We start from the raw sequence: 57671 nt of genomic DNA, 5'->3' as shown, positions 1-57671 counted from the left end.
GAAGGACGGTTTCGTGCTCACGTGCCAGTGCCACCCGATCAGCGACAAGGTCGTAGTGAGCTTCGACGAACGTTGAGCGGCGTCGCGTCGCGGCGCCGGGCGGTTTCTCGCCGTCACACATCTCGCTTACACTAGGGTCTGTTTACATATGGAACGCGCATGCGTTGCCACGAGAACGGCCGCTCGCGAGGCGTGCGACGCCGCGAATACTGACGTATTCGCAAGGAGCACAACGCGGCGAGCGGCCGTTCTCGTGGCAACCCCAAATTAAAAAAATCATGTCAGGGGAATGCCCGAAATCGCCCGTATGGCGGCGTCGCTCGTCGCTTGTTTGGCGCGGCCAAACGGCGCTTCTCACTCCTTGCCCTACGAGCGATTTCGGGCATTCGCATGTGCGTTCCATATGTAAACAGACCCTAGGGGCCGCCGGCCGGCTGGACATCGCAACGTCCGCCCGGCCGGCGGTTTTCTTTTGTTGACGACAGGCCGATGAGTACCATTCATGTGATTCAGGGCGGCACCGCCGCCGCGTCGCTGCGCGAGGCCCTTGCGCTAGCCGGACGCGACGAGCGCGTCGTCGGTTTGCTCGACGATCTCGGCGTCGGGCCGCTGAAGGGCGCCGACGAGACGCCCGACACGCGCGCCGCGTTCTGGCAGCACGTGCTCGGCGACCAGATTCCCGACTGGAACGCGGAAATCGAGGCCGAATTCGCGCGCCTCGACCAGCTTGCGATGGATACCGGCCAGGTCGTCGTGTGGCACGCGCCGAGCGTCGGCGACAAGCTGCTGCTGCGCCGGGTCGCCTATCACCTGCGCAACGTGCCGCAGCGCCTGAACGAGGTGCGGCTGTCGGCCGCCGACCTCGACGCCGAGCAGCGCGCAGCGCTGTCGCGCACCGACCAGGCGTGCGCGACCGGAATGTTCTCGCCCGCGGAACTGGCGCGCAAGCGGCCGGCGGCCGCGCCGGTCTCGGTCCTGCGCATCGGCCGCCTCGCGCTCGAATGGCAGGAGGCGAAGCACCTGAACGCCGAACTGCGTTATTGGGTCAGCAACACGATCAAGAGCGGCCACTACGCCGATCTCGACGCGCTGATCGTCGCGCGCGCGGAAGCCGACTGGCAGCCCGCGCAGCGCCTCGTCGGCAGCATCATGGCCGCGGCCGACCGCGGCGGGCTGTTCGTCAGCGACTCGATCGCCTGGTGGCGCTGCCGCGAGCTCGCGGCAGCCGGCCGGCTCGAACTGCAGGACGATGCGCCCGCAGCCCTCTCTTCCACGCACGTGCGCGCAGCCGCCGCGGCGGCGCACCGCTAATCTTCCGTATTCGACCATGGCCCGAACCCGAGCGCCCGACCACGAATCCCAGCGCGAGCAGATCCTCGACCTGGCCGCCGAGAAATTCGCGCAGACGAGCTACCCGAGCACGTCGATGTCCGATCTCGCGACCGCGAGCGGTACGTCGAAGGCGCGGCTCTATCACTATTACGAGAGCAAGGAAGCGATCCTGTTCGACCTGCTCGACCGCTACACGAAGCGGCTGATGCTGATCATCGCCGAGGTCGAGGGCGCGAGCCAGCGGCGCGGCCTCAGCGAGCGCGACGCGTTCGCCGAACTCGTGCGCGCGTTCCTCGCCGAATACGAGACGTCGCACAGCCGCCATGTCGCGCTGCTCAACGACGTGAAGTATCTGGAGGACGCGCAGCGCGAAATCGTGCTCGACCGCCAGCGCGACATCGTCGCGGCGTTCACGCGACAGCTCGCGCGCGCCTACCCGGACCGGATCTCAAAGGAAAACCAGACCCCGGTGACGATGATGGTGTTCGGGATGATCAACTGGACCTTCACGTGGCTGAAGCCCGGCGGCCGCCTCGGCTACCGCGACTTCGCCGAACAGGTGATCGACCTGATCGAGCGCGGGCTATCGACGGCGGCCTGATTGTCGCGCAGCAGCATGCGTTGCGCGACGGGCACAGTGGCACCACCCGTCGCGTATTTCATATGATGAATTTTAAATCCCTTAAAAATCAGCAAGTTACGGAATGAACTAAGCGGATTTAGAATTCCCCCTCAGGACAAAGAACGTCAAATACGGGTTTTCCCCAACCTCGCTCGGGTAAAATGCTGTTGCATTGCACAACCCGCTTGTGCACCCACACTGAGGAACCCACGATGAACACGCAATTCAACGGTCGTGCCGATGCTGTCGGCAAGGTCGGTACTGCGCCGGTTCTCGTCAGGGAACTGGCTTCCAAAGACCGTGAGCAAATGCTCACCCACTTTCTCTCGCTCGACGAAGAGGACCGCCTGCTGCGCTTCGGCCAGATGGTGCCCGACCACGTGATCGAGAACTATGTCCGCACGATCGATTTCGGTCGCGATACCGTGTTCGGCGTGTTCGACCACGACCTCGAACTGATCGGCGTCGGCCACCTGGCCTACTTGCCGGCCGAGGGCGACACGCGCACGGCCGAATTCGGCGTGTCGGTGCTCGAAAGCGCGCGCGGCCGCGGCGTCGGCTCGAAGCTGTTCGAGCGCGCGGCGATCCGCAGCCGCAACACGCACGTGACGATGCTGTACATGCATTGCCTCTCGCGTAACGCGACGATGATGCACATCGCGAAGAAATCCGGGATGCGGATCGAGTACGCGTACGGCGAAGCCGATGCGTACCTGTCGCTGCCGCCGGCCGACCACTCGACGATCATCGCCGAGATGCTGCAGGAACAGGCCGCGGTGTTCGACTACGCGATGAAGCGCCAGGCGCGCCGCACGACGAAGTTCATCGAATCGCTGATGCCGGCCTGACGCCGGGCCCGACTCGCCAACCTCAAGCCCCAACGCGCTGCCGTTGCAGCCCGCGAAAAAGGGCTCGCCCCTTTCGCGCTTCGCGTGTCCGGCGGCTGCCGACGTCATTGTCACCCCATCGCCTCACCGATACGGCCGCCCTTGCAGCCGACATCACGGCATGTTTCCCGCGCTCCGGCGCAGCGCGTCCGCTGGCAGTGCGGTTCAAGCTCCTCTGTCGCCGGACAGTGCTCGCGCAGAAGAACATCTACTTTCGTATCCGTCCCATTGATCTTTGAGCGCCCGCCGATAGATGATCGGTCGCTTATTTCATTCGGCGAAAGGTCGAAGTGACAGGCTGTCTACCTGTGGTTTCTCCATACTCGGGCCACGCCTTCATCCATCGAACCTATTTTCCCGATTCGTCTATTTCATGTTGCGAAGGGTATGACGGGACAACGCATCAATTACGGGCAGCCTACCGGAATGTATCTGTTGATCGAACAACTGCATGCGAAGTCCGGACTGCCATCGTTGGCTAACACGGTTGGTGCATCCAATCTGCAAATCTATCGGACCGTTGCCCAACTGTATGAAACTGCCGATATCTACATCGACAATCAACGGGTCGTGTCTGGCGAGATGACCATGTGGCAAATGCTAAAGGGAGCATTCGGCATCGATGTCGTCACGCGCCCCAATGGTAAAACCACGCTGGTGCTTGAATATGCGGGCTTCGTCAGCAACATCACACCATTGCCCAAAATCGGCAACCTCTTGCCCGAACTCATTACCAAGGAATATACGCTGAAGCTTCGTTCTCCCTATATCTTCGGTACTGATCCCCTACCAGACATCCAACTCTACAGGCATGCCAAATCCGTATTTATGCAGCGCAATGGTGGCCAGTCTCCAGCCACGGCAATGGCGAAATACAATCGCCGAACCAGGGAGCTGATCCGACTTAATACAATCAGCGAAATCGACACCGTCCTGCGCGGTCTGCGCACGGCACTTCCGTCGTTGAATTTCTGAACTTCCGTCTATCACGACATGCGCCTCACCATCGCCAAACCGATATCGCTGGCCTTCTTTACAGTGCTAGGCGGTCTGCTGGGCTTCACCCTCCACAACAGGTTCATAGAGAGCCTCGCTAGCACGCATGCCGTATGGTTCGTCGCCGGCCCGCCATCACAGATGTTCGTCGATCAACTTCGGACCACTATCGCCTTTGGTACTCTTGGGGCGGCCGTGAGCATCGGAATTTCGTTCTTCCGTACACACATCGCATCGGCCAAGGTTTGCACCGTGGCGACGTTGCTGGTTATCGCTGTCGCGGTAGCAGGTACATGGGGCGCGCAGGCGATTATTCTCGCCCGACTCGCCGCGACGACGGCGGCCACAGCGCAGTTGAACATCCCTTTATTACTCCCCTTACCCCACATTCCCGCTTTCTGGATCGCGGGAACAGCAACCGTCTGTGTTGTCATCGACGTCGGTATCACCATGCTGTTCCTGCGCCGCCGCCATGGTTGGAGATGACAATGAAGACCGCGCTGCATGCATGGCTGAACGGCTATCGGCGCATGCTGTCGTTTCGGGGCCGAGAGCGACGCCGGGATTTCCTCTGCTTCCTGCTCGGCCATTACCCGCTCTTTTATCTTCTGATCACGCTGATCAAATGGTCCCACACTCGGCTTTCCGCCGACGCAACGCTCACGTCGTTCCTGCTGTTCTGCGCCGGGCTCGCGTCGCTATGCGCGACCCTGGCCTACAACGTCAGGCGCCTGCACGACAGCAATCGCTCCGGCCTGCTGTGCATCGGCTACTTCCTGTTCGTAGCCCCCATTGTGATCCTCGTGTCGCTGTGGCTCGCGCCCCGCAACGCCGGTAATCAATACGGCCCCGATCCGCGCCGCACGCGCACGTAGCCCCCGCACCGGCGGTACGGCAAGCCGGCGCGTCGCATCTACATCACACGTCGCCGTCAGCGAATCGGCAACGCCGTCGTTTCCTTGAAGCAATCGAGCGAGAAGCTCGTTTTCACGTCGATCACCGACGGGTGATGCAGCAGATGCTCCTGCACGAAGCGGGAGAAATGCGCCATGTCCTCGACCTGCACGCGCAGCAGGTAATCCATGTCACCGGTCATCGCGTGGCACGCGACCACTTCCGGCCAGGTCTGCACGGCCGCGCGGAACAGCTCCGCGTGGGTCGCGCCCGCGCGCGCCGACGTCTCGTCGGCCCGGACCGGCGCGAGCCCGCCGCGCTTCTCGAGCCGCACGCTCACGTACGCGAGCAGGTCGAGCCCGAGCTTCTGCGGATTCAGCAGCGCGACATAGCCGGTGATCACGCCGATTTCCTCGAGCCGCCGGATTCGCCGCAGGCAGGGGCTCGGCGACAGGTTCACGCGCTCGGCGATCTCCTGGTTCGACAGGCGCCCGTTCTCCTGAAGAATCGCGAGAATTCGCCGGTCGATGGCATCCAATTCGGCTTGCGCCATCTTCTGCCCTCCACTGATTATTTTGAGACTGGAAATTGCGCCATCGTAGGCGCGGGCGATTAAGTTCGCAAGTTTTCGCTCGCGGCCGCCCGCTACACTCTGTCGCATGTATCGACTTGCCGCGCATGCTCGTGACGGGCACGGCCGTCGACATCGAACCAGGCCGGACATGCGCACGCCGCGCCGGCCGATCGCCCCGCACAGGAGACACGACATGCAGATCCCCACCTGGGACAATCCCGTCGGCACCGACGGCTTCGAATTCATCGAATACACGGCGCCGGACCCGAAAGCGCTCGGACAACTGTTCGAGCGGATGGGTTTCACCGCGATCGCGCGCCACCGCCACAAGGACGTGACGGTGTACCGCCAGGGCGACATCAACTTCATCATCAACGCGGAACCGGATTCGTTCGCGCAACGCTTCGCGCGGCTGCACGGCCCGTCGATCTGCGCGATCGCGTTTCGCGTGCAGGACGCCGCCAAGGCGTACCGGCACGCGCTGGAACTGGGCGCATGGGGCTTCGACAACAAGACCGGCCCGATGGAGCTGAACATCCCGGCGATCAAGGGCATCGGCGATTCGCTGATCTATTTCGTCGACCGCTGGCGCGGCAAGAACGGCGCGCAACCGGGCGCGATCGGCGACATCAGCATCTACGACGTCGACTTCGAGCCGATTCCCGGCGCGAACCCGAACCCGGTCGGCCACGGCCTCACCTACATCGATCACCTGACGCACAACGTGCATCGCGGCCGCATGCAGGAATGGGCCGAGTTCTACGAGCGCCTGTTCAACTTCCGCGAAGTGCGCTACTTCGACATCGAAGGCAAGGTGACGGGCGTGAAGTCGAAGGCGATGACGTCGCCGTGCGGCAAGATCCGCATCCCGATCAACGAGGAAGGCTCGGATACGGCCGGCCAGATCCAGGAATACCTCGACGCGTATCACGGCGAAGGCATCCAGCACATCGCGCTCGGCGCGAGCGACATCTACCAGGCGGTCGACGGGTTGCGCAGCAAGGAAGTGAAGCTGCTCGACACGATCGACACGTATTACGAGCTGGTCGACCGCCGCGTGCCGAACCATGGCGAATCGCTGGAAGAACTGAAGAAGCGCAAGATCCTGATCGACGGCGCGCGCGACGACCTGCTGCTGCAGATCTTCACCGAGAACCAGATCGGGCCGATCTTCTTCGAGATCATCCAGCGCAAGGGCAACCAGGGCTTCGGCGAGGGCAACTTCAAGGCGCTGTTCGAATCGATCGAACTCGACCAGATCCGCCGCGGCGTCGTGCAGGACAAGGCCTGACGCATCCGCCGGGTGGCGCAGCGCAGCGCAGCGCCACCGGGCCAGCCGCACGATCCGGCGACGCAAAGGAAAAGGGCGGGAACCCGAGGATTCCCGCCCTTTTTGCATGCCGGCGCGGCCCGCAGGCCGCGCGATCGCATCAACGCACGTTCGCCTTCGACTCGGCGGCACGCGCGGCCGACGGCTGTGCCACGGCGTCCTGGGCCGGCACGATCTGAAGCATCTGCGCGCCGGCTGCCGCCAGCGCGCTCGCGCCTTGCGCACGCACCGGGCCGGTCATCGCGAAAAACGCGGCGGACACGATCAGGAAACTCTGGATATGACGTGTGTTCATTGCACCTCCTGTAAAACTGCCGGCGCCTCCCCGAGCGCGTCGGAACGCACCCACGCGGCCGGGCACCTCCGGCAGGCCGACAAGATTAACGGCATTTGCCCGCAGATCAATGCCGCTTTACATGCTTTTACATGATGTAACGCATGATCTCGCCCTGTTTCGCGACGTGCGGACGCCCGCCCGTGCCCCGCGTCGCGACCGATGGGCGGCGGGTTTGCCCCAGTGCTACCATCCCTTAAAACCGGCGAACATGCCGGCCACTGCAGACGCGTCCAAAAGATGCCGACGCAACCGAAGTTTTGGTGATCCCAGACCGGGTGGAGGAGACAGTTAATGAATGCCCCGCTAGACGCAGACCAACGCGCGTCGCTAGAAGCCGCGCTGAAGTCCGTCACGCTTGACGACAAATACACGCTGGAACGCGGCCGCGCGTACATGAGCGGCATCCAGGCCCTCGTACGCCTGCCGATGCTCCAGCAGGAACGCGACCGCGCCGCCGGTCTCAATACGGCCGGCTTCATCTCCGGCTACCGCGGCTCGCCGCTCGGCGGCCTCGATCTGTCGCTGTGGAAAGCCAAGCAGCACCTGGCCGCCCACCAGATCGTGTTCCAGCCCGGCCTCAACGAAGATCTCGCTGCCACGGCCGTGTGGGGTTCGCAGCAGGTGAATCTGTACCCCGGCGCGAAATACGACGGCGTGTTCGGCATGTGGTACGGCAAGGGCCCGGGCGTCGATCGCACCGGCGACGTCTTCAAGCACGCGAACTCGGCCGGCTCGGCGCAGCACGGCGGCGTGCTCGTGCTGGCCGGCGACGACCACGCGGCGAAATCGTCGACGCTCGCGCACCAGTCCGAGCACATCTTCAAGGCCTGCGGGCTGCCGGTGCTGTTCCCGTCCAACGTGCAGGAATATCTCGATTTCGGCCTGCACGGCTGGGCGATGAGCCGCTACTCGGGCCTGTGGGTCGCGCTCAAGTGCGTGACGGACGTCGTCGAATCGTCGGCGTCGGTCGACATCGACCCGCATCGCACCGAGATCGTGCTGCCGACCGATTTCATCCTGCCGGAAGGCGGGCTGAACATCCGCTGGCCCGATCCGCCGCTCGTGCAGGAAGCGCGGCTGCTCGACTACAAGTGGTACGCGGCGCTCGCCTATGTGCGTGCGAACAAGCTCGACCGCATCGAGATCGATTCGCCGAGCGCGCGCTTCGGGATCATGACCGGCGGCAAGGCATACCTCGACGTGCGCCAGGCGCTGATCGACCTCGGCCTCGACGACGAAACCTGCGCGCGGATCGGCATCCGGCTCTACAAGGTCGGCTGCGTGTGGCCGCTCGAAGCGCAAGGCGCGCAGGCGTTCGCGCGCGGCCTCGACGAAATCCTGGTGGTCGAGGAAAAGCGCCAGATCCTCGAATACGCGATCAAGGAAGAGTTGTACAACTGGCCCGACGCGCAACGCCCGCGCGTGTTCGGCAAGTTCGACGAAAAGGACGGCGCCGGCGGCGAATGGTCGGTGCCGATGGGCAACTGGTTGCTGCCCGCGCACTACGAGCTGTCGCCCGCGATCATCGCGAAGGCGATCGCGACGCGGCTCGATAAATTCGAATTGCCGTCCGACGTGCGCGCGCGCATCGCGGCGCGGCTCGCGGTGATCAACGCGAAGGAAATGGCGCTCGCGAAGCCGCACGTGCAGACCGAGCGCAAGCCGTGGTTCTGCTCGGGCTGCCCGCACAATACGTCGACGAACGTGCCGGAAGGCTCGCGCGCGATCGCCGGGATCGGCTGCCACTACATGACCGTGTGGATGGACCGCAGCACGAGCACCTTCAGCCAGATGGGCGGCGAAGGCGTGCCGTGGATCGGCCAGGCGCCGTTCACCGACGAAAAGCACGTGTTCGCGAACCTCGGCGACGGCACCTATTTCCACTCGGGGCTGCTCGCGGTGCGCGCGGCGATCTCGTCGAAGGCGAACATCACCTACAAGATCCTCTACAACGACGCGGTGGCGATGACGGGCGGCCAGCCGGTCGACGGCGTGCTGACGGTGCCGCAGATCACGCACCAGCTCGCGTCCGAAGGCGCGAAGAAGATCGTGATCGTCACCGACGAGCCGGAGAAGTACGACAGCCAGAAGGCGCTGCTCGCGCCGGGCGTGACCATCCATCACCGCGACCAGCTCGACGACGTGCAGCGCGAGCTGCGCGAGATCGAAGGCACGACGATCCTGATCTACGACCAGACGTGCGCGACCGAGAAGCGCCGCCGCCGCAAACGCGGCACGTATCCGGACCCGGCGAAACGCGTCGTGATCAACGAAGCGGTGTGCGAAGGCTGCGGCGACTGCTCGGTGCAGTCGAACTGCCTGTCGGTCGAGCCGCTGGAGACCGAATTCGGCACGAAGCGCCAGATCAACCAGTCGAGCTGCAACAAGGACTTCTCGTGCGTGAAGGGCTTCTGCCCGAGCTTCGTCACGGTCGAGGGCGGCCAGTTGAAGAAGCCGAAGGCCGTGTCGGTCGACGGCAGCGCATTGCCGCCGATTCCGGAACCGACGCTGCCGGCGATCGAGCGTGCGTACGGCGTGCTCGTCACCGGCGTGGGCGGCACGGGCGTCGTCACGATCGGCGCGCTGCTGGGGATGGCCGCGCACCTGGAGAACAAGGGCGTGACCGTGCTCGACGTCACGGGCCTCGCGCAGAAAGGCGGCGCCGTGATGAGCCACGTGCAGATCTCGCACGCGCCGACCGACATCCATGCGACGCGGATCGCGATGGGCGAAGCCGATCTCGTGATCGGCTGCGACGCGATCGTCACGGCCGGCGACGAGTGCACGTCGCGGATGCGGCACGACGCGACGCGCGTGGTGGTCAACAGCGCGCAGACGCCGACCGCCGAGTTCATCAAGAACCCGAACTGGGCGTTCCCCGGCCTGTCCGCCGAGAACGACATCCGCGCGGCCGCCGGTGAAGCGGTCGACTTCATCGACGCGAACCGCTTCGCGGTCGCGCTGCTCGGCGACGCGATCTACACGAACCCGTTCGTGCTCGGCTACGCATGGCAGAAGGGCTGGCTGCCGCTGACGCTCGCGTCGCTCGAACGCGCGATCGAGCTGAACGCGGTGTCGGTCGACAAGAACCGCGCGGCCTTCGACTGGGGCCGCCGCGCCGCGTACGACCTGGCCAGCGTGAAGCAGGCCGCGGCCGGCGACACACGGCCCGCGCAAGGCGCCACGGTGATCTCGCTGCACACGAAGAAGGCGGTCGACGCGCTGATCGCGAAGCGCATCGAATTCCTGACCGCGTACCAGAACGCCGCGTACGCGTCGCGTTATGCGGCGTTCGTCGACAAGGTGCGCGCCACCGAGCGGGCACTGGCGGACGGCGACACGGTGCAGGAGCCGCTGACCGAAGCGGTCGCGCGCAACCTGTTCAAGCTGATGGCGTACAAGGACGAATACGAAGTCGCACGGCTGCAGTCCGATCCCGCGTTCCTCGCGCGCCTGACCGCACAGTTCGAAGGCGACTGGAAGCTGAAATTCCACCTCGCGCCGCCGCTGTTCGCGAAGACGGACGCCCACGGCCATCTCGTGAAGAAGGCGTACGGCCCGTGGATGATGTCGGCCTTCCGGCTGCTCGCGAAGGCGAAGTTCCTGCGCGGCACGGCGCTCGACCCGTTCGGCCGCACCGCGGAGCGCCGCACCGAGCGCGCGCTGATCGGCGAGTACGAAGCGCTGATCGACGAGGTGCTGGCCAAGCTGAACGCGGCCAACCGCCCGCTCGCGCTCGAGCTCGCGGCGCTGCCGGACGGCATTCGCGGCTACGGCCACGTGAAGGAGAACAACCTGCGCGCGGTACGCCAGAAGTGGGACACGCTGCTCGCGAAGTGGCGGTCGCCGGCAGGCGGCCAGTCGCACCAGCAGGTCGCGTAAGCGCGCGCGGCGGGCGTTCGCGGACTGGACGCCCTTCCCGCGCCGCCGTCGCCCCTTACGGTTCATGCAAAAAAAGCCACGGAACGCAGGTTCCGTGGCTTTTTTTCATTGCGCCTCGCCTGACGCGCGGCACACGCGGGCGTGGACTTACTTCGTGTTCACGTTCGCGGCGGCAACGGCCGTCATGTTGATGATCCGGCGCACGGTCGCGGCCGGCGTCAGGATATGAACCGGCTTGGCCGCGCCGAGCAGGAACGGGCCGACCGTCACGCCTTCGCCGCCGACCATCTTCAGCAGGTTGTACGCGATGTTCGCGGCTTCGACGTTCGGCATGATCAGCAGGTTCGCTTCGCCCGACAGCGTCGTGCCCGGGAACGCCTGCTTGCGGATCAGTTCCGACAATGCCGCGTCGCCGTGCATTTCGCCGTCGACTTCGAGGTTCGGCGCACGTTCGACGATCAGCTTGCGGGCCTCGGCCATCCGGCGCGACGACGCCGACGGCGCGCTGCCGAAGTTCGAGTTCGACAGCAGCGCGGCCTTCGGCGTGATGCCGAAGCGCTCGATCTCGGCCGCGGCCTGGATCGTCATGTCGGCGAGCTGGTCGGCGCTCGGCAGCTCGTTCACGTACGTGTCGCACACGAACAGGTTGCGGCCCGGCAGCATCAGCAGGTTCATCGCGGCGAAGTGCTCGGCGCCCTTCGCGCGGCCCAGCACCTGCTCGATGAACTTCAGGTGGCTGTGGAACGTGTCGATCATCCCGCAGATCATCCCGTCCGCGTCGCCCAGATGCACGAGCATCGCGCCGATCAGCGTGTTGAACTTGCGCATCGCGGCCTTCGCGACTTCCGGCGTCACGCCGTCGCGCGCGCCGATCTCCTGATACGCCTGCCAGTAGCGGTGGTAGCGCGCATCGTCTTCCGGATCGACGATTTCGAAATCGGTGCCGGCCTTCAGCTTCGAGCCGATCTTCGCGAGGCGCATGTCGACGACCGACGGACGGCCGATGATGATCGGCTTCGCGATCTTTTCCAGCAGCACGAACTGCGCGGCGCGCAGCACGCGCTCGTCCTCGCCCTCGGCGAACACGATGCGGGCCTCCTTCTGCTTCGCGGTCGCGAACACCGGACGCATCACCATGCCGGTGCGGTAGACGGTCGCGCCGAGCTGCTCGCGATAGGCGTCCATGTCCTGGATCGGGCGCGTGGCGACGCCCGAATCCATCGCGGCCTGAGCGACGGCCGGCGCGATCTTGATGATCAGGCGCGGATCGAACGGCTTCGGAATCAGGTAGTCCGGCCCGAATTCGAGCGAATGGCCTTCGTACGCCTTCGCGACTTCCTCGCTCTGGTCGGTTTCCTGGGCCAGCTCGGCGATCGCGCGCACGCACGCGAGCTTCATTTCTTCCGTGATCGTCGTCGCGCCGACGTCGAGCGCGCCGCGGAAGATGAACGGGAAGCACAGCACGTTGTTGACCTGGTTCGGGTAGTCCGAACGGCCGGTCGCGACGATCGCGTCCGGGCGCACGGCCTTCGCGTCTTCCGGGCGGATTTCCGGTTCCGGGTTCGCGAGCGCCAGGATCAGCGGCTTGTCGCCCATCGTCTTGACCATGTCCTGCTTCAGCACGCCCGCGCTCGAGCAGCCGAGGAACACGTCCGCGCCGACGATCGCGTCGGCGAGCGAGCGCGCGTCGGTGTTCGCCGCATAGCGCTGCTTCGACGGATCGAGGTTGCCGCGCCCTTCGTAGATCACGCCCTTCGAATCGGCGACGAGGATGTTCGACTTCGTGAGGCCGAGGTTCACCAGCAGGTCGAGGCACGCGATCGCGGCCGCGCCGGCGCCCGAACACACGAGCTTCACGTCGGCGAGTTTCTTGCCGACGACCTTCAGGCCGTTCAGGATCGCGGCCGACGCGATGATCGCGGTGCCGTGCTGATCGTCGTGGAAGACGGGAATCTTCATGCGCTCGCGCAGCTTCTGCTCGATGTAGAAGCATTCCGGCGCCTTGATGTCCTCGAGGTTGATGCCGCCGAGCGTCGGCTCGAGCATCGCGATCGCCTCGACGAGCTTGTCGGGGTCGGACTCCGACAGTTCGATGTCGAACACGTCGATGCCCGCGAATTTCTTGAAGAGGCAGCCCTTGCCTTCCATCACCGGCTTCGCGGCAAGCGGGCCGATGTTGCCCAGACCGAGCACGGCCGTGCCGTTGGTGATGACGCCGACGAGGTTGCCGCGCGACGTGTACTTCTGCGCGTCGAGCGGATCGGCGTGGATCGCCTCGCACGCGGCGGCGACGCCCGGCGAATACGCGAGCGACAGATCGAGCTGGTTCGACAGCGGCTTGGTCGGGGTGACCGAAATCTTGCCGGGTTTCGGGTTCAGGTGATAAGCGAGAGCGGCCTGCTTCAGTTGTTCGTCCATGATTGACCTGCGAGAGACATGCGAAATATTGACGACTCAGTACACAGCACCTTCGGCCGCGTCTGCTTGAATCGAGGGGATGGTCGACTGCGAGACGGCCCGCGACGCGCCGGATCGGCACGCCATCGAACCTTGGCGGATGGCAAGAGGAAAGTACAAAGTACTGAACGATTTCTTAGGGTCGCCTAGTGTACACCCCCTAAATGACCTCCGTTGGTGCACCGCCGCATCCCCGGCATCCGCATCGGACTGATCGCACCCCATTTGTTTCGCGTGTGGTGAGCCGCGCGCCGAACCGCGCGAATTCCGCCGAAAACCGGCCTGGATCGGGTAAAATAGCCGGCTACGCGCGCAGCGATGCGATTGGCCTGCCGATCGCGCCCCGGCCCTCCGGGCAGGTTCCCCTTGCTGCGCCACCGGGCCCGCGCCCGCCCCTCGCTCATCACCCAAGGAATGCCCATGACAGGCTACGATCGTCAGTCGATCTCGGATACGACCGCCAAAATCCTGCTCGAAGTGCAGGCGGTGCACTTCAATGCCGAAAAACCGTTCATCTTCACGTCCGGCTGGGCAAGCCCCGTCTATATCGACTGCCGCAAGCTGATCTCGTATCCGCGCGTGCGCCGTGCGCTGATGGAAATGGCGGAAACGACGATCACGCGCGACATCGGCTTCGAGCAGATCGACGCGGTGGCGGGCGGCGAGACGGCCGGCATCCCGTTCGCGGCATGGATCGCGGACCGGATGATGGTGCCGATGCAGTACGTGCGCAAAAAGCCGAAGGGTTTCGGCCGCAATGCGCAGATCGAAGGCCATCTCGAGGAAGGCTCGCGCGTGCTGCTGGTGGAAGACCTGACGACCGACAGCCGCAGCAAGATCAACTTCGTCAACGCGCTGCGCACCGCGGGCGCGACGGTGAACCACTGCTTCGTGCTGTTCCACTACGACATCTTCAAGGAAAGCGTGTCGGTCCTGAAGGACATCGACGTCGACCTGCACGCGCTCGCCACGTGGTGGGACGTGCTGCGCGTCGCGAAGGCCTCGGGCTACTTCGAGACGAAGACGCTCGACGAAGTCGAGAAATTCCTGCACGCACCGGCCGAATGGTCGGCCGCGCACGGCGGCGCGACGGCCGCGAAGGAATGACGCCACGCCGGCATGCGCGCCGGCGCACTGGCTGAACAAGCCGCCTGCTTCACCGCAGGCGGCTTTTTTTCGTCCGTTGCCATGCACCCTGACCGAGCGCAATCGCGGGCGGCGGTGGGCATCGCTCATCGAACCCTAATGCTAGACTTGATCCATCGCCGCCCTCAGCTGCGCGGGCAACACACAACGCCAACAATGCCGGGCATCTCGGTCCGGCCCACGTGACGGGAGAAGCGCCATATGCGTGTGGATCGCCGGATCGCTCCGCCTGCGCCATCGGGTCGCCCGTCTCCGTTCCTCCTCCCTGCCCTCCTCTGCGCCGCCGTTTTCGCGGCAGTGCCCGCGCATGCGGAAGGCCCGTTCACCGTGACGAGCGACGACCTGACGCCCGGCGCCCGCGTGCGGGCCGCGAACGTGTTCGACCGCGGCGACTGCAAGGGCGCGAACCGCTCGCCGCAACTCGCGTGGCACAACCCGCCGCCCGGCACGCGCGGCTACGCGGTCACGATCTTCGATCCCGACGCGCCCGGGCACGGCTGGTGGCACTGGGCCGTGGCCGGCATTCCGGCGACCGTCACGAGCCTGCCGGCCGACGCGAGCGCATCCGGCTTCCTGCGCCGCATCGGCGCGAGCGAGGCGCGCAACGACTACGGGATCGACGGTTACGGCGGTCCGTGCCCGCCGCCCGGCAAGCCGCATCGCTACGTGATCACCGTCTACGCGCTGAAAGGCACCGACCTGCGCGTGTCGCAGGGCCGCCCCGCGCCGATGTTCGAGCACGAGATCGGCACGCTCGCGATCGGCACCGCGCGACTCACGGTCACGTACGGGCAGTAGCCGCGCCGTGCCTCGCCCGGCGGCGGCGCCGCGATTGCCGGCCGCCGCGAATTTCAGTGCGCCGCGCGTGCACGTTGTCTCGTCATTTCGGCTTGCTAGACTCGTCGTCACCGGTCGCGGCATGCCCTGCCGCGCGACCGTCGCGCCGCCTGCCGGCGACGCGTGACGCGGCGAGCCGCGGCGGCCCGCCGTTTCCGCCCCTTTTCCGGAGAACGCTTCATGTCGAACATCGTCATCGTCTATCACAGCGGCTACGGTCACACGCAGAAACTGGCCGAGGCCGTGCACGCGGGCGCGCAGGACGCCGGCGCGAACGTGCGCCTGATCGCCGTCGGCGACCTCGACGACGCGGGCTGGGCCGCGCTCGACGCGGCCGACGCGATCGTCTTCGGCGCGCCGACCTACATGGGCGGCCCGTCGGCGCAGTTCAAGCAATTCGCCGATGCCACGTCGAAAGCGTGGTTCACGCAGAAGTGGAAGGACAAGATCGCCGCGGGCTTCACGAACTCGGCGACGATGAACGGCGACAAGTTCTCGACGATTCAATATTTCGTCACGCTGGCGATGCAGCACGGGATGGTGTGGGTCGGCACGAGCCTGATGCCGGCGAACTCGAAGGCGGCCACGCGCAACGACATCAACTATCTCGGCGGCTCCACGGGCCTGCTCGCGCAATCGCCGGCCGATGCGACGCCCGACGAGGGCCCGCTGCCGGGCGACCTCGAAACCGGCAAGGCATTCGGCCGGCGCGTCGCCGAAGCGACCGCCCGCTGGGACGCCGGCGCCCGCTGAGCACGCCCTCCCCCGGCCGCGCGCGTATCGGCGCGGGCATCAAAGGGACACGAAGACGGCCGCCGGCCGTCTTTTTTCGTCCCCCGCGGCCCAGCGCCGCCGGACGACGTCTTAAAATGGCGGTTTCAGGGCGCCGCGGCTCCCGTTTCATCCAGTGAGAGCGAAATGAGCACCAAAGTTTTTGTCGACGGCCAGGAAGGCACGACCGGCCTCAAGATCTTCGAATACCTGTCGGCACGCAGCGACATCGAGATCCTGCGCATCGAGGAAGCGAAGCGCAAGGACGTCGACGAGCGCCGCCGCCTGATCAACGCGTCGGACGTCACGTTCCTGTGCCTGCCGGACGTCGCGTCGCGCGAGTCCGCGTCGCTCGTCGAGAACCCGAACACCACGCTGATCGACGCGAGCACCGCGTTCCGCACGCATGCCGACTGGGCGTACGGCCTGCCGGAACTGACCCGCGCGCAGCGCGAGAAGATTCGCACGTCGAAGCGCATCGCGGTGCCCGGCTGCCATGCATCGGCGTTCGTGCTCGCGATGCGTCCGCTCGTCGACGCGGGCATCGTCGCGCCGACGTTCGCCGCGCACAGCTACTCGATCACCGGCTACAGCGGCGGCGGCAAGTCGATGATCGCCGAATACGAAAACGCCGCGCCGGGCGGCAAGCTCGCGAGCCCGCGCCCGTACGCGCTCGGCCTCGCGCACAAGCACCTGCCGGAAATGGCCGCGCACACGGGCCTCGCGAACGCACCGATCTTCACGCCGATCGTCGGCCCGTTCCTGAAGGGCCTCGCGGTGACGACCTACTTCACGCCCGAGCAGCTCGCGAAGCGCGCGACGCCGCAGGACGTGCAGCGCGTGTTCGCCGAGTACTACGCGGACGAGGCGTTCGTGCGCGTCGCACCGTTCGACGCGGACGCGAACCTCGACGGCGGCTTCTTCGACGTGCAGGCGAACAACGACACGAACCGCGTCGACCTGTTCGTGTTCGGCAACGCGGAGCGCTTCGTCACCGTCGCGCGCCTCGACAACCTCGGCAAGGGCGCGTCGGGCGCCGCGATCCAGTGCATGAATCTCAACATCGGCGCGGCCGAGGACGCAGGCCTCAAACGCTGATTCAGCCTCGCATCCCATGCAAAGCCGGCCACTGGCCGGCTTTTTATTTACCCGTATCAGGCAATATATAAAAACGCCGGATCGCGCATTTACAAATATTTACAAGCTTTCCATTGCGCGATTATCCGCGAATTAATCCAGCCCCTCCTTATCCAGTCAATCCCGAATAGGGATAAACCGGATACCCGTCAATTCAAACGCTGCCGTTATACGCGGGAAGGCGTTGCGAGAGCCTGCCGAGCGTCGCGCACGCCCCACTCCGGCAGCTTTCGACAGCCTGTCTCGCGTTTAAATTCTTACCAATAGCCTTATCAGGAAAGGATTCAATTGGCAGATCCCGTTTCAATCGCCTTTTTTAGACGGGTTCATCAATTGACAGCAAAAACACAGGCAGCGACATTAGCTCGCACAATTAAACGATTGGAGACAGCGGCATGTCGCACACCTTATCGAAGGGGGTGGCAACGGCCTTTGCCATTGCCCCTTTCCTGGTTGCATGTGGCGGGGGGGACTCCGGCGGCGCGCTCGCGCCGATCGATGCGCCCCAATGTTCCGGCTCGAGCTGCGGCCCGCAAGGGCAGCCGCCTTCGCAGCCGATCAACGGCGCATTGTGCCCGGCCAACGCGGACATCGTGAAGAGCACGTATCTCGGCGGCGCCGGTAGCGGCGAGATCGTCAGCGTCAACATCGACGCGGTCGCGATGACCTACACGCTCAAGTGGCTCGAATCGCCGATTCCGCTGAAGACGGGCACCGTCACGCCGAGCCGCGTCGGCACGACCATCACCGGCAAGGTCGTTCATCCGCCGACCGGCACGCTGCCGACCGCCGAGCAGACGCGCTGCGCGTTCGTCCTCACGCCGGGCACGGGCCCCGCGCCGGACGGCTCGACGTATTCGACGGCCGCCGACTTCAACCAGGCGAACCCGCCGATGCTGCTGGTCGGCATGGGCGTGGCGGGCGGCGGCATTCCCGGCGCGACGATCCAGTACGACGGGCTGACGATCATCCCCGGCGTCGTGCAGAACGTCGGCCAGGTGCCGAACCGTCACTTCGACTTCTATCCGTTCCTCGGCTTCGCGAACACGACGACCGACCTCTCGAAGCTGCCGGGCACGTACAACGCGCTGCTCTATCACCTCGTGCCGTCGGGCAACTACGCGACGAAGGGCTCGAACTCGAGCGAGACGTTCGATGCGAACGGCGCGTGCACGTCGAGCGGGGCGGGCGGCTGCCAGACGACCGGCGATCCGTGGAAGGCAAGCGCGAAGGGCGGCTACTTCGACAGCGCCAAGGCGCCGCAGACACTGCCGCAGACGCAACTGCCGATTGTCGGCGCGACCGGCAAGTCGGCGACCGCGCACATGGTGATCGGCCAGCTCAACGGCGCGACGGTGCCGGTGATCGTGCGCACGGGCAACGTGAACCTCGGCACGCCGCCGCTGCACCTCGATGCGCAGGTCGACGACGAATCGGGCATCGCGGTGCTCGGCGCGGCGACGGCGATCACGTCGGGCGCGATCGACGGCGGTTACGCGGGCGCGGACTCGAACTTCAAGTACACGGCCGCGCTGATCCGCGGCGGCAATGCGTCGTTCATCAACCCGTCCACGCAGGCCGAGGAAGACGGCTTCACGCTCGACTACGGCCAGACGACGCCGGGCCTGCTGAACGCGAAGACCGCCCCGCCGAGCGGCGCGAGCTACCCGTCGGCATCGGGCGTGGTGATCGCGACGGGCGGGCTGTACGCGGCGTTGATCCAGGGCACGGTGAACGGCGGCGTCACGGCGACGTCGGCGAATTCGACGACGTCGTCGACCCCGTACTTCGGCGTGGGCGCGCAGATCAGCAAGTAGCGATCGAGGACGCGGCGGCCGGCCTGCCGCCGCGCGTTGCAGGGAAGGCACGAAGGCGCCCGGCACGGCGCGGGCAGGACGAGCACGACCAACAGAAGCGGCCGACAGGGAGCTGGCCGCCACACAAGACAAATCTGGAGGAGCAACATGAAGCGCAACCTCATTCTGGCGGCCGCTGCCGCCGCCCCCCTTCTTTCCGCTTGCGGCGGCGGCAGCGACAATCCGCCGCCGCTCGTCGAGGAGCGGCTTTGCCCCGCCACGCTCGACTACAACACCGTGTTCACGGGCGGCGCGGGCAGCGGCGAACTCGCGAAAGTCCAGCTCGACACGACCAAGATGACCTGGCAGGTCACCTATGTCGAATCGCCGGTGCCGCAAAAGACCGGCACCGTCGTGCCGACCCGCGCGGGCACGGTCGACAGCGGCACGCTCACGCAGGAAACGCTGCTGCCGACCAACAAGCTGAACCAGTGCGCGTTCCGCCTGAACGGCGGGAGCCTCGATGCGTCGCGTCCGGCGCGCATCTTCGTCGGCTTCGGCGTCGCGGGCGGCACGATTCCCGGCAAGGAGATCCAGTTCGACGGCGTGCTCGGCCAGGCCGCGGTGCCCGACACGAAATTCCCGTACTACCCGTTCATCGGCTTCTCGTCGATCGAAACGGACATCACGAAGGTCGCGGGCACGTACAGCCACATCGGCTTCGGCGAAGTGCCGTCGCAGAAATTCGCGCCGGCGTCGATCGACGCGAAGGTGACGATCAACGCGGACGGCACGTGGACCAAGTGCGACACGACCGGCCAGTTCGCCGGCGGCGCGTGCACGCAGCAGGGCACGAACTTCGTGCAGTCGGCCGACGGCAGCGGCGCGTTCCAGTCGAACAACTACGCGAGCCAGATGAAGCCGACGCTATCGGCCACGCCGCAGGGCAAGGGCTTCATGATCGTCGGCAAGCTGCGCAACCAGCTCGTGCCGATCCTCGTGCGCACGGGGGTCGCGAACCCGAACCCGACGCCGGACAGCAACGGCGTGCCGGGCCTGACCGCCGACGACGAATCGAGCATCTCGATCCTCGCGCCGCAGACGGCCGTCGCGGCCGGTTCGCAGAACGGCGAGTACATCGGCGTCGACAGCCAGTTCGATTACCGCACCACCGCGCTGATCGACAAGCAGGCCACGCTGCTCGATCCGTTCCAGCCGTCGCAGGCGTCGCTCACGCGAGTGCTCGACCTCGACTACACGCAGAAGGTGCCGGGCACGGTCACGACGATCCACACGGGTTCGGGAAGCACGTCGCCGACCGGCAAGTTCATCTTCTCGGGTGGCGTGTTCGGTTTCCTCGACAACGCGGGATCGACGCCGTATTTCACGATCGGCGCATTCGTCCAGTAAGCGGAGGGGAAAGCCGTGATGAAGAAAACCCTTCTCTGCGCGGCGGCCGGCGCCGCCGCCGTGGCGCCGCTCGCCGCGCACGCGCAGAGCGCCGGCAGCAACGTCGTCACGCTGGGCTGGTTCCACATCATGCCGCAGCAGAGCAGCACGCCGATGACGACCAACGTCGCGCCGACGCCGATCAACACGCCGCTGCGGCTGCCGCCGTCGTTCACGTCGGCGGGCACCGGGCTGCACACGAGCGGCGCCGACACGGTCGGCCTGACGGTCAGCCACTTCCTGACCGACCACATCGCGGTCACGTCGGTGGCCGGCGTGCCGCCGGTGTTCAAGGTGTCGGGCCAGGGCACGATCAAGCCGCCGGGCCCGGCGGGCGCGCTCGGCACGCAGAACATCGGGCTCGGGTCGGTCAACCCGATCGTGAAGAGCGTGCGGCAGTGGAGCCCGGCGGTGATCCTGCAGTACTACTTCGGGCAGGCGACCGCGAAATTCCGGCCGTTCCTCGGCCTCGGCGTGTCGTACAACTGGTTCAGCGACCTGCAGCTCAACACGAACTTCATCAAGCAGACGCAGGACAACCTCGGCGCGATCCTCGCGGCGGGCGCGGGCAAGCCGGGAACGACCTCGGTGGAGGCGAAGGCGTCGTCGTCGTGGCAGCCGGTGTTCAACGCGGGCCTGCAGTACAACCTGACGGAACACTTCGGGCTGGTCGCGTCGGTGACCTACATCCCGCTGAAGACGACGTCGACGGTGACGATCAAGGCAGCCGACGGCTCGGTGCTCGCCGAGTCGAAATCGGATCTGAAGGCGGACCCGATCATCAGTTACGTCGGGATGACGTACAAGTTCTGAGCGCGGCGACTGCCGGCGCGAATGGATGGCCGCGACACAATCGCAGGCAAAAAAAAGCCCGCCTAAGCGGCGGGCTGAATCCATATCAGAGGAGACATGGAGGAGACAGGTGTCACTATAGCGAATCGGTTTCCGCAATGCAACATTTCCGTAGAGAAAATAAGGATTTTCCCTCGAACGCGGCCTCTAATTCACCGTGACGGCGCCTGACCCCTTTCCGTTCTCCCGTTCGAGCACCTCGCCCAGCGCGTCGCGCAGCAGCGCGACAGGCCGCGTGAGACGGCCCGGCAACGTGCCGTGCACGATCCATACGTTGATTCGCGTTTCCAGCCCCGCCGTTTCCACCACCCTCAGCGCGTCGCGATGCGCGCTGCGCGCCAGCGCGTTCGGCGCGGCGATGCCGATGCCGGCGCCGCGCGCGACGAGCGACAACTGCAGCTCCGAGCCGAACGCTTCCACCGCGACGTCGAACGGCAGCCCGGCCGCGCCGAGCGCGCGGCTCAGCGCCGAGCGCATCCCGCAGCCGTCCTGGCTCAGCACCCACGGAAAACCGGACAGCGTGTCGAGCGACAGCGGGCCGTCCGGCAGCGGGAAATCGCGCGCGGCGACGAGCACCGTCGGCTGCGTGGCGAGCAGCGTCGCCGTCAATGCGTCGGGCAGCGCCGCGCTCGCTGGCACCATCACGGTCGCGACGTCGAGCGCGCCGCGCTCGATGCCCTGCACCAGCGCGGGCGACCACCCGGCCGTCACGCGCAGCGTGAGGCGCGGGAACGCCTCGCGCAGCCGGTCGATCGGCCGCTCGAGCGCGAGCTCGGACAGGAACGGCGGCACGCCGATGCGCAACTCGCCCGACGGCTCGCCGTTCGGCGCGCCCGCCGCCATCAGCTCGTCGACCGCGCCGAGCACGTTGCGCGCGAGCGCGTAGACGTCGCGCCCGGCGGCGGTCGGCTTCAGCGGCTTGCTCTGCCGTTCGAGCAACGGCACGCCGAGCAGCGTCTCGAGGTTCTGCACACGCCGCGTCAGGCCCGGCTGCGTCAGGTGGAGTTTCGCGGCCGCGGCCACCATCGACCCGCTGTCGACGACCGCGACGAAGGCCTGGAGATCACGCGTATTCAAAACAAACTCGCATAATCATGTTAGACATATTTCAATTGTCGCATAAACATCAGGCACCTAGGATGGGAATTCCTTCGACCCACCACCCGGCCTCCCGATGAACTGCCCTGCCAGCCGCTGCCCTGCCCCCGTTTCCCCGTCCGTCGCCGCGCCGCCCGCGCTGAGCACCGGCATGACGCTGTTCTTCGCCGCGACGGTCGGCGTGATCGTGACGAACCTGTTCGCCGCGCAACCGCTGACCGGCCCGATCAGCGCGGACCTGCACCTGCCGCCCGGCCTCGCCGGCCTCGTCGCGATGCTGCCGCAGCTCGGCTACGCGGCCGGGCTCGCGTTGCTCGTGCCGCTGGTCGACCTGCTCGAGAACCGCCGCCTGATCGTCGCGACGCTCGCCGTCTGCGCGGCCGCGCTCGCGCTGCCCGCCTTCACGCGCTCGGGCACCGTGTTCCTGCTCGCGACGCTCGCGGCCGGCGCCGCGTCGAGCGTGATCCAGATGCTGGTGCCGATGGCCGCGTCGATGTCGCCCGAAGCTCAGCGCGGCCGCGCGGTCGGCAACGTGATGAGCGGGCTGATGCTCGGGATCCTGCTGTCGCGGCCGCTCGCGAGCCTGATCGCGGGCTCGGCCGGCTGGCGCGCGTTCTATCTGCTGGCCGCGCTCGCGAACGCGGCGATCGCCGTCGTGCTCGCGCTGCGCCTGCCGGCGCGCACGCCGTCGATCACGGCCAGCTACCGCGTGTTGCTCGCGTCGATGGGACGCCTGCTCGCCGACGAGCCGGTGCTGCGCCGGCATGCGCTGTCCGCCGCGCTCGCGATGGCCGCGTTCAGCGCATTCTGGACCGCCGTCGGGCTGCGGCTCGCGCAGCCGCCGTTCGTGCTCGACCTGCACGGGATCGCACTGTTCGCGTTCGCCGGCGCTAGCGGCGCGATCGTCACGCCGCTCGCCGGCCGCGCGGGCGACCGCGGCCACGGCGCGGCCGCGCAGCGGCTCGCGCACGGCACGATGCTCGCGGCCCTGACCGTGCTCGGGATCGCGGGCGCCGGCTGGTTCGGCTTCGATATGCACGCGCATCGCAGCCTCGCGCTCGCGCTGCTGGCCGGCGGCGCGGCGCTGCTCGACGCGGGCGTGATCGTCGACCAGACGATCGGCCGCCGCGCGATCAACCTGCTGAACCCGGCCGCGCGCGGACGCCTGAACGGGCTGTTCGTCGGGCTGTTCTTCATCGGCGGCGCGCTCGGCGCGGCGCTTGCGGGCAGCGCATGGGCATGGGGCGGCTGGAGCGCGGTGTGCGGCGTCGGGTTCGCGTTCGCCGGCGCGGCGGCCGGGTTCGGGCTGGTGGCCCGGCGCGCGGCGGGCGCCGCGGCGTTCAATCGCCCGCGTGCATAAGCGGGCAGCGGTGAAGCGGCGCTCGAAAGCCGAACGCCCCGCCCTCTCGCGAGGGACGGGGCGTTCGGTACGCCGGCGCGGGCCGGGAATCAGTGACGGACTAGCGCCATCATCGCGCCGAAGCCGACGAACAGCCCGCCCGTCAGCCGGTTGAACACCTTCGCGACGCTCTGGCTCTTCAGCGTGGCGCCGATGCGCGTGCCGAACGCCGCGTAGACGAGATACCAGCTCACCTCGATCACCGCGAACGTGACGACGAGGATGCCGAACTGCGGCAGCGTCGGCTCGGCCGCGTTGATGAACTGCGGCAGCAGCGCGGCCGCGAACAGGATCGCCTTCGGGTTGCTGCCCGCGACCAGGAAGCCGTTGCGGAACAGCGCCGCGCGCGATGCCGATGCCTGTTGCGACACGGCGTCGACGTCGGCCGCCGGCGCGTCGTCCACGCGTGCGCGCCACGCCTTCACGCCGAGATAGATCAGGTAGGCCGCGCCCGCGAAGCGCAACGCATTGAACATCGCCGGCCACGCTTCGAGCACCGCGCCGAGCCCGGCCGCGGAGACCGCGAGCATCAGCACCAGCGCGCTCAGGCAACCGGCCATCGTCGCGGACGAACGCCGCAGCCCGTGCCGCGCGCCGTGCGTCATCACGAGCAGCATGTTCGGGCCCGGAATCGCCGACACGACGAATACCGTCGCCACGAAAAGCCACCACGTATGCAAGTTCATGACTGCCTCTGCCTGAAATGGACGGAAAACGAACTGCCGATTATGCCGTGCATACGACGCTTGTGTCGCGTGTCAGCGGCCCGCGCGGCGCAGCGCGGCTTCGCCGAGCACCGCGAAATCCTGGTCGCCGCCGCCGTGCGCGAGCGCGTCGAGCAGGCTGTCGCGCACGACGCTCGCGACCGGCAGTGGCACCGACGTCGCGTCGCCGGCCTCCAGCGCGAGCCGGACGTCCTTCAGCCCGAGCCGCGCCTTGAAGCGCGCGGGCTCGTAGCGCCGCTCGGCGATCATCGCGCCGTAGCCTTCGTAGACGGGCCCCGGAAACACGCTGCTGGTGATCACGTCGAGGAAATCGCGCATCGCGACGCCGTGCGCGCCCAGCAGCGCGGATGCCTCGCCGAGCGTCTCGATCGCCGACGCGAGCGTGAAGTTCGCGGCGATCTTCGCGACGTTCGCGTGCTGCGGCAGCGAGCCGAACCGCCAGGTCTTCTGGCCGATCGCGTCGAACAACGGCTGCACGCGGTCGATCGCCTCGGCCGGGCCGCCGGCCATGATCGTCAGGCGCGCGGCGGCCGCGACGTCGGGCCGCCCCATCACCGGCGCGGCGACATAGTCGATGCCGCGCGACGCATGCGCGTGCGCGAGCGACTCGGCGAGCGCGACCGATACCGTCGCCATGTTCACGTGGATCAGCCCGCGCGGCGCCTGGGCCAGCAGCGCGTCGTCGAACACCGCGCGCGCGGCCGCATCGTCGCCGAGCATCGAGAACACGGCGTCGCCGCGGAACGCGTCGGCCGGCGTGTCGACGATCCGCGCGCCGAACGCCGCGAGCGGCTCGGCCCGCTCGCGCGAGCGGTTCCAGACCCGCACCGTGTGGCCCGCCTTCAGCAGGTTCGTCGCGATCGCCTGCCCCATTTCGCCCAGCCCGATAAACCCGAGATCCATCACCCGCTCCTTCGCTCCGTGAAGCCGCGAGTTAAACACAGATGCCGACGGTCTGCAGCGCCTGCCGCCTGCCGCCGGCCGGCCGGCGCGGTGCGATACTGCACGAATGGCGACCGCGACCTTCCGCTTTCACGGCGAACTGAACGCCTTTCTCGCGCGCCCGCGGCGCGATCGGGCGTTCGCCCACGCGTGCGCGCGCGATGCGACGGTGAAGCACGCGATCGAGGCGCTCGGCGTCCCGCATACCGAAATCGGCCGGCTGTGCGTGAACGACGCGCCGGCCGCGCTCGACCGCCCGCTCGACGACGGCGACCGCGTCGACGTCTTTCCCGAGCGCGCGCGGCCGGCGGCCAACGGTCCCACCGGACTGCCGCCGGCGTCATGGCGCTTCGTCGCCGACGCGCATCTCGGCGGCCTCGCGCAATTGCTGCGCCTCGCCGGCTTCGACACCTGCTACGACAACCACTACCGCGACGACGAACTCGCGGCGCTGGCCGAGCGCGAGCGCCGGATCGTGCTGACCCGCGACCGCGAGCTGCTCAAGCGGCGCGCGGTCGTGCGCGGCTGCTATCTCCATGCGCGGCAGCCGGCCGAGCAGTTGCGCGAACTGTTCGAGCGGCTCGATCTCGCCCCGCACATGCGGCCGTTCCGGCTGTGCCTGCGCTGCAACGCGCCGCTGCATCCGCTCGACGCGGCCGCCGCCGCGCCGCGCGTGCCGGCGGGCGTCCGGCAGCGGCAGCGGCGCTTCGTCGCGTGCGATGTGTGCCGGCGCGTGTTCTGGGAAGGCTCGCACTGGCGGCGCATGCGCACGGTGGTCGACGCGATGCGCGCGCCGCCGCCCGTTCGGCTCGACGAACCGGGCGAATCCGACGAACCCGGCGAATTCGGCGCCTGAAAAACAAAACCCCGCATGCCGGAGCATGCGGGGCTGGCCGATCGATGGCCGGCAACGCCGGCCGTGGCGGCGAACCGCTTAGTTCTGCGTGCCTGCGTCGTTCGTGCCGGCGGCCGATGCGGCTGCGGCCTTCGCCTGGCCCTTCTTCGAACCGTGGTGCTTCAGCTGGTGCTTCGGCTTGCTGTGATCCTTCTTGGCCGGTGCCGATGCGGCAGCCGGCGTGTCGGCTGCCGGCGCGGACGCCTGTGCGAATGCCGAAACCGATGCGAGCGCGAATGCCGCGGCGATGATCGAAGCGAGCGTCTTCTTCATTGTTTTTCCTTTAGCGGAGAAAAAATCAAACGTACCGGTAATTAAAGATGCGAGGCATTCGCACCGGAGCCCCAGGCCGCGAGGCCGGCTTTCGCCGTTCCGTCGCGACGAAACCTGACGCACTGGTTCCATAACGCACCGCGTTCGCGGCAAGTTGACACGTTGCCTGCATCCTCGGGTTTTCCCGGGGGCCGCCGCGTCGCCCGGTACTGGCAAGCCGCCGTCGCACCGCGCCGCAAACCGGCTCGCGCGGCGCCGGGGCGACGCTTATACTGGCGTCCATCCGTCCCTTTCCCCGGAAACCGGATCGCGGCCGGTCGCACGACCGCCGCCGTCTCGAGGCGCTCAAATTGCCCGATCACAATCTGGACAAACTGAAAATCGACCGGCGTCCGCTCGCACCGGCGCCGCGCCGGCGCCGGTGGGCGCGCTATGCGTTCGCCGCCGCGCTCGTCGTCGTCGCGATCGGCGCCGGCCTCGCGCTCACCGGCCGGCCAAGCGTCGACACCACGTCCGTCACGTCCGCCTACCCGTACCAGAACGACACGCAGCTCAATGCGACCGGCTACGTCGTGCCGCAGCGCAAGGCCGCGGTCGCGTCGAAGGGCCAGGGGCGCGTCGAGTGGCTCGGCGTGCTCGAAGGCACGCGCGTGAAGCAGAACGAGATCATCGCGCGCCTCGAAAGCAGCGACGTGCAGGCGTCGCTCGGGCAAGCCCGCGCGCAGGTGCAGGTCTCCCGCGCGAACCTCGGCGTCGCGCAGGCCGAGCTCAAGGATGCGGAGATCGCGTTGCGCCGCACGGCCGCACTCGCGCCGCGCGGGGCCGTGCCGGCCGCGCAGCTCGACACCGACACGGCCCGCGTGAACAAGGCGCGCGCGACGCTCGCCAGCGACCAGGCCGCGATCGCGTCGGCCGAAGCGAACGCGCAGGCCGCGCAGGTGGCGGTCGACCAGACGGTGATCCGCGCGCCGTTCGACGGCATCGTGCTCGCGAAGCACGCGAACGTCGGCGACAACATCACGCCGTTCTCGTCCGCGTCGGACAGCAAGGGCGCGGTCGTGACGATCGCCGACATGGAAACGCTCGAAGTCGAGGCCGACGTCGCCGAATCGAACATCGCGAAGATCCGCGCGGAGCAGCCGTGCGAGATCCAGCTCGACGCGCTGCCCGACATGCGCTTCGCGGGGCGCGTGTCGCGCATCGTGCCGACCGTCGACCGCTCGAAGGCCACCGTGCTCGTGAAGGTGCGCTTCGTCGACCGCGACGAGCGCGTGCTGCCCGACATGAGCGCGAAGATCGCGTTCCTGTCGAAGCCCGCGTCGCCGCAGGACCGGCAGCCGGTGACGGCCGTGCAGGCGAGCGCGGTGGTCGAGCGCGACGGCCGGCCGGTCGTGTTCGTCGTGAAGGACGACGCCGTGCATGCGGTGGCCGTGACGAAGGGCGCGCGGATCGGCGAGCTCGTCGCGGTGCGCGGCGTGAAACCCGGCGACACGGTCGTGCTCGCCCCGGGCGCGAAGCTGAAGGACGGCGCGAACGTGACCGTCGCGAAGAAGTAGCGCGCGTGAACGACGCCCAGCCGCCCCTCGTCGAGCTCAGCCACGTCGCGAAGTCGTACCGGCGCGGCAACCAGATCGTGCCCGTGCTGACCGACATCACGCTCGACATCGGCGAAGGCGACTTCGTCGCGCTGATGGGGCCGTCGGGCTCCGGCAAGAGCACGCTGCTGAACCTGGTGGCCGGCATCGACCGGCCCGACAGCGGCGAGCTGCGCGTCGGCGGCCTCGACATCTCGCAACTCGCCGAGGCGCAACTGGCCGAATGGCGCGCGGCGAACGTCGGCTTCATCTTCCAGTTCTACAACCTGATGCCCGTGCTCACCGCGTTCGAGAACGTCGAGCTGCCGCTGATGCTCACGCACCTGTCGCGCCGCGAGCGGCGCGAGCGCGTCGAGCTCGTGCTCGACATGGTGAATCTCGGCGATCGCACGAGCCATTACCCGTCCGAGCTGTCGGGCGGCCAGCAGCAGCGCGTCGCGATCGCGCGCGCATTGATCACCGATCCGGTGCTGATCGTCGCCGACGAGCCGACCGGCGACCTCGACCGCGCGTCGGCCACCGACGTGCTCGCGATGCTGCAGCGGATGAACGCCGAGCTCGGCAAGACGATCATCATGGTGACGCACGACGCGCACGCGGCCGGCGCCGCGCGCTCGCTCGTCCATCTGGAAAAGGGGGAGCTGATCGATGGGCACGCCGGCTGAGCGGCGGCGGGAGCGCGCGCCGTGTATGTGCTGAAGCTGATCGCGCGCAATGCGCTGCGGCACCGGCTGCGCACGCTGCTGACCGTGCTCGGGCTCACGATCGCCGTGCTCGCGTTCGGGCTGCTGCACACCGTCGTCGACGCGTGGTACGCGGGCGCGGCGGCCGCGTCCAGCGGACGGCTCGTCACGCGCAACGCGATCTCGCTGGTGTTTCCGCTGCCGGTGAGCTACGAGAACCGGATCCGCGGCGTCGACGGCGTGACGGCCGTGGTCCGCTCGAACTGGTTCGGCGGCATCTACCGCGATCCGAAGAACTTCTTCGCGAGCTTCGCGGTGTCGGAGAACTACCTCGACCTGTATCCGGAATTCATCCTGCCCGCGCAGCAGCGCGCCGACTACGACCGCGACCGCCGCGGCTGTCTCGTCGGCCGGCAGCTCGCGACGCAGTTCGGCTTCAAGGTCGGCGACGTGATCCCGCTGAAGGGCACGATCTATCCGGGCACGTGGGATTTCGTCGTGCGCGGGATTCTCGACGGCCGCGACGATTCGACGATCACGCGCCAACTGGTGTTCCACTGGGATTACCTGAACGAGACGGTGCGCAAGCGCACGCCGAAGCAGGCCGACCAGGTCGGCGTGTTCGTGCTCGGCGTCGCGAACCCCGACGACGGCGCCGCGATCGCGCGCAACGTCGACGCGGTGTTCAAGAACTCGCTCGCCGAAACGCTGACCGAGACCGAGCAGGCGTTCCAGCTCGGCTTCGTCGCGATGTCGAACCAGATCATCGCGGCGATTCGCCTGGTGTCGTACGTGGTGATCCTGATCATCATGGCCGTGATGGCCAACGCGATGGCGATGAGCGCGCGCGAGCGCACGGCCGAATACGCGACGTTGAAGGCGCTCGGCTTCGGCCCCGGGTTTCTCGCGCTGATCGTGTTCGGCGAATCGGTCGTGATCGCGGTGGTCGGCGGCGCGCTCGGGATCCTCGCGACGCCGCCCGCCGCGAGCCTGTTCAAGCAGGCGGCAGGCGGCATCTTCCCGGTGTTCAAGGTATCGACCGGGACGGTCGTGCTGCAGGCCGCGTGCTCGGTCGCGGTCGGCCTCGCGGCCGCGCTCGTGCCGGCGTGGCAGGCGGCGCGCGTGCGCGTGGTCGAAGGCCTGCGGGCGATCGGATAGCGACGCACATGGCGATCCCGCTCACCTACATCGCGCGCAACCTGTGGACCCGGCGGCTGACCACCGCGCTCACCGCGGGCGGGATGGCGCTCGTGATCTTCGTGTTCGCGACGGTGCAGATGCTCGATGCGGGCCTCACGAAAACGCTCGTGTCGACCGGCGAACCCGACAACGCGGTGGTGATCCGCAAGGGCGCCGAGACCGAGATCCAGAGTTCGATCGACCATCAGCAGGCCAACGCGCTCGAGATGCACCCGGCCGTCGCGCTCGGCCCCGACGGCCGGCCGCTCGTGTCGAAGGAAGCCGTGGTGCTGATCTCGCTCGTGAAGACGTCGAGCGGCAAGCCGTCGAACGTCGTGATCCGCGGCGTGTCGCCGGCCGGCCTCGCGCTGCGTCCGCACGTGAAGCTCGCGGCCGGCCGGACCTTCGCGCCCGGCTCGTCGGAGATCGTCGTCGGCAGCGCGATCGCGAAAGGCTTCAGCGGCACGCAGCTCGGCGACCGCCTGCATTTCGCGCAGCGCGACTGGACCATCGTCGGCGTGTTCGACGCGGGCGGCAGCGGCTTCGATTCGGAGATCTGGGGCGACGTCGACCAGTTGATGCAGTCGTTCCGGCGCACCAGCTATTCGTCGATGGTGCTGCGCATTCCGAGCGCGGACGGCTTCGCGCGCTTCAAGGCCGACATCGACGTCGACCCGCGCCTGACCGACGAGGCCAAGCGCGAGCAGACCTTCTACGGCGACCAGTCGAAGGCGCTGTCGACGTTCATCAACATCCTCGGCATCACGCTGTCGACGATCTTCTCGATCGCCGCGATGATCGGCGCGATGATCACGATGTATGCGTCGGTCGCGAACCGCGTGGCCGAGATCGGCACGCTGCGCGCGCTTGGCTTCAAGCGCACCAACGTGCTCGCGGCGTTCCTGCTGGAGGCGCTGCTGCTCGGCTTCGTCGGCGGCGTCGCGGGGCTCGCGTGCGCGTCGCTGATGCAGTTCGCGTCGTTCTCGACGACCAACTTCCAGACCTTCTCGGACCTGTCGTTCCGCTTCGTGCTGACACCCGCGATCGTCGTGAAGACGCTCGTGTTCTCGCTCGTGATGGGGCTCGTCGGCGGGTTCCTGCCGGCGATGCGCGCCGCGCGGCTGAAGATCGTCGACGCGCTGCGCGCGCAGTGACGCGCGCCGCCGCTCACGTTCAACGTTCGCGCGGCACCCACGCGCCGTGGAACCCGGCCGGCACGCGCCGCGGCAGATGCACGGTCGCGACCGGCCCCGCGTCGATCGCGCGCGCATCGAGGATCACGACGTCGCTCGTATCCGTCGCCGCGCGGTAGACCATCACCAGCAGCCAGCCGTCGTCCTCGTCGGCGCCGCCCGGGCGCGGCACGAACACCGGCTCGCCGTTCTGGTCGCCGGCCGGCACCGCATAGTGCATCGTCGTGCCGCGCGCGTGGTCGAAGCGCATCACGCCGCGCATTTCCGCGTTGTTCGGCTGCTCGGCCGCGTACAGATAGCGATAGCGGCGGCCGGTGCGGGTTTCGTTGATGCGCGGCAGCTCGATGCCGCCGTCGGCGAGCGGCCCTTCGTCGACCAGCCCGTTCGCCGTATCGATCACATAGCGCCACAGCTCGCCGACCGGGTTGTCGGCGAAGCGGCCAGTGCGCGCGTCGAGCCGCAGGAACGACGGATAGCGCACCGCGTCGAGCACGATGCACGATGCGTCGCAGTCGTACGCGTTGACGACGTGCTGGATGAAACACGGCTCGACGTCGAACCAGCGCACGTCGCCGCCGTGGCGCGGCAGCACGCCGATGCGCGCGGGCCGGTCGTCGTGCCAGCGCAGCGGCATCCGGTGGCCCTGCTTCAGCAGCGAGAAGTCGTAGCCGACGTTCAGGTCGAGCAGCAGGCTGCGGGTTTCGGTGATCGCGAGGTCGTGCATCATCGACGGCGCGCCCAGCTCGATCTCGAGATCGACGCGCTTCACGCCCGTCGCGTCGATCACACCGTAGCGCAGCCAGGGTGCACGCCAGTCCGCGCGGAACAGGATCAGCTCGTCCGTTGCCGGGTCGACCTTCGGATGCGCGGTCATCCCGCCGCCGAAGCCCGCGTGCCGCGCCGGCATGCCGAGAGAATCGAGCGCGGCGGTGATCGCGAGCGGCGCGCCGCCCTCGGCCAGCGCGAGCAGTTCGCCCGCATGCTGCAGCACGTTCACGTTCGGATTGGTGTCGGGCAGATGCGGCGCCTGCGCGGGCGCGTGCACGGCGGCCCAGCGCCGCGTGCGCGCCCAGCGGTTCCGGTAGCCGGCCGCGCGGCCGTCGTCGAACGCGATCGCGTGCAGCATCGCGGCCTCCGGCCACCACGACAGCACGTCGTTGCCGTCGAAGCGGCCGCCCGGCGGGTTCGGGCCGTTGCGCAGCAACGTGCCGTCGAGTTCGCGCGGAAGGGTGCCCGTCACGCGCAGGTCGAAGAAGTCGACTTCGTCGGCAACCGGCGCGATCGCGCCGCGGTTCAGGTCGAATACGGTCATCGCATCGGCGCTCCGTCAGCAGTCTTCGGCGGCCGGCGGCAGATCGCCGCGCGCCAGCGCGAGCGCATGGTTGCGCACGTCGTCCGGCCAGCCGGCGATCAGCTCGGCCAGCCGCGCCGGGTCGTTCGCATACAGCGCCCGCGCGGCCTCCTCGAAACCGGGCAGGTCGCCCGCCATCGCGGACATGAAGTGGTACGCGCGCGCCTGCGCGTCGCGGCGCCGGTCGGCCGCCGCATGCGTGCGCCGCGCGTCCTCGACCAGCTTGCGCAGCGCCACCGACGCGCCGCCCGGCTGCGCGCCGAGCCATTCCCAGTGACGCGGCAGCAGCGTGACCTCGCGCGACACCACGCCGAGCTTCGGCCGGCCGCGGCCGCGCTGTTCGCCGGCGCCCGCGCCTGCCGGCTCGCCGGCGCCGCCGGACGCTCCAGATGCGCCGCCCAACGGCACCGCATAGCGCGCGCGGACGTCGTCCGCGGTGCCGCGCAGGTCGAGGTCGATCGAGCGGCCGGTCGCGTCGTCGAAGATCAGGATCGTGCCGGACGCCGCGTCGCCGGCCGCCTGCCGGACCGCGAGCGCGACCGTCGCGAGCGGGCCCGACGCGAGCCGCCGGTGGCCGTCGAAGGCCGTGTACGAAGGAAGGAGCGTGGAAGCGGTCATCGTGGTCCCCACAGGCTGAAATCGGAATGTCGCTATTTTTATCCGGGTATTAATTGGATGTCAATATTATCCGGGTAAAAACATCGCCCTCATCGGGTTCCCATCCTGCGGGGTCGACCGGGGAACCTCGGCCGATCGATTCAAATGCTGAATCGATCAAGTCAGCAATTGGCATGAAAACGCAAGTTTCGACATGACAGAATGGCCCGGACGCCCTCGCATCGGCGTCCGGTGCCCGGCCTCCCGCCGGCGGCATCCACCCACATCACGCGCGCACCGACGCGCCTGCCGCACGACGGCACCTTCCGCCCTTCGGAGGAGACAAGTCATGAATCCGCTTCACGCGCTGCCGGCGTCCGCGTCGGCAACGGCCCGGCGCACCCGCGTGCGCTGGCTGGTGCTCGCCGTCCTGTTCGCGGTCACGACGATCAACTACGCGGATCGTGCGGCCATCGCGATCGCGGGCCCGAGCCTCGCCCGCGCGCTGCACCTGAGCCACGTGCAGATGGGCTTCATCTTTTCCGCGTTCGGCTGGTCGTACGTGGTCGCGCAACTGCCGGGCGGCTGGCTGCTCGACCGCTACGGATCGCGCATCGTCTACGCATTCAGCATCTTCTTCTGGTCGCTGTTCACGCTGCTGCAGGGCGGCATCGGCTTCTTCGGCGGCGCGGCCGCGTTCGCGCTGCTGTTCGGGCTGCGGTTCCTGGTCGGCGCGGCCGAGGCGCCGTCGTTCCCCGCCAACAGCCGGATCGTGTCCGCGTGGTTCCCGGCCGCCGAACGCGGCACCGCGTCGGCGATCTTCAACGCCGCGCAGTACGCGGCGACCGTCGTGTTCGCGCCGCTGATGGGCTGGCTCGTGCACGCGTTCGGCTGGCAGGCGGTGTTCGCGGTGATGGGCGTGCTCGGCTTCGCGTTCGTGCTGGTGTGGAACCGCACGATGTACGACCCGAAGGACCACCCGAGCATCAACCGCGCGGAACTCGACTACCTCGCCGAAGGCGGTGCGCTCGTCAACATCGACCAGGCGACGGGCGGGCGCGACGGCGGCCCGTCTATGCGCCACGTGAAGGCGCTGCTGCGCAACCGGATGCTGGTCGGCGTATACGTCGCGCAGTACTGCATCAACGCGCTCACCTACTTCTTCATCACGTGGTTTCCCGTCTATCTGGTGCAGGCGCGCGGGATGTCGATCCTCAACGCGGGGCTCGTCGCGTCGATTCCCGCCGTGTGCGGCTTCCTCGGCGGGATTCTCGGCGGCGTCGTGTCCGATGCGCTGCTCAGGCAGGGCCGCTCGCTGTCGGTCGCGCGCAAGGTGCCGATCGTGATCGGCATGCTGCTGTCGATGTCGATGATCGTCTGCAACTACACCGATTCGCACGTGCTCGTCGTTCTGTTCATGGCGCTGTCGTTCTTCGGCAAGGGGCTCGGCGCGCTCGGCTGGGCCGTCAACGCCGACACCGCACCGCGCCAGATCGCCGGGCTGAGCGGCGCGCTGCTCAACACCTGCGGCAACCTTTCCAGCATCACGACGCCGATCGCGATCGGCTATATCGTCGACCGCAGCGGCTCGTTCAACGGCGCGCTCGTCTATGTCGTCGCGCATGCGCTCGTCGCCGTGATCTGCTACCTGTTCGTCGTCGGCGAGATCCGCCGCGTCGAGCTTCAATGAACCGCGCGGGCCGCGCCGGCGCGTCCGTCGGCCCGCGCGCCACCGGAACCAGGAGCGAACCGATGTCCGAACCCAGCCGTGCCGGCACCCCGCGCGTCACGCGCATGCAGGTGATTCCCGTCGCTGGCCGCGACAGCATGCTGCTCAACCTGTGCGGCGCGCACGCGCCGTACTTCACGCGCAACCTCGTGATCCTCGACGACAGCAGCGGGCATACGGGCGTCGGCGAAGTGCCGGGCGGCGAAGGCATCCGCCACGCGCTCGAGCGCATGACGGATCGCGTGGTCGGGCAGCCGATCGGGCGCTACCAGGCGACGCTCAACGCGGTGCGCGCGGCGCTGTCCGGCGCCGGTCCTGGCGCTGGCCGCACGATCCGCCACGAAGTGACGTCGGCCGGCGAGGCGGCCGTGCTGCGCCAGCCGCACGAGATCAACCTGCGGCTCGACAACGTGATCACCGCGATCGAGGCCGCGCTGCTCGACCTGCTCGGCCAGCATCTCGACGTGCCGGTCGCGGCGCTGCTCGGCGAAGGCCAGCAGCGCGACGCGGTACCGATGCTCGCGTACCTGTTCTACATCGGCGACCGGCGCCGCACCGATCTGCCGTATCGCGACGAGGCGCACGCTTCGGATGGCTGGTTCCGGCTGCGCAACGAAGCGGCGCTCACGCCGGCCGCGATCGCGCGGCAGGCCGAAGCGGCGGTCGAGCGCTACGGTTTCGCCGATTTCAAGCTGAAGGGCGGCGTGATGGCCGGCGCGGACGAGATGGAAGCGATCGCGGCGATCAAGGCGCGCTTTCCCGACGCGCGCACGACGCTCGATCCGAACGGCGCGTGGTCGCTCGACGAAGCCGTCGCGCTGTGCCGCGGGCAAGGCCGCCTGCTCGCGTACGCGGAAGATCCGTGCGGGCCGGAAGGCGGCTATTCGGGCCGCGAGGTGATGGCCGAATTCCGCCGCGCGACGGGGATCCCGACGGCGACCAACATGATCGCGACCGACTGGCGGCAGATGGATCACGCGGTGCGGCTGCAGGCGGTCGACATCCCGCTCGCCGATCCGCATTTCTGGACGATGCAGGGCTCGGTGCGGCTCGCGCAGCTGTGCCGCGACTGGGGGCTCACGTGGGGCTCGCACTCGAACAACCACTTCGACGTGTCGCTCGCGATGTTCACGCATGCGGCGGCGGCCGCGCCCGGCACGATCACCGCGATCGACACGCACTGGATCTGGCAGGAAGGCGACGCGCGGCTCACGCGCGAGCCGCTCGCGATCGTCGGCGGTAAGGTGGCCGTGCCGGAGCGGCCGGGGCTCGGCATCGAACTGGACATGGCACAGGTCGAGGCCGCGCATGCGCTGTACCGGCAGGTGGGCGGCACCGCGCGCGACGATGCGGTGGCGATGCGCTATCTGGTGCCGGGGTGGACTTACGATCCGAAGCGGCCGAGTTTCGGGCGCGGGTGACGGGGCGGTGTGCTGACGGGGGCGGTTGCCAAATACGGGAAACGGCCGCATCCTGCCGGCTGCCTGGATCGACCCGTGCGGCGGACGGTCGGGCGCTCCTCGTCCATTCGCAAAAAACGCTTTTCATGACGTCACCCGGTCCGACACCGCGGCAGATCATCGTCTTCGTGCTGTATTCGGCGCTGTGTCTGCCCGCGAGCATGACCGTCGCCGGCTATGTCGCGACCCGGATCACGCGGAACGTGTCAAATTTCGAAGGCGGTGCGGGCTACGCGGCGCTCGGGTGGATCATCATTTTGACCTGCGCGGTCTACGGGCTGTCGATCGCCCTGTGCGTGCTGCTGCGGAGAAGAACCGCGGTGCTCGCGGCCATGACGGTGGGGTTCGCCGTGCTGTCGGTGCCTGCGTTCAGGTTGGCCTGCCAGTTGACGACCTAGCGCGTCGCGCCCATAGCTCGCGGAAAACAAAAAGGCCCGATCTTGCGTGAGACAGGAAGGATATTTTTTCGACGGCTGGAACCATATCTCTGCACTGACGCCCCGTCAGTTAGCGCTCCGAATCCGTCCTGGATAACTCGATCGGAACCATATATTTGCACTTTGTCAAAGCGTGAACGAATTCATTGCCCTTTGTTCAGCCAAGGGCGAACCGGCAAAGCGTTCACCGTGACTCTCCGACAACAAGGCCATGATCTGCACGGTCAGAAAGGCCGTCAGTTCCCGGTCCTCGCCGACGTCGTCACCGAAGACGGCAGGCCGAGTAATGGAGTGCGCTTGCTTCATCAGAACTGTGCGGTGACCTGAAAACCAACCGTCACGCGTGCCGTAGGAAACCCGGACGGCTTGTAGATTGGCGTTCCGGCAAACAGGTCGTAACCATAGGCGCCCAATCGAGTCGCGACACTGCCCTTCACGCCTATCACGGCGCCCGCTAGCTGCGTGCCGACGAGGGTGACGGGCTGCGGGCCCCACACGCGGCCGTAGTCGATGCCCGCGTATACCGCCTGCCCGGTTTGGCCGATCGGCGCCTGCAGTTCGTTGCGCCAATAGAAGCCGCGGGAGGCGGCCAGCATCGTCTCTCCGTCGAATCCACGTACGGTGTAACGACTGCCGATCGTCAAGTCGTCGATGTAGTACAGCGTGTCGCCCGTGTATTGTCCGTGGAGCGTCGTCACGTAGCGGAACGGCTGCTGCGCGATTGCGAACGGCACCGACAGATTCGCATCGAGCACGGCCATCTTGTAGCGGTAGGTCGGGCCGCCGTCTGCCGCGAGGCTGTCGTCCTGCGCGCCGAACGCGCCGATACCCTGCCGGTAAGCGAGCATCCCGTCGAACTGCGCATTGCCGAAATAGTGGCGATCGGTCAGGCCGAGCTCGACGAACGTGTTGTTGCGACGCTGCTGCCGAATTTCCGTGTCCTCGATGAAGCTTTGCCCAAACCGGCGCGACAAGCGAAACTGCGCACCGAACACGTCGTTCTGGCTACGCGACAGCACGCGGTTCAGCTTGAAATCAACTGTCTTTGAATTGCCGCTAGCGATGAACGTCTGATTCACGCCAGCGATTTGCTGGTAGTACGTGTTGGTGTACGCCGATAGTGTGGCGGTCCAATAGCCCCACGGGATCGAGTAGAAGCCGTTCCAGCCATGCGAGCCGAGTCGCTTGTCGCCGAATTCCAGATCCTGGCTCACGCCAATGTTGAAGATATCGTTCAGGCCAAGGGGATTGTCGATACCGAGCGACAAGTTGCCCTGAAGGCGGCCCGTCGCGCGCGTGCCCGAGTTGTCGATCGAAGCGACGACCGTCCAGGGTTTAGTGCGCTTTACGTCGAGCACCACGTCGCTTTCGCCGGGAACGTCGGCTGGGACGATCTGCATCGATACGTCCTGGCTCGTCACGCGCTTCATCTGTTCGAGGCCTTGTTCGAGGTCGCGCAGGTTCAGTAGTTCGCCGTCGCGAGTCGGAAAGGCGGTTTTCCACGTGCCGCGGAGCTTCTCGTCGGCAAAATGCACATGGCGGATTACGCCAGGGACCAGTGAAAACTTGAGGGTGCCAGTCGACAGATCCTGTTCGGGCAGCAGCACGCGCGTCGTCACATAACCGCGCGCCAGGATCGCTTGCGACAAGCCTTTGACGAGCAAATCGAGACCCTGTTTGCCAACGCACGCGCCCGCGTAGTGCCCAATCCATTCACGCGCGAATGCGAAGCGATCCATCGGCAATGCCGATGCGCCTTGCGATTTCACGGAAGCAGACAGCGCATCGGGTACTTCGAGTACGAAACGCTCGATCCGAAAGCAAGGCGTTTCAGAAGGCAGCGTTGGATACTCAGCACTTCGCACCACTTCCGATCGCACCCCGGGCGCGGAGACTACCCGTTCGCGCTCTCGTGCCTCTTCCTGCTGTCGGGTTTGCTGGTCGTTGCCCGGAATGATGAGACGGGGAGCTTCTTGCGCCGACACTGCCATTGGTATCAGCCATGCGGCCGACAGCAGGACGGCCGGGGTACGGATTGTCATAGATGTGGTGTTGTTAGTTCGATCTTATGGCTTAGGTGCAAGGTGTCCCGGAACCCAAACCCATTCGGTGCCGTTCCATTTCCAAAAGCCCATGACCCAGATCGTGCTCGACCAAGAGGGCAACACGGGTTCCATTTCAGGCTTTGGTGGAGGACGCGGAGGTGCGTCTGGGGGCACAGACTCACAAGCCGCGAGAAGCGCCAATATTGCTAAGGACTGGACCGTCAATACTGACCTAAATCTCATTCAATTTGCTCCTGAGCGTGCCCGCACAGAATGACTGCCGCATGTTTCGACCATAACAATAGAACGCACCGGTTCAATTAGGTTCGTTTCGCTTTCCCAACGCCGGCCACCATGGATTGGATATTAGTATCCATCGAATCTCCGCCCTTCCTTTCTCCGATTTCAGAAGATCGATCGGCTTTTTTCGCCCTGCCGCTGGCATCTTGTAATCCAACCACGGAAGTGAATCGTCTTCCATGCACCCCCAAATAACAACTGCAATTTCCGGATCGGAAACGCGACGAGAAAGCTCTCTCGTTATGTCGTTATCAATCCATTTGGTCCTCATGAACTTAACGACATCCTCCCATCCTTTCGGAAAATCTTCCATCTCAGTGCTTTCCCAACGACTGGAACGAAACCAGGTTGACACCCCCAGGATTTTGAGCAGACGGTGCCAAAATTGCCTGATAACCTTGCTGCCGCGCCCAATTGCTGATAGCTTGTGTCGCATCATAAGAAGTACCTCCGTGACTCGGCTGCGTAATCTGATCCAGGGTCACTCCTAATGCTTGACGTGCGGCTGGATCGGTCAGATCCAGCACGTTGTTAATTACAAAATTCTTGGTTACAAGCACCTTCCCATTTAGCGGGGCATAACTAGCAACCTCATTATATGCAGTCTGCGGTGAAGTCGATGTATAAACCGCACCAACCCCTTTAGGTGAATAGCGGTGATTTAAATCTACGTTTCCATCAAAGAGATTCCATGTATCATCAGCATACTTTGGCAACTGATAACGATATAGAGGCCCCGAATATTCTGCGCTACTTGAACCAGTATACGTCCCCTTCGCCCAAGCGTTCGCGGCAGCAGTTGCATCAATTGCACGGCCAGCGATTACCGTTTGAACCGCAGCGCCTCCGAGGTTAAGCGCGCCATAGACCAGTGCTGCCCCCGTCGGGCTCATACCGAGGCTTTGCAAGGCTTGCTCGCCATAGGTCGGCGTCAAATTGCCCGACATCATCTGGGTGAAGCCTGACTTTGCATAGTCGACCGCGCCTACCGCAATGGCCGCACCGAGCGCACAGCCTGCCACTGACGCGCATCCGCCCGTCACTGCGCCTGCCGCAACCGCCACGCTTCCAACGCCCTGAACGGCACCCACAAGACGATTGGAGACCTGGTTCCGATCGTAGGTGTCGGATAAACGGTCCAGGTCTCCATAGCCGTCGAATGCACCGGCTTTCTTCAGCACATTTTGTTCGTACGTGTACTGCGCGCCGTCGTTTTGAATCTTTTGCAACGCGGCCTTATTCGGGTCATTGTCCGGAATGTTGTCCGCACAATGCACGAGCGCACATTCGGCGGCTGCGAGTCTGTACTGCTGCTCGGGGCTTTGCCCTTTCTGAAGCTGCTTGAGCTTGTCCGCTTCGCTCTGGTGAAGTTGCCGATTGTAAAGTTCGTTGTTGCTGGCGGACCCCGCTCCGGCGAGAGCGCCCGACGAGCCACCACCCGCGAGTGCGCCGCCCGCCGCACCGCCGGCTGTCGCCACGATCTCGTTCAGAGCCTTCCGCGCAGCGGTTTGCGCGTCCAACGGCAACTGGCTTACCGTCTGATCAATGATTGGCTGCGCCAGAGACTGCAACACATCTCCCGCCAGAGAACCTGCAATCGCCCCGCCAACGTTCCCGCCTGACAGCGCAGCCCCGATTGCGGCCACTGCGGCGTGCAACGCGTCACGACCGGCACCACCTTCGCCGAACAAGGCCTTCATCTGCGGACTGCTATTTTCGAGCTGCGTCGCCGCTTCCGCTACGGCGAAAGTTGCGGCCTTGCCGAACGCCTGCGCGAACGCCAGATTGTTCTGAACCTTCTGCAGGTTGAACGTATTCTCAACTGTCTGGTTCGCGTTTGCCGTATCGCGCGACAGGCCGGCCGTGCTGTCCGTGCCGTTCTGTTCGTCCGCCTTCACGACGATCTTTGCCGGGCTCACCGCAGCGTGCGTGACACCGCTTGCGCTGTCGCCAGTCTGCGCGAAGCTCGGCCCACCCGCCGTCGAAAAGCCTTCCGACGAGCCTGAATACGACATCTTGTTCTGGATGTCGGTAAATCCAAGGCTGCCGGTTGTCAGCGTGTTGCTATCGGCCGGCGCAGCGCTCGCGATCTGTGCACCATTGAGTTGGGTATGACCCACCACATTGACGTCGAAACCTTCCTTACCCGCCACAATGCCGGTTTGCTGATTCACCGACGCATAATTCGCGTCGATGCTGGTGTGGCCGATCGATGCATCGACGCCACCACCGTAGCCGAACGTAAAGCTGCCGCTCACCCCCGTGTTGTGCTGGTTGCTGCTGTAGGTCGACGTATCCTGAAGACTCGTCATCGTCAGGTCGCCGCCGACATCCACCTTGACCTTATCGCCCGACACCCGCGCGCCCGACAGCGTCGTGTCGCCGCCCGACTTCATAGTCAGGTTGTTGCCAGCCGCCACCGTCGTGTTGGTCTGCGTGACGCTGTCCCCGTTGCCTTGACCATGTGCGTTCGAGCCGTTAGCAAAAATGCTGATGCCCGTGTTCTTGCCCACCCCGATCGCGACGCCTGCATTCCAGCCGGTCGAACTGTTCGAACTCGTGTTCTGCTCCGTACTCTGGGCGCTTTGCAGCGTAATCGCGTTGTTGGCATCGAGCACGACGTTCTTGCCGAGCACCGACGCTCCGGTCATCACAATGTTCCCTGTACCCGCCTGGGCGTTTCCGTTCGAGTCCGGCGTGCCGGTCGCGATAATGGATACGTTGCCGTTACCGATGATCGACGAACCTTTCGCATCCGAGATCGATGTCGTCGAATTGCTGCTGCTATGGCTCGATCCGATGCTTAGCTGCACCTGAACACCCTTTGCGGCATCGCTCACGTTTCCGTTCGACAGGGCATTGGCGGCATCCTTGATCCCGCCACGGTTCTGGTATGCCTGTTCGGCTGCCGCCACGGCTTGCACCGCCGCGAGGCGCGAATCGCCCGACTGCTGGCCCTGGCGGACCGCGCCCGCCATCGACTGCCCGAGCCCGACGAGACCGCCGCCCAGTCCGACACTCAATCCCGACTGGCTAAACTGCTGCGACTGCGCGTCCTTGTAGGTGTCGTACGCGGCATTCACGGTCACGTTCTGCGCAGCGATTCCGACATCCTGGCCCGCAACAATCGTGCTACCCGTAATCGTCGCATCCTTGCCGGCCTGGATCGTGACATTGCCCTGCGATGATCCGATCACGCTCCCGTTATTCGTCACCGAGCTGGTTTGGTCTTGGTGTGCGGTCGAGCGCGAACCCACCGTGACCGACAGGCCACCATTTGTTAGCAGACCGGATTCCTTCTTCTCGTAGTAGCTGGACGATTGAGTCGTATCTTGTGATGCCTTGATATTGACGTCGCGCTTGGCCTGCAACGTGACGTCGTTCGTACCCACAACGTTGCTGCCGGTCACGTTGATGTCGCGGTTGCTGACGATGTTGATGCCGTCGGCTGATACCGTGCTGCCCTGGCTATAGGTCGCCGTCTGGTCGATCCCGCTCGCGATCTTCGCGCCGCTCACCACATTGCTGTGGCTGTGCGTTTCGTGCGAATTCAGCTCGTGCGTCTCTGTTGCCGCACCGATATTTACATCGCCGCTCGCGATCAGATTCGCGTTGCCTTTATCCAGGCTGACCGTGCTGCCACTGATCGTGAGATCCTTGCCTGACGCAATCGTAACGGTGTCGCCGCCCTTGAGCGTCGTGCCGGTGAGCGCCTGATCCGACGTATGCAGCGTCTCGGCGTAACTGCCGTGACTGTCGCTGCCCGAGCTGTTGCTGTTCACCGTCGAGGTCGCGCTCGCCGCGCCGAGCGTCACGTTGCCCTTGGCCGCGATCGTCCCCCCCTGGCCGAGGTCAATCTGCGCGCCACGCGCGGTCAAATCGCCGCCGACGCCGATGCTCGATTGTCCGCCGACGCTAACGGAGCTCCCGACCACCTTGTTGATGTCGGTATTCGACACGCCATTGGCCCGCTGCACGATCTTGTGCTCGCCGGTCTGAACCGCACCAAGATCCCAGTTACCGCCGACATTCATGCCGAGATTGCCACCGACCGACAGGTTGCCCGCGTTCTGCTGGAAGTTGCCGCCCGTCGTGATCGACGCATCGCCCGCCACGTCGAGTTTCGCGGTCGGCCCGAGCGTGGTCACCACGCTCGTCGCGCCGTCGCGACTCACCCGTGTGTTCGTCTTCGTCGCCGTATCGAGAATCAGGTCTTTCCCGGCATCGAGCTGCAGGCTGCCGGCCTTCACGTTCGCCGACGTCAGGTCGATGTTGTTCTCGGTCTTCAGCGACATCAGCCCACCGCTTTGCAGCGCACCGAATGCGTTGTCGATCTGCTTGCCCTGGATCGCCAGCGTGTTGTCCGCCTTGATCGTGCCGCTGTTCGTGAACGACTGTGCATTCTGGAAATCGATGTTCGTCGCACTGATCAACGGGCCGTCGATATTCTGCTGGCTGGCCTTCGCGAGATAGACGACCGGCACGAGCACCGACTGACCGTCGACCACTCGCGTTTCCATCATGACCACGTTGCTGGTCAGCTTCGACACCTGATCGGCCGACAGGCTCGCGCCGATTGGCAAATCGAGCGACTTCGACAGATCCGCGCCAGCCACCATTAGCGATTGATACATGGTCTGCAGGTCTGCGTACGGCCCGAGCACGGCCTTGCCGGTCAGCGCCGTGACTTCGTTGCGCACGAGCTGCTGCTCGTAGAAGCCGTCGCCGAGCCGCTTCGGGATGTGCGTGAGGTCGACGCCAAGCTGACCGAAGAAGTAGTCGCTGGAAATGAAATTCTTCTGGTTCGTGAACGCCGGATTCGTTTCGATCACGTAGCTCGCATTCGGCGCTGTCGTCGGCTTGAACAAGCCGCCTTGCGGAATGGTGAGGTTGTTCAGGACGTTCAGCGCCGTCGCGCTGGCGATGATCGGATCGACCGGCGCCGACGGACCGCCGTGTACGGCCGACGCTCCCGATTTCGCGCCGCTCGCGTTACCGCTCAGGTTGGTGGGAGTGAGCCCCGGCACCGACTGCCCCGGCAGCAAGCCGAGCGACGGAATCGATGCGTTGCCGGCCGTGTTGTTGATGCTGACGCCCGTGCCGGAAATCGTGCCGTTCGAACTTATCGTCGAGAAGTAGCCGGGCAGCGTGTAATCCTTGATCGACGCCGGTGCCGCCTGCGTGTAGCCGCCCGGACGGCTGCCGACGAACGGCGCATTGCCGAACGGCAACTGCCAGTCGTGTTCGGAATTGTCGTAGTTGTTGTAGTGATACTGTCCGGAGTAGGAAACCGTCACGCCCGGCAGCTTCTGGCCGGACGCCGCCCAGCCGTCGGCGTCGTAGTGGGACGGCATCTTGATGTCGCCGACCGCCGCGATGTTGCTCCAGTAGTTTTGCAGTGTGCCGACCGACGACGCATCGATCCTGCCGCCCGACACGATCTGCGCAGCCGGGCTGATGTCAGTCACGGTCGTCGCCGTCGCGCTGTCCGCGTAGTAGGTCGTGAACTGATACGTGCTGTTCCATTGACCGCCATGAGGCGGCTCGGTGTAGACGCCGCCGATGCTGTCCGGATCCTTCACGCCGATCTGGCCCGTGCGACCGCTGATCGGAATGCCGAACTGCGCGAGCGATGCCGGATCGATCTGGCTGGTAGACGTCTTCATCGCGCGGCGCGTGCTCGTCACCTTGTCGGCGTGCAGTTCCATGTCGCCGCCCGACTGGATCAAGGCCGACACGTTGTTGACGAGTGCCGCGTTCGTGTAGTTGCCGCTTGCGTCCTTCCCACCCGCCAGCACGACCTTGCCCATGCCGAAGATGGCCGTCGTCGCCATCGAATCGGACGCAGTCGTGTCGTCGCGGTTTTCGATGTCGCGCGCGAGGATTTCGAGTGTGCCGTTGCTGTCCGATCCGCCGATCAGCGCGGTCGGGCCGAGGTTCGAGATCGTATTCGTCGCGTTGAGCGACACGCTCACGCCCACGAGCGCGCCGGTATTGGTCAGGTTGGTCGATTGCGTGTGCAGCAGGCCGCCGGCAGTCAGGGCGCCCGCGTTGACGATGTTGCCCGCGTTGACGCTCAGGTTGTTGACCGACTGCAGGTTCGCGTTGTTCGTGAAGGTGCCGGGCAACGTGAAGGCGAGATCGTGCCCAACGTTGAACTGCGTATCGGACGCCGCCGTGTAGTCGCCCTGCAGGTTCACGTTGGCATCATGTGTCGCGCTGTATGTGCCGCCACCCTGCAGCGTGGCTGCCGCGACCGACAAGTCGTGAGTCGAGCTGATCTGACCGCCCGTATTCGTGATCGCGCCGGTCGTCGTGACGTCCACGTCACCGTTTGAATTCGTGACGTTGCCGATAGTGCCGCCACTATTGTCCAAGGTGTTGCCCTGGACATGAAGCGATGCGCCGCTGAGCTGGCCGCCTTGCGTGTTGCTAATCGATGCTGCGTCAATCGTCACGTCGCCGTTGCCGGTAATCGCACCCATGCCCGATACGCCGCCGGCGTGGCTGTTCGCAATCTGGCTGCCGCCTTGCACCGTCATCTTGCCCGCGCCGAGGTCGACGATGGCGCCGTCCGCGTTGTCGATCGAGGCCGATTGAATGGCGAGCGTGCTGGTGTCGCCCGCAGTCGATTGCCCGGCCTGAATGTGACCACCTCGGTTCGACAGGGCGCCGCCGTTTTTCAACGACAGCGACGCGTCAGATCGCAGCAGACCCTGCACGTTGTTCACGTCACCCGCGATCGTGGCGTTGATGCCGCGCTGCGCCGCGAGGATACCGCTCGCATTGTTCCAGTTAGCCGCGTTGACGATGGCTTGTCCCTTCGTCACGATGGTGCCAGCCGCGTTGTTCAGCGCGCTGGCTCCGTTGCCCGGCGCGATCGTCAGCGTGCCCGCGCCGGCATGCGTAATGGTGCCGCCCGCGTTGTTCAACTCGGCCGGCGTGAGCGTCAGGTCCGTGCTGTTGGTCTGAATCACGCCGGCGGCCGAGTTGTCGAGCGTGCCGCTGACGTTCATGCCCATCGCCGACGAACCGTACTGCGTGATCGTGCCGCCGTGGTTCACGAGGTTCGCGGCCGTCAGCGCGAGCTGATTTGCTTCGAGCTTGCCGCCGCTGTTGTCGAGCGTCGAGTCGGCTGTGACCGACAGGTTCGGCGCGACGATCGAGCCGCCCTGGTTCGTCATCGAGCCGGTGTGGATCGTCGCGTTCGTGCTGGCGCCGATCTGACCGCGGTCATTCGCCAGCGTACCGCTGGTGACGCTCACGTCCGTGTTCGACAACAGCTTGCCGCCTGCATTGTTCAGCGTGCCGGCGACGGTTGCCGCCAATCCGTTCTGCGCGCTGATCGAGCCCGACGCGTTGTTCAGCGTGCCGGTTTGCGCGACGACGCGCCCGTTGCTCGCAATGGAACCACCCACGTTCGACACCGTGCCCGTCCCATTGCCGAGCGTCAGCGTGCCGGTGCCGGCGTGCGTGATGGTGCCGCCGTCGTTCTTCAGCGTAGCCGGCGCGAGCGTCAGGTCGGTGCTGTTGGTCTGCAGCGTGCCGCCATTCGAGTTGTCGAGCGCGCCCAACACGTTCACGCTCATCGCCCCGGCGCCGGTCTGCGTGATCGTGCCACCGTGATTCACGAGGTCGGTCGCATTCAACGAGACCTGACCGGCCTGCACGGTGCCGGCGCTGTTGTCGAGCGTCGTGGCGCTGACTGTGGCCGTCTGGCCGATGATCGAGCCGCCGTTGTTCATCAGATGCGAGCCGGCGTCGACCACAACGTTCTGCGCGGCCTGCAGGGTGCCGCTACCGTTGTCGACCGATTGGCCCGAAACGTGAAGATTCGTGTTGGACGTGATCGCGCCGCGGTTGACAACGTTTGCGCCGCGGACCGAAACATCGCCGTTGCCGCCGATCACACCGCCTTGCGCACCGTTTGCAGTCGTACCTGCCGCGTTCGTCAGTTGACCGGTTGCGCTCAGCGTCAGCCCGTCACCGTTCAGCGAAGTGATTCGGCCCGCCGTGTTGTCGATCGTGGTCCCGTCGACTGACGCGTGCCCTGCGCTCTGGATGGTGCCTTGATTGTTCGCGATGGCGTCGCCATGCACGTCTGCCGTGCTCTCGGAAATCAGTTCACCGGACTGGTTGGCGATCTGGCCGTCTACGTTGACCGACAGCGGCCCCTGCGATGAAACCTTGCCGCTCTGGTTCGAGAGCGCACCACCGGTCAGCGTCGTGCTGCCGCCACTCGACAGGCTGCCGTGATCGTTGATCACCGTACCGGAAGCATTCGCCTGAATGGCACCTTGCGCGCTCGTCGTCGCGTTCGACAGGTTCACATCGCCGGCCGTCGCGCGCACCGACAGGTTACCGTTCGCCGCAGTCTGGCTGCCGGCGAGATTCACGTTGCCGCCGGTCAGCGACACATTGCCGCCCGCGACGTTCTGACCGGTCGCGCTGAGTTGGCCCGACGCCGTCACGTTCAGATCGCCGCCACGGCCGACGGAGCCGTCGTTGTTCACGCCCGCGCCGAGCGTACCGGTCGAATTGACGCTGCCCGCGTTCACGGTCGTATTCTGTTGCGCGGCGAGTGTCCCGGTGTTCGTCACATCGGCAGCCGTATTGATCGACGCCGATTGCTGCGCGTAGGTCGTGCCGCTGTTCTGGATGCCGCCGACAGCCGACAGCGCGAGGTTGCCGCTCGCTGTAGTCTTGCCCGTCAACACGAGCCGGCCGTTCGACTGCAGCGTCAGGTCACCGGCCTGGGCGGCAATCGTCCCGGCGTTGGCCACCCCCACACCGAACTCGTTCGATGCGAGGAAGATCCGATCACTATACATACCGCCCAACTGGCTCACGTCGATCGCAACCGAGGGAGCGGGACCGTCGCCGGCGATTGGCGTCGCGGCGAGCGTGTCGTGGTTGATCTGGTTCGCACCGGCGATTACGTTGAGGTTCTTCGCGTAGACCGCCGCGTTTACCTGCACCGCGCGGGCGATGAGGTCCACCTGGTCGATATTGGCGGCATTCAGGCCTGCACCGGCAACCGTCACGAGCCCGCGGTTGACGTTGTAGCCAGCGAGCGAGCCATCGGCGCCGTAGTACGGCACGCCCGTTGTGAGGGTTGCGCGACTGGTGTTGATGAAGGACGCGCCATCAAGATAAATGCCCGACGGATTCGCCAGGACAAGCTCCGCTCGAGTTCCTGCGATCTCCAAAGCGCCCCGAATTTGGGAAGGATTCGGGCTGTTGACCTGGTTGACAATGATCCGTGCGGCCTGACCTGCACTGAAATTCGGGTTGCCGTTGATCCAGCCCGCCTGCTGGGTCTGGACCATCGTGGCCGAGTTGTTCAGGATCGCGCCGGCGCGCGAGACGTCGAACTGGTTGTAGGTGTTGACCGAGACGCCGGCGCCCGACGGCGCGGCCACGTTGACTTGAGGCAAGCCGTTCGGCGTCTGAATCGCATGCGTGCTGGTACCCGGCGTCGGCACGATCTGCGCATCGGACAGGGTAGGCAGCATGCCAAGCGCTGCGACACCTGCCACAACGACGCGGGCACCGGACGTCGACGATCGCCGCCGTGCACGTGCTTCGCCCGTCGCCGATTTCCCCTCGGCGGTCGCCGTCTCCGCGACGGCCACCACCATACCCCGAAGCCTGGAAAACACCAGGCGATGCGTATTCTTGTTCATTCTTGTCGACGCGGCCCGCGTCCGTTCATTGATTATTGAACGCCAGCCTACCGAAACACAAAAAGAATGACTGTCAACAATTGCCAAGTCGTTGAACGGAAACCACAAAATTAGATTTCCGGACCTGTCTGATTGACATACGCCCGCGACATCTCGGGTCGAGTTCCTAAAGTATAGGGGCCGTAAATCAGACAGACTTCCCGCGCGCCGTCGCTTGCTCGTCTGTTACGCACAATTCTTGTTCGCCATCGAGCTTCTCGAAATACGATGATTCGCACAAGAGTCCGCCGCGATTTATCTTAGGTCGCCAACACAACCTGTTAAAACTGACAGGATCATTTTCGGACGCGCAATCTGAATCACTATCAAGAGACCGCATCCAATTGACTGAAATTGCGCCCCACCACCACGTTGTGTGAGATTATTTCTGAATGATATACCGTAATTCTTGGAGGTAGCCATTGCGAGACGAATTGATGACGGAAGCTTTGTGTTGGGAACTCGAATCAAAAGTCACGGCGGAGTATGCGTATGCGGCCAGGACGACATATGAGTTCACCTGTTATTGTCCGCACGAAGCCTGCCTCGCGAAGGTGTACCCAAAGCAGAGGGTGAACACATACTTCTATGCTCCCGATAGACATGTCGCCGGCTGCCCGAATGAGGCTCGCTCTACAGAGTCTTCTCTCCACCCAAGTTTGCCTAAACCAAGACCCGTAGACGTGCCGGCAAAGCCGATTCCGAATGTTCTCGGTCCGGGACCAACGATAAAACAAAAGTCTCGTGTTCCGACAAAGGACGAACTGCTGCAGCTTGCTGCAGTAGTTCGAGCGCGCCCCGCGCTACATCCGGGGACACTCGAAGAAGTTGTTGATGCGTGGTCGCGTATGGCACCTGACGAACGCGCCGCACAGCCTTTAGCTGTCGCTAACCGCAACTTGACATACGCAACCGCGTTTACATTCCTCGGTAACGCGCCCGACGATATCGACGCACTAAATGTGCATGAGCGAATCATCTTCGGCGCGGCGACTGTCGTCGAGCTCGATTATTGCTACCTCATTGACAGCAGAAAGAGGTTTCAACACGAAGCAAAAAAATTTCCTCTTCGCACTGTGTTGAACAAACGGAATTTGGTATCTGACCATTTCTCAAGAATGGTCAACAAGACAGCGACGTTTTTTTGTCATGACGTAGCTGCCAAGTTCGACGAAAAAGGAAGCGTGTTCCGCGCCACAGTTAATCCGGGTTCGCCTTATACTGGAATCGTCTTGAAAGAGGGCGAATTCGCGCCTTGGACAACGATGGAATCTAAGAACAGTTCTCCAGAATGATAGGCGCTGCACGCCAGCTTCCTGGCGCTTTTCGGAAAATGAATGGTTACAGTTCCCCGAGCAAGTGCGTGAATCTTGTTGCGATAGAGATTACGATTAAACGCAAAGATGGGTAGCCAAGCCGGCACTGGTTTAGTTCGCCAGCTTCTACAACGGGCCTCGCTCTTGAGGGGCTGCCTGTCGCGCACACTCGGACTCTGACGAACAGGCCCGTCGCGCTGCGGCCTTCCTGGATAAGCCACAAAAAACCAGCCGTTTTGCTATCCTGCCAGACAGCGACTTCTGCGTTCCCACTGACTAGTGTTGCCATGCTGTTCGTGCCTGCGCGGCGCGTAACCACAGGCAAGATGATTCAAACCACTTAAGAGACAGACATGTTCGCAGTTTCAGAGAATCACCGAAACCACATGCTCAAACAGCCGGTTTCGTATCGCCTCGGTCAGAACTGGACCGAAGACCATCGACTCGCGCTTTTGATGCTCGCAAGCAGCTTACCGGATGCCGCGGCCGTTCGTGACCTGCCAACCGCAACTGACGCGAAAACGGCGTTAGACGGCGGACATCGATCCGACACCTTCGGGCATTTCAAATCGATTCGAGCAGCGTTGTTAGATGCGAACGATTCACTTCTGGATCAGCCGTTGTTCGATTCTGTCGGCGAATTGGCACCTAGAGAGAGGCTGACGCGGGTGCAAACTCACTGCACGCACTGCCAGAAGGCGCTAATTTTTGCGGCAAAATCATGGCGTGACGTAAAAGAACGGTCACGCGTTTGCAAACAAGGCCACGTGTATTTGACGGGTACCTACAGCTTTATCGACGGCAACGGAGCCCGCTAGATGCTCTTTCTCCATATCTCCGACATCCACTTCAAGCAAGTCGAGGTAGGCCAGCCAGACGATCCCAATCTGGCCTTACGAAACGACCTGATTCGCGATGTCAAAGCGATGCGGGAACGCATTGGACGTCCTGCCGATGGAGTGTTGATAACGGGGGACATCGCGTTCGCAGGAAAGGCCGCCGAGTACGACTTCGCCTACCAATGGTTGGAAGACGAACTCTGTCCCGCAGGCGGCTGCGCGATCGACAGCGTCTTCGTCGTGCCTGGCAATCACGACGTCGATCGGAGCGTGGAGACTGGTCCGGCTTTCATGGCCGCGCGCAAGCAACTCCGCGAGATTGGAGCAAAGGACGCCGACAGTGAGATAAGAAAGTGGTTGCGAGACCGTATCTCGGCCGACGTCATCTTCGGCCCCATCGAAAACTATAATCGGTTCGCGGCAAAATTTTTGTGCGCGCTACGCCCGTACATCGAGACCGAGGCCGAGCGGCAGCAAGCGGGAGTGCTGAGCCGTCCATTCGCTAGTAGAGATCTGCCGCTCGATGATGGCTCGAAACTTAGATTATGGGGTTTCAATACCGTACTGATATCGAACGAGGACGATCGCGAAGGGCGGATGCTGATCGACCCGGCTGCGGCTCAAATCCCGGTCGAAGATGGCGTGACGCACCTTGTGATGTGCCATCATCCGTTGGGGTGGCTGAAGAACAGACAGGCCTTCGAAGACCGTGTGAACAGCGTGGCAAAAATCCATCTATTCGGGCACGAGCATACGCGTCGTGTGGAGGAGCATAAGCGCTATGTGCGGGTACGAGCTGGCGCGCTACAGCCAGACCGCGACGACGCTGACTGGAAACCTGGTTATAACTGGATCGATGTCTCGGTCGACACGGACGGACCAAAGCGGTTCCTCAAGGTAAGGCTTTGGGTAAGAATGCACGAAGTATCGCAGTTTCAGGCCATTCACGATCCGGACGACCGCGAAATTTGGGAGAGTCGATTTGACCTGCCGGCGTGGTCGCCGGTGGCGACAGCATCCACTCCAACGCAACCCGAAACCGTATCAATGCCGGAGGGACCGATGACTACGGATGGCGCGTCGCCCGTCACGGTCCGGAGCGTGACGATCAAGTTCTTTAAGCTTAAGGAACACGAACAACGGCGCGTTATTGCAAATCTCGAACTCGACCGAGAGGACGACAGAAACCTTAAGGACTATGAGGTGGCGATCAACGCCGTCCGTCGCAGTCAAGAAAATGGGAAGCTGCAACTATTGAACGACTTGGTCGACGAGATGTTGGCCGGGCAGGGGGGATCGTGATGGGCAAAAAGGAATTCAAGTTTCTGGAAGAGTACAGATCCGCAGCGCCGAGCGAGACACGCGAGGTTGTGGAGGCTCGTCGCAGCGCTCACGAGAGCCTATTCGCGCTCGTCAAACAAATGGACAAGGTCTATGACCTCTGTCGCATTGCATTCGCTCTGCCATTTGACAAGGAGACTGTGTCGGAGTGGTTCGAGAAGACTGTCAAAGCTACGGATATCCACTTCTCTCTCGCCATCGACAAGGCAGAAGGCGCGCGTATCGCCACACTTGTGCTCCGGGATTTAGCTTGGCGAGCCGGCGTGCCATGTTCGCTCGCGAGTTTAGTGGCATCTTATTGCGGTAAGCGCGAACCGGCAGGCGGTGGCGATCTCCTGAGCGAGGCTCGCGACGCGATAAGCGCTTCGGCTAGCGAGCGCAGGATCGTCCTAGCAGACAAGAAGATAGCAATGCCAGCCGCTAAAGACCTCAAAGCGGAGCTCGACGCGGCGCAAACCAATTTCCAGGGGTCGACGGTTCGAACCGCCTTGGACGCGGTATCAGCTGATCTACGAGACGGCACGACAAAAGTAGCAAATGCAGCAAACGATGCTGCTATAGCGCTGAGAAGTGATGTGACACGTCTCACCGAAGAGGTCGACATGCTCTGGTGGTATATCGGCGATTGGAGCGAGCTCATCGACAGGCCACGGACGGCTCTCGTCGGACCATCGATTGCCTTGGTCTCGGCGGCCGAACTCGGCGATCTCGTACGGTCAATGCCGGGGCCGTACGGCGCGTATGGCCTGTTGCGGCGGGCGTTGGGCAAGCTTGCGAGCAAGAAGACGTCCTTGAAATTGGCGATCGAAGGAATCGAAGTCGAGGTTCTTTCGCGCCTACGCAAGCCTCTGCCGGAAGGAGCCCGAACGCTCTTTCCGGTGCATGCTGCAATCAATCTTGCGGTCGAACGCGGAACTGCGCATTGGAGTGAAGCCCTCGAAGGATTGTTGGGAACCATTCCCGCCGGCGAGGTAACCCTCTACGAACTGGCGGTGCATACGTTCCGCGAACGCTTGCTGATCGGATACGGTGGGCTCGGGAAATGAACGCCGTCACAAGCCCGTGCTCGATCCAGGATTGTCCAGTTCAGTCAATCGGCAAATGCAAGCTAGGTAACGACCCGGTCGAGAGTTGTCCCCACTATGGACGGAATGAGCCTGAGGCAGAGGCCGAAATCCGTATCGACGACCCCGCACCTCTCGTGGCAAGCGCCCCGGTATCCATCGTTTCAGGGGATGTAATGCACCTGGATGAGGTGGTTGCATTCTCCCGGCAACGCCCGATCCGCACGGTCGCACTTGTAGGAGAGCACAAAGCGGGCAAGACGACCCTGTTGTCTGCTATCTACGAGATGTATTGCAAGGGGCCGTTCGCCGGCGCAACTTTCGCCGGTAGCCGCACTTTGGTCGGCTTCGCAAAGCGGCATCATCTGGCTCTTCTGAGTTCGCAGAGGACGACTCCCACCGTTCCTCGTACGAGCCGAAATGATCCCCCATCATTTTTTCATCTAGCGTTGGCAGTAAGTCCAGGCAACATCGTCGATCTCGTGATGTCCGACCGCTCAGGAGAGGCCTACAGCTTCGCACGTACCGCGACAGAACTTATCCCGACTCTTTCCGAGCTTGCGCTCGCTCAACGCATCTGCTTTGTTCTGGACGGCGCAAGGCTTGCGTCAATCGAACAACGAACGGCTTATACGCGAAAGTTCAAGCAGATGATTCACGCCTTAAACGACAACGGTGCGTTGGCGCACCGGCCGGTCGTGGAGATTCTTTCGACAAAATTCGACATCACCACGACGCGGTCTGACGCGGAGCATCAGCTCAACTACCTGACAGAGTACGAACGTCAGATTGTGGAGGAGTTTGCGCGCAAGGACTTGGCGGTCGAATGTTTTCGCGTATGCGCGTTGCCGAAGAGGGATCAAGCGGTTGGCTTCGTCGGGCTCGACGAAACCGTGAGACGGTGGACCGCACCGTTGTCGTTACCAAGCATTCTGCCGGTTGCTCTCCCCACCCCGCCCCGTCAGATTGACCGAATCCTGGCCAAAACCGAACCCTTGGAGCAGGAATGAATCCGCATCGATACATGGTTTTCGGTTTCCACGGATCAGGCAAATCCACTTTCGCGGCTGCACTGTGGCATCTGCTCGATAGCAGGGAGTTGCAGACCGTCTTGGAGAAGGGTAAGCATTCGGGAGACTTCCGATATCTCGAGGAAATCGCGCAGTCCTGGTCCGAAGGTTGGGAGGTCGAACGGACGAAGAGCGATCAGGTGGAAGATATCGCAATCAACCTCCGACATCCGCAATCGGCAACGGATTTGACACTGGAGTTCACCGACCTCCCGGGCGAGAGGTTCGAAGCCGCATTCGCCAACCGCCTCTGCTCCGCCGAGTTTATCGAACTAGTGAACGATTCGTCCGGCATGCTCCTGTTCGTGAGCGCCGATCGGAACATCGACGGAGTGACAATTCTGGATGCTCTTGGATCGGACGACTCCGACGACGAGGCGGAGGAAGAACTGCCGTCAACCGCGGACAATCCAGCGACGGATGTTGCATCCGGCGAGGATTCGCCGTGGCTTCCAGAACGGACACCCCTCCAAGTCCAGATAGTCGATCTGCTCGAGGCAATGCAGCGACCGCCCTTCGAGACCAGCGCTTCGCGGGTGGCGATCATCGTTTCCGCGTGGGATCTGACCGACGAGGAGTCGGCCGACGACTGGTTGGCGAAGCGGATGCCGCTGCTCCAACAATACCTCGCGAACACGCGGGGGCCTGGTGACGTCCGCGTCTACGGGGTCTCCGCGCAAGGCGGACGCCTATCGAAGAAAGAAAAAGGTCCGGGCCCAGACCGCGCGCGGCTCTTGCAGGTGCAACCGCCGAGCCGCCGCATCAAAATTACTGGTCACGAAGTTGCACCACATGACCTCACATGCCCATTGCTATGGTTGGGCGGTTGGACCACAAAGCTGTGAATATGTCCGAAGGCGAGAAGCTAGATCAAGCTCTGTTTGGTTATTCACAGGGCCACCGTCAAATTGCGGCGTCGGTCCGGCTCCCGCCCGCCGACCTTTACCGGCTGTCTGCGGCAACTGACCTTGCTACAGGAGCTCGGTTGGCACAGGATGAGAGTTACATAACTGGCCTTCCTCTCGAGGAGTCCAAGCGATACGCCCTCATCAGAACGTGGCCTGCTCCGGAACTGTCTCGGCCTGGTTGCGTCTGGAGTCATGTGCTGCTGCTAGACGCACGTGTCCTAACTTCACGCACGAACCTCCACGATCTGCTCCAATACTTCAGACGTCCGCACGGTGACTTCGACGCTTATGGGATAGCGGCATCGATGAATATGAGGTCGACTGCGTCTGCTTCTATCGACGAATCAGAGCTGCAATGTGCAGTCGAAAACTACTATTCTGGGCGGCCCGCGCTGTTATCCGCGAAGTTGGATCGGAAAACCGTGGAAAGTGTCGTCATGTCGATGTGGTCGCAGCAATGGCCGAGGTTACGTCTAGCGTTCACTTTCCGCACGGCCCGCACCGAACGCAGGAAAAGCGATTTGATCCAGTACGACGTCCAGATGAACTCGCCCATCGATGCAGAAATGCGAGAGGACGAGATATCGAACTGGGCGCGTGTGGGCGCCAGTGACGCTGCGACGTGCCAGGTAACCGATCTCCGTCGCTTTTTGTGGCGATACGGTCGGGACATCGCTGCCGCGCGAAGCAACTATCGGATGTTGGTCGAGTTGTTTCTGCTCGGACGCGGACAGCAGAACATTCCCACCGAACATGCGCTGGAAGTCTTTCGGGCACTTCCCGATCTGACCGACGGGGAAATTCTGAAGCAGGACATTCTTGGAATCCCGGCGGCTTCGCCGTCCCTCTCGCCACCGATCTCTCCGGTGGGTCTGCTGGAGGTGCTTGCGAACCAGAACGTGCACCGATTCGTTCCTACAGACACTGTCGCCCGACGCTTTGAGACTTTGCGTCCGGTGGAAGTCGGGGAAGTCGCACAATATTTGGATCTGCATTATGACGCGCTGTCCCCGTGGGCCGGGGAGCTTGAAAACGTCATCATGACTCGGGTCGATGCAAGCACGTTGACGCAGAATTTTCCTCGACGCTTCATGATGCAGGTTCTTCGAGCACGGCCCGATCTGGTCAGATGGGACACGGTGTCCATGCTGTCGAACGACGAGATCGTCGAATTGCTTGACGCTCATCCTACGCTGCTCACGGAGTACACGCTTGCCGCGGCGGTAGTGCGGCGGGACTTGGGGGCTGCCAAGAACAACGAACTGGCCCGGAGAAACCCGCAGCTATTGTTCGAAGCCGCGCTCGATGCAATTGCGAGCGGTGAAATCAATTTCGTTTGGACGAGCCTTTGGGCCTCGAATGCGGACGCAGTCTTCGCGACAGGCTGGCCAAGGACTGAACGTTCATGGTCCCGGGTCCAACTCGGCGTTGCCTGCCTGGGATATCCCCGTCATGGCAGTCCGCGCTCGGAGGAGTGGGCAACCATTCTCACCTCACTCCCCGATGATCTGCGCGGCGATGACCGTGTGCGACTCCAAGCGTACTTGTTGCGGAATGCGTTGGATGAAGGCTCCGCTGGAACGTGGAAGCTATGCTCAGTAGTGCTTCCCGAATTGCGCACGGTAGTGTTGAAAGGTGCCCTGCCGGGCGATATTTATCGAATGCTGTCGGCCGATCTGCCGACGTTCAACACAGCGGGCAATTGGGATATCAATCGGCGTGTCTTAATCTGTCTATCGTATCTGCGGAGGAGATTCGCTGACACCAATGTCGAAAACGCGCTCGGCCTATCGGAGTACGATCTGCACGTGCTTTTCGAAGGCGCAGACGATGAGGATGATTCGAAACGTCCGCGGTTCTGGTGGTTCTGACGTTGATCGCGCTCGCCATCAGTTACAACCGTCCTACGGTCGCACGGACGCGCCCGAAGCACGTGAGTATCTTGCTGGAAAGGGTGGCGGTCCAGCAGGCCGCCGATGCAGCGGCACGGCGTTTCTTCGTTCGTGGCGCTGGTGATGCTGATGCTCCCCGGAGCGAGTGATCGAGGTGCGCGCGGTCGCGCACCGTAGTGGTTGCCACGGAAACCGTGGCGCCGACCATCTTACCGGCCTAGGCGCGCGCAAGACCGGTGACGCACCGCTGGCGCTACTCGCCCTGCCCCGCCGGCCAAGGGCCCGGCGAAAGTGTCGCCGAGAAATGATGACCGGA

At 64.7% G+C, this 57671-nt stretch carries 45 protein-coding genes and 1 pseudogene (1 of these 46 only partly in view); 33 read left to right on the top strand and 13 right to left on the bottom strand.

Features of this window, described 5'->3' with window-relative positions:
- The 7 genes from paaE to CFB52_RS34510 form a co-directional block, all read left to right on the top strand.
- Nucleotides 1–76 carry the 3' portion of a 1,2-phenylacetyl-CoA epoxidase subunit PaaE gene (paaE, locus tag CFB52_RS01415; protein WP_099315980.1) on the top strand. Its footprint begins 1013 nt before the window's first position, so the window shows 76 of its 1089 coding nt (coding positions 1014–1089); its start codon lies off the left edge, out of view; it ends in the stop codon at nt 74–76.
- A gap of 413 nt (nt 77–489) precedes the next feature.
- On the top strand, nt 490–1311 hold the full coding sequence (locus CFB52_RS01410; protein WP_099315979.1) for a DUF1835 domain-containing protein: 822 nt from the start codon (nt 490–492) through the stop codon (nt 1309–1311).
- A 16-nt stretch (nt 1312–1327) separates the two neighbouring features.
- The gene (locus CFB52_RS01405) at nt 1328–1933 is read left to right on the top strand and encodes a TetR/AcrR family transcriptional regulator (protein ID WP_059578238.1); all 606 of its coding nucleotides are present in this window, start codon (nt 1328–1330) and stop codon (nt 1931–1933) included.
- 233 nt (nt 1934–2166) lie between these two features.
- On the top strand, nt 2167–2802 hold the full coding sequence (locus CFB52_RS01400) for a GNAT family N-acetyltransferase (protein ID WP_059578237.1): 636 nt from the start codon (nt 2167–2169) through the stop codon (nt 2800–2802).
- Between the two features lie 474 nt (nt 2803–3276).
- Nucleotides 3277–3816 carry a hypothetical protein gene (locus CFB52_RS01395; RefSeq protein ID WP_144029713.1) on the top strand — a complete coding sequence of 180 codons (540 nt, stop codon included), beginning with the start codon at nt 3277–3279 and terminating at the stop codon, nt 3814–3816.
- Between the two features lie 18 nt (nt 3817–3834).
- Entirely contained in the window at nt 3835–4323 is a 489-nt protein-coding gene (locus tag CFB52_RS34515; protein WP_059578235.1) for a hypothetical protein, read from the top strand.
- 2 nt (nt 4324–4325) lie between these two features.
- The gene (locus CFB52_RS34510) at nt 4326–4712 is read left to right on the top strand and encodes a DUF805 domain-containing protein (RefSeq protein WP_180278183.1); all 387 of its coding nucleotides are present in this window, start codon (nt 4326–4328) and stop codon (nt 4710–4712) included.
- Nucleotides 4713–4768: 56 nt separating this feature from the next.
- On the opposite strand, the gene CFB52_RS01385 is transcribed toward CFB52_RS34510, so the two are convergent.
- Nucleotides 4769–5284 (bottom strand): Lrp/AsnC family transcriptional regulator, encoded by a 516-nt coding sequence (locus CFB52_RS01385; protein WP_059578229.1) that lies wholly within the window; start codon nt 5282–5284, stop codon nt 4769–4771.
- Nucleotides 5285–5498: 214 nt separating this feature from the next.
- On the opposite strand from CFB52_RS01385, the gene hppD reads away from it, so the two are divergent.
- A complete protein-coding gene (hppD, locus tag CFB52_RS01380; RefSeq protein WP_099315976.1) occupies nt 5499–6596 on the top strand; it encodes a 4-hydroxyphenylpyruvate dioxygenase in 1098 nt (365 codons plus the stop codon).
- A 139-nt stretch (nt 6597–6735) separates the two neighbouring features.
- Here hppD and CFB52_RS01375 read toward each other — a convergent pair whose 3' ends face one another.
- A complete protein-coding gene (locus CFB52_RS01375; protein WP_059643715.1) occupies nt 6736–6930 on the bottom strand; it encodes a hypothetical protein in 195 nt (64 codons plus the stop codon).
- 333 nt (nt 6931–7263) lie between these two features.
- Between CFB52_RS01375 and CFB52_RS01370 the strand changes: the two genes are divergently transcribed.
- A complete protein-coding gene (locus tag CFB52_RS01370; RefSeq protein ID WP_099315975.1) occupies nt 7264–10854 on the top strand; it encodes an indolepyruvate ferredoxin oxidoreductase family protein in 3591 nt (1196 codons plus the stop codon).
- A gap of 147 nt (nt 10855–11001) precedes the next feature.
- On the opposite strand, the gene CFB52_RS01365 is transcribed toward CFB52_RS01370, so the two are convergent.
- A complete protein-coding gene (locus tag CFB52_RS01365; RefSeq protein WP_059578218.1) occupies nt 11002–13272 on the bottom strand; it encodes an NADP-dependent malic enzyme in 2271 nt (756 codons plus the stop codon).
- Nucleotides 13273–13731: 459 nt separating this feature from the next.
- On the opposite strand from CFB52_RS01365, the gene CFB52_RS01360 reads away from it, so the two are divergent.
- From CFB52_RS01360 to CFB52_RS01330, 7 genes are all read left to right on the top strand, one after another.
- Nucleotides 13732–14418 (top strand): orotate phosphoribosyltransferase, encoded by a 687-nt coding sequence (locus tag CFB52_RS01360; protein ID WP_059578215.1) that lies wholly within the window; start codon nt 13732–13734, stop codon nt 14416–14418.
- A gap of 240 nt (nt 14419–14658) precedes the next feature.
- The gene (locus CFB52_RS01355) at nt 14659–15255 is read left to right on the top strand and encodes a YbhB/YbcL family Raf kinase inhibitor-like protein (protein WP_060966384.1); all 597 of its coding nucleotides are present in this window, start codon (nt 14659–14661) and stop codon (nt 15253–15255) included.
- A gap of 219 nt (nt 15256–15474) precedes the next feature.
- Nucleotides 15475–16047 carry a flavodoxin family protein gene (locus tag CFB52_RS01350; protein ID WP_011546661.1) on the top strand — a complete coding sequence of 191 codons (573 nt, stop codon included), beginning with the start codon at nt 15475–15477 and terminating at the stop codon, nt 16045–16047.
- Nucleotides 16048–16212: 165 nt separating this feature from the next.
- Nucleotides 16213–17163: an N-acetyl-gamma-glutamyl-phosphate reductase gene (gene argC / locus CFB52_RS01345; RefSeq protein ID WP_059578210.1), complete on the top strand. Its 951-nt coding sequence runs from the start codon at nt 16213–16215 to the stop codon at nt 17161–17163.
- A 434-nt stretch (nt 17164–17597) separates the two neighbouring features.
- Nucleotides 17598–19019: a DUF2957 domain-containing protein gene (locus CFB52_RS01340; RefSeq protein WP_099315974.1), complete on the top strand. Its 1422-nt coding sequence runs from the start codon at nt 17598–17600 to the stop codon at nt 19017–19019.
- 147 nt (nt 19020–19166) lie between these two features.
- Complete coding sequence (locus CFB52_RS01335) at nt 19167–20408, top strand: DUF2957 domain-containing protein (RefSeq protein ID WP_059578205.1); 1242 nt, start codon at nt 19167–19169, stop codon at nt 20406–20408.
- Between the two features lie 18 nt (nt 20409–20426).
- On the top strand, nt 20427–21260 hold the full coding sequence (locus tag CFB52_RS01330; protein ID WP_027808338.1) for an OmpW family protein: 834 nt from the start codon (nt 20427–20429) through the stop codon (nt 21258–21260).
- Nucleotides 21261–21446: 186 nt separating this feature from the next.
- Here CFB52_RS01330 and CFB52_RS01325 read toward each other — a convergent pair whose 3' ends face one another.
- Nucleotides 21447–22376 (bottom strand): LysR family transcriptional regulator, encoded by a 930-nt coding sequence (locus tag CFB52_RS01325; RefSeq protein WP_059578201.1) that lies wholly within the window; start codon nt 22374–22376, stop codon nt 21447–21449.
- Between the two features lie 97 nt (nt 22377–22473).
- Between CFB52_RS01325 and CFB52_RS01320 the strand changes: the two genes are divergently transcribed.
- The gene (locus CFB52_RS01320; protein ID WP_099315973.1) at nt 22474–23757 is read left to right on the top strand and encodes an MFS transporter; all 1284 of its coding nucleotides are present in this window, start codon (nt 22474–22476) and stop codon (nt 23755–23757) included.
- Between the two features lie 89 nt (nt 23758–23846).
- On the opposite strand, the gene CFB52_RS01315 is transcribed toward CFB52_RS01320, so the two are convergent.
- Nucleotides 23847–24482 carry a LysE family translocator gene (locus CFB52_RS01315; RefSeq protein WP_059643694.1) on the bottom strand — a complete coding sequence of 212 codons (636 nt, stop codon included), beginning with the start codon at nt 24480–24482 and terminating at the stop codon, nt 23847–23849.
- A gap of 72 nt (nt 24483–24554) precedes the next feature.
- Nucleotides 24555–25463 (bottom strand): NAD(P)-dependent oxidoreductase, encoded by a 909-nt coding sequence (locus CFB52_RS01310; protein WP_226094309.1) that lies wholly within the window; start codon nt 25461–25463, stop codon nt 24555–24557.
- A 67-nt stretch (nt 25464–25530) separates the two neighbouring features.
- Between CFB52_RS01310 and CFB52_RS01305 the strand changes: the two genes are divergently transcribed.
- Complete coding sequence (locus tag CFB52_RS01305) at nt 25531–26319, top strand: Mut7-C RNAse domain-containing protein (RefSeq protein WP_060008770.1); 789 nt, start codon at nt 25531–25533, stop codon at nt 26317–26319.
- A gap of 78 nt (nt 26320–26397) precedes the next feature.
- Here CFB52_RS01305 and CFB52_RS01300 read toward each other — a convergent pair whose 3' ends face one another.
- Nucleotides 26398–26631, bottom strand: a complete 234-nt coding sequence (locus CFB52_RS01300) for a hypothetical protein (protein WP_023477920.1) — start codon at nt 26629–26631, stop codon at nt 26398–26400.
- Nucleotides 26632–26981: 350 nt separating this feature from the next.
- Between CFB52_RS01300 and CFB52_RS01295 the strand changes: the two genes are divergently transcribed.
- The 4 genes from CFB52_RS01295 to CFB52_RS01280 are packed head-to-tail and all read left to right on the top strand — an operon-like array spanning nt 26982 to nt 31242.
- Nucleotides 26982–28187 carry an efflux RND transporter periplasmic adaptor subunit gene (locus CFB52_RS01295; protein ID WP_059578187.1) on the top strand — a complete coding sequence of 402 codons (1206 nt, stop codon included), beginning with the start codon at nt 26982–26984 and terminating at the stop codon, nt 28185–28187.
- 5 nt (nt 28188–28192) lie between these two features.
- Nucleotides 28193–28891, top strand: a complete 699-nt coding sequence (locus tag CFB52_RS01290) for an ABC transporter ATP-binding protein (RefSeq protein ID WP_059578184.1) — start codon at nt 28193–28195, stop codon at nt 28889–28891.
- A 21-nt stretch (nt 28892–28912) separates the two neighbouring features.
- Nucleotides 28913–30067 carry an ABC transporter permease gene (locus CFB52_RS01285; protein ID WP_060008773.1) on the top strand — a complete coding sequence of 385 codons (1155 nt, stop codon included), beginning with the start codon at nt 28913–28915 and terminating at the stop codon, nt 30065–30067.
- Between the two features lie 8 nt (nt 30068–30075).
- Nucleotides 30076–31242: an ABC transporter permease gene (locus CFB52_RS01280; protein WP_099315972.1), complete on the top strand. Its 1167-nt coding sequence runs from the start codon at nt 30076–30078 to the stop codon at nt 31240–31242.
- A 19-nt stretch (nt 31243–31261) separates the two neighbouring features.
- Here the strand turns inward: CFB52_RS01280 and CFB52_RS01275 are convergent, their stop codons facing one another.
- Together CFB52_RS01275 and CFB52_RS01270 are read right to left on the bottom strand one after the other, a co-directional pair.
- Nucleotides 31262–32593 (bottom strand): carotenoid oxygenase family protein, encoded by a 1332-nt coding sequence (locus CFB52_RS01275; protein WP_099315971.1) that lies wholly within the window; start codon nt 32591–32593, stop codon nt 31262–31264.
- A gap of 15 nt (nt 32594–32608) precedes the next feature.
- The gene (locus CFB52_RS01270) at nt 32609–33250 is read right to left on the bottom strand and encodes a DUF2239 family protein (protein WP_099315970.1); all 642 of its coding nucleotides are present in this window, start codon (nt 33248–33250) and stop codon (nt 32609–32611) included.
- 328 nt (nt 33251–33578) lie between these two features.
- On the opposite strand from CFB52_RS01270, the gene CFB52_RS01260 reads away from it, so the two are divergent.
- The 3 genes from CFB52_RS01260 to CFB52_RS01250 all read left to right on the top strand — a co-directional run bounded on the left by CFB52_RS01260 (nt 33579) and on the right by CFB52_RS01250 (nt 36816).
- Nucleotides 33579–34919 carry an MFS transporter gene (locus tag CFB52_RS01260; protein ID WP_059578171.1) on the top strand — a complete coding sequence of 447 codons (1341 nt, stop codon included), beginning with the start codon at nt 33579–33581 and terminating at the stop codon, nt 34917–34919.
- A 62-nt stretch (nt 34920–34981) separates the two neighbouring features.
- Nucleotides 34982–36379: an enolase C-terminal domain-like protein gene (locus tag CFB52_RS01255; RefSeq protein ID WP_099315990.1), complete on the top strand. Its 1398-nt coding sequence runs from the start codon at nt 34982–34984 to the stop codon at nt 36377–36379.
- Nucleotides 36380–36504: 125 nt separating this feature from the next.
- Complete coding sequence (locus CFB52_RS01250; RefSeq protein WP_099315969.1) at nt 36505–36816, top strand: hypothetical protein; 312 nt, start codon at nt 36505–36507, stop codon at nt 36814–36816.
- 165 nt (nt 36817–36981) lie between these two features.
- Here CFB52_RS01250 and CFB52_RS01245 read toward each other — a convergent pair whose 3' ends face one another.
- From CFB52_RS01245 to CFB52_RS01230, 4 genes are all read right to left on the bottom strand, one after another.
- Entirely contained in the window at nt 36982–37161 is a 180-nt protein-coding gene (locus CFB52_RS01245; protein ID WP_099315968.1) for a hypothetical protein, read from the bottom strand.
- On the bottom strand, nt 37161–38897 hold the full coding sequence (locus CFB52_RS01240) for a ShlB/FhaC/HecB family hemolysin secretion/activation protein (RefSeq protein WP_099315967.1): 1737 nt from the start codon (nt 38895–38897) through the stop codon (nt 37161–37163). The genes CFB52_RS01245 and CFB52_RS01240 overlap by 1 nt, the downstream gene beginning before the upstream one ends.
- Before the next feature lie 24 nt (nt 38898–38921).
- Entirely contained in the window at nt 38922–39143 is a 222-nt protein-coding gene (gene bcpO, locus CFB52_RS01235) for a CDI system lipoprotein BcpO (RefSeq protein ID WP_013696314.1), read from the bottom strand.
- A 371-nt stretch (nt 39144–39514) separates the two neighbouring features.
- Nucleotides 39515–48886, bottom strand: coding sequence for a hemagglutinin repeat-containing protein (locus tag CFB52_RS01230; protein WP_099315966.1), 9372 nt, complete (start codon nt 48884–48886; stop codon nt 39515–39517).
- Nucleotides 48887–49497: 611 nt separating this feature from the next.
- Here CFB52_RS01230 and CFB52_RS34960 point away from each other — a divergent pair.
- From CFB52_RS34960 to CFB52_RS01200, 8 genes and pseudogenes are all read left to right on the top strand, one after another.
- Nucleotides 49498–50220 carry a hypothetical protein gene (locus tag CFB52_RS34960; protein ID WP_257219801.1) on the top strand — a complete coding sequence of 241 codons (723 nt, stop codon included), beginning with the start codon at nt 49498–49500 and terminating at the stop codon, nt 50218–50220.
- A gap of 407 nt (nt 50221–50627) precedes the next feature.
- A complete protein-coding gene (locus CFB52_RS34085) occupies nt 50628–51059 on the top strand; it encodes a hypothetical protein (protein WP_180278182.1) in 432 nt (143 codons plus the stop codon).
- Nucleotides 51060–52382 (top strand): metallophosphoesterase, encoded by a 1323-nt coding sequence (locus CFB52_RS01220; protein WP_099315964.1) that lies wholly within the window; start codon nt 51060–51062, stop codon nt 52380–52382.
- The gene (locus tag CFB52_RS01215; protein WP_099315963.1) at nt 52382–53467 is read left to right on the top strand and encodes a GTPase-associated system all-helical protein GASH; all 1086 of its coding nucleotides are present in this window, start codon (nt 52382–52384) and stop codon (nt 53465–53467) included. Before CFB52_RS01220 ends, CFB52_RS01215 begins: the two co-directional genes overlap by 1 nt.
- Nucleotides 53464–54495, top strand: a complete 1032-nt coding sequence (locus CFB52_RS34080) for a hypothetical protein (protein ID WP_180278181.1) — start codon at nt 53464–53466, stop codon at nt 54493–54495. The genes CFB52_RS01215 and CFB52_RS34080 overlap by 4 nt, the downstream gene beginning before the upstream one ends.
- The gene (locus tag CFB52_RS01205; protein WP_144029709.1) at nt 54492–55400 is read left to right on the top strand and encodes a hypothetical protein; all 909 of its coding nucleotides are present in this window, start codon (nt 54492–54494) and stop codon (nt 55398–55400) included. Before CFB52_RS34080 ends, CFB52_RS01205 begins: the two co-directional genes overlap by 4 nt.
- Nucleotides 55358–55711 (top strand): annotated as a pseudogene (locus tag CFB52_RS35355) (hypothetical protein); the annotation flags it as partial. The gene CFB52_RS01205 and the pseudogene CFB52_RS35355, both read left to right, overlap by 43 nt.
- Before the next feature lie 57 nt (nt 55712–55768).
- Complete coding sequence (locus CFB52_RS01200) at nt 55769–57334, top strand: hypothetical protein (protein WP_099315960.1); 1566 nt, start codon at nt 55769–55771, stop codon at nt 57332–57334.
- Nucleotides 57335–57671 lie beyond the last annotated feature (337 nt).

Source organism: Burkholderia sp. AU18528 (genome assembly GCF_002223215.2).
In the GTDB taxonomy this organism is placed as follows: domain Bacteria; phylum Pseudomonadota; class Gammaproteobacteria; order Burkholderiales; family Burkholderiaceae; genus Burkholderia; species Burkholderia semiarida.
Note: the sequence above shows the minus strand (reverse complement) of the source record. Positions and strands in the feature narration are given on the sequence as shown.

Coding starts and splice junctions, on each gene's coding strand:
- CFB52_RS01410 (WP_099315979.1), top strand. CDS start 490: ATGAGTACCATTCATGTGATTCAGGGCGGCACCGCCGCCGCGTCGCTG.
- CFB52_RS01405 (WP_059578238.1), top strand. CDS start 1,328: ATGGCCCGAACCCGAGCGCCCGACCACGAATCCCAGCGCGAGCAGATC.
- CFB52_RS01400 (WP_059578237.1), top strand. CDS start 2,167: ATGAACACGCAATTCAACGGTCGTGCCGATGCTGTCGGCAAGGTCGGT.
- CFB52_RS34515 (WP_059578235.1), top strand. CDS start 3,835: ATGCGCCTCACCATCGCCAAACCGATATCGCTGGCCTTCTTTACAGTG.
- CFB52_RS34510 (WP_180278183.1), top strand. CDS start 4,326: ATGAAGACCGCGCTGCATGCATGGCTGAACGGCTATCGGCGCATGCTG.
- CFB52_RS01385 (WP_059578229.1), bottom strand. CDS start 5,284: ATGGCGCAAGCCGAATTGGATGCCATCGACCGGCGAATTCTCGCGATT.
- hppD (WP_099315976.1), top strand. CDS start 5,499: ATGCAGATCCCCACCTGGGACAATCCCGTCGGCACCGACGGCTTCGAA.
- CFB52_RS01375 (WP_059643715.1), bottom strand. CDS start 6,930: ATGAACACACGTCATATCCAGAGTTTCCTGATCGTGTCCGCCGCGTTT.
- CFB52_RS01370 (WP_099315975.1), top strand. CDS start 7,264: ATGAATGCCCCGCTAGACGCAGACCAACGCGCGTCGCTAGAAGCCGCG.
- CFB52_RS01365 (WP_059578218.1), bottom strand. CDS start 13,272: ATGGACGAACAACTGAAGCAGGCCGCTCTCGCTTATCACCTGAACCCG.
- CFB52_RS01360 (WP_059578215.1), top strand. CDS start 13,732: ATGACAGGCTACGATCGTCAGTCGATCTCGGATACGACCGCCAAAATC.
- CFB52_RS01355 (WP_060966384.1), top strand. CDS start 14,659: ATGCGTGTGGATCGCCGGATCGCTCCGCCTGCGCCATCGGGTCGCCCG.
- CFB52_RS01350 (WP_011546661.1), top strand. CDS start 15,475: ATGTCGAACATCGTCATCGTCTATCACAGCGGCTACGGTCACACGCAG.
- argC (WP_059578210.1), top strand. CDS start 16,213: ATGAGCACCAAAGTTTTTGTCGACGGCCAGGAAGGCACGACCGGCCTC.
- CFB52_RS01340 (WP_099315974.1), top strand. CDS start 17,598: ATGTCGCACACCTTATCGAAGGGGGTGGCAACGGCCTTTGCCATTGCC.
- CFB52_RS01335 (WP_059578205.1), top strand. CDS start 19,167: ATGAAGCGCAACCTCATTCTGGCGGCCGCTGCCGCCGCCCCCCTTCTT.
- CFB52_RS01330 (WP_027808338.1), top strand. CDS start 20,427: ATGAAGAAAACCCTTCTCTGCGCGGCGGCCGGCGCCGCCGCCGTGGCG.
- CFB52_RS01320 (WP_099315973.1), top strand. CDS start 22,474: ATGAACTGCCCTGCCAGCCGCTGCCCTGCCCCCGTTTCCCCGTCCGTC.
- CFB52_RS01315 (WP_059643694.1), bottom strand. CDS start 24,482: ATGAACTTGCATACGTGGTGGCTTTTCGTGGCGACGGTATTCGTCGTG.
- CFB52_RS01305 (WP_060008770.1), top strand. CDS start 25,531: ATGGCGACCGCGACCTTCCGCTTTCACGGCGAACTGAACGCCTTTCTC.
- CFB52_RS01300 (WP_023477920.1), bottom strand. CDS start 26,631: ATGAAGAAGACGCTCGCTTCGATCATCGCCGCGGCATTCGCGCTCGCA.
- CFB52_RS01280 (WP_099315972.1), top strand. CDS start 30,076: ATGGCGATCCCGCTCACCTACATCGCGCGCAACCTGTGGACCCGGCGG.
- CFB52_RS01275 (WP_099315971.1), bottom strand. CDS start 32,593: ATGACCGTATTCGACCTGAACCGCGGCGCGATCGCGCCGGTTGCCGAC.
- CFB52_RS01270 (WP_099315970.1), bottom strand. CDS start 33,250: ATGACCGCTTCCACGCTCCTTCCTTCGTACACGGCCTTCGACGGCCAC.
- CFB52_RS01260 (WP_059578171.1), top strand. CDS start 33,579: ATGAATCCGCTTCACGCGCTGCCGGCGTCCGCGTCGGCAACGGCCCGG.
- CFB52_RS01255 (WP_099315990.1), top strand. CDS start 34,982: ATGTCCGAACCCAGCCGTGCCGGCACCCCGCGCGTCACGCGCATGCAG.
- CFB52_RS01250 (WP_099315969.1), top strand. CDS start 36,505: ATGACGTCACCCGGTCCGACACCGCGGCAGATCATCGTCTTCGTGCTG.
- CFB52_RS01245 (WP_099315968.1), bottom strand. CDS start 37,161: ATGAAGCAAGCGCACTCCATTACTCGGCCTGCCGTCTTCGGTGACGAC.
- CFB52_RS01240 (WP_099315967.1), bottom strand. CDS start 38,897: ATGACAATCCGTACCCCGGCCGTCCTGCTGTCGGCCGCATGGCTGATA.
- bcpO (WP_013696314.1), bottom strand. CDS start 39,143: ATGAGATTTAGGTCAGTATTGACGGTCCAGTCCTTAGCAATATTGGCG.
- CFB52_RS01230 (WP_099315966.1), bottom strand. CDS start 48,886: ATGAACAAGAATACGCATCGCCTGGTGTTTTCCAGGCTTCGGGGTATG.
- CFB52_RS34085 (WP_180278182.1), top strand. CDS start 50,628: ATGCTCAAACAGCCGGTTTCGTATCGCCTCGGTCAGAACTGGACCGAA.
- CFB52_RS01220 (WP_099315964.1), top strand. CDS start 51,060: ATGCTCTTTCTCCATATCTCCGACATCCACTTCAAGCAAGTCGAGGTA.
- CFB52_RS01215 (WP_099315963.1), top strand. CDS start 52,382: ATGGGCAAAAAGGAATTCAAGTTTCTGGAAGAGTACAGATCCGCAGCG.
- CFB52_RS34080 (WP_180278181.1), top strand. CDS start 53,464: ATGAACGCCGTCACAAGCCCGTGCTCGATCCAGGATTGTCCAGTTCAG.
- CFB52_RS01205 (WP_144029709.1), top strand. CDS start 54,492: ATGAATCCGCATCGATACATGGTTTTCGGTTTCCACGGATCAGGCAAA.
- CFB52_RS01200 (WP_099315960.1), top strand. CDS start 55,769: ATGAATATGAGGTCGACTGCGTCTGCTTCTATCGACGAATCAGAGCTG.